Raw genomic sequence first — 57,671 nt, 5'->3', positions numbered from 1 at the left:
TATTTACGCTGCTTAACGGAGTAAAATCAATATCTAACAATATAGTTGTTCCTATGATTGCTGACTGTACTGATTATGAATATACACTGAGTGGACATTTTGTGCCGGGAATAATGGGAGCACTGTTTTCATTTATTGACAAATCATTTTCAGCACTTGGAACAGGATTTGTAGGAATAGCACTTGCGATATCAGGGTATTCTAAAGTTTTTCCGCAGGTGGAGGACCCGCTGACACCACAGCTTAAGTTTCTGACAATATTTTTCTATTGCATAATTCCGATAATAGGATGGGTTGTGACAATATTTATAATGAGATTCTATAAGCTGGATAAGAATACCATGAAGGGCTTGTATAAGAAATAGAGTGGAGAGTGGAATATGCTTATTAATAAAGGAAATCCCATGCTTATGGGATGCAGTAGATATAAGGACGGATATAATTTTACATATGAGGCAGAATGTGACAGTGCAGCTCTGCTGATTTTTGATGCACATATGAAGCCAAAAGAACGGATAGAACTGGATTCATCAATGAAATGTGGAAATATATTTTCAGTTCATGTGTCTGGCAGGAGGCTGGATACATGTTTCTACTGCTATGAGATAGATGGCTTAATGTATCTTGACCCATATGCAAAGGCGATAACGGATTGCGGAAGATTTGGACAGACGGACGAGAAAGATGTGTATCTGGCTGCGATTGATGTGGCAGATTATGACTGGGAAGATGACAGGCCTCTTAATTATGATTACAACGATTGTGTATTCTATAAAATGAATGTAAGAGGATTTACTAAGAGCAGGACATCAAAGGTCAGGGATAAAGGCACATTTGCAGGAATAGTGAATAAGATACCATATCTTAAAGAACTTGGAATTACAACTCTTGAGTTACAGCCTGCATATGAATTTGATGAAATAGGCCGTTTTCCACAGTTGACTGATACGATAATGTCAAAATACGGAGCCGGAACACATTACAGCGTGGATAAGAATACGCGAAAAATTAATTACTGGGGATATGTCGGAGGATTTTATTTCGCACCTAAGGCATCATATTCTTCAATTGCTTCAAAGCATCCGGGGGTATTTAGGGATTACACAGTTGAATTTAAGAATATGGTTAAAGAACTGCACAGAAATGGCATTGAAGTCGTTATGGAAATGTTTTTTACTGACGAAAGTACGGGATTTATCCTGCAGTGTGTAAGATACTGGGTTACTGAATATCATATTGATGGTGTACATGTATATTGTGATGAGTCAGCACTTAAGGCACTTTCACAGGACGCACTTTTAGCGGATACCAAGATTATAACTGTATACTGGAATGGTAAAACCGGAACGAAGAAGCATATGGCTAATTATAATAATGATTTCCAGAATATTGCGCGCCGACTGTTAAAAGGCGATGAGAATATGCTTGGAGAATTTGCAGCTATATCAAGAAAGAATGAAGCAAACAGTGCAAACATTAATTATATTGCCAACAACAATGGATTTACTCTTAATGACCTTGTAAGCTATGACAGAAAGCATAATGAGCTTAATGGTGAGAATAACAGGGATGGCGAGGATTTTAATTTCAGCTGGAACTGTGGCGAGGAAGGTTCGACAAGAAAGAGAAAGATTAAAGAACTAAGAATGCGTCAGATTAAAAATGCACTGGCATTTGTTTTCTTATCGGCAGGCACTCCGCTTATACTTGCCGGAGACGAGTTTGGCAATTCACAGAACGGTAACAATAATCCGTATTGTGTTGACAGTGAACTTTCATGGGTTAACTGGAAGGAAACTAAAGAAGGGAAAGAAATTCTAGAATGGACAAAGGCTCTTATACAGTTCAGACAGAATAATAAGATACTTCATATGCCGCAGTCACTTACTTTAAGTGACAGGGTATCATGTGGCTACCCTGATATATCATATCATGGAACTAATGCGTGGTATGCACAGATGAATACATATGACAGACATTTAGGAATTATGTATTCATGTGTATATGGGGATGAAGAAGACCACAGTCTGATATATGCTGCATATAATATGCACTGGGAGAATCACAGCTTTGCACTTCCTAAGATTAATGGTACATGGAAGGTTGATATGAGTTCTAATGTATCAGGTGCTGTGATTGAAGATAATAACAGAAGTGTATGTGTTGAGCCACGGAGCGTTGCAATACTCACAGGAACATATGAAATTCCTGCTAAAAAGGAGAAGTAATGGATATAAAGAAGCTTGCAGATGTCAAAGACAGATTTGCAGATTACGAGAAGATATTTAATTCAGGCGATTATGACAAAGCGGCAGATATATTATCTGCAATACTTGAAAGAATAGAAGAGTGTACGGACGAGCGTAAAGCTGGAACTATGGATGATACATTTGTGAAAAAATCGGACATGGACGGCAGACCAATATATATAAGCCTTAATCATGTTATGGAATATTATGTGTACGCATGTTATTTTGAACCGGAAACGGATGTGCTGTGTACAGAGCTGCCGGTTGGAGAGTACTACAGGACTTATGGCAGTCTGTGCCTGAAGTTATCGAAGTTTCGCAGAGCTGAGGATGCATTTAAGAAGGCTATATGCTGGAATCCTGTTGATCTTGATTCATATCTTGGACTTGCAGAATGTTATAAGAATCTTAATATGCTATCGAGATATCTTGATGTTACAAAGCAGGCATACAGATTCTGCTGCAGCCGCGCAACGATGGCAAGATATTACAGAAATATGGGATTTTATTATGTTGCCAGGTATAATACTGAGGCGGCAAGAGTGTGCTACACCTACAGCAATATATATTATAAGACAGATAATGCTGATAATGAACTTAAATATCTTGAGCAGGCATTAAATGACAGGACACCGGAATATTCTGTTAAACAGATGCAGGAAATACTTGATGAGAATGAGGTGGAACCAGGACCTGACTCTAAGACAATAGGAATTATATACAGAGTCGGTGAGCTTATGATGAATGATAAAGATTATAAGCTGGCTAGAGACTGCTTTTCAATTGTTTATGATATAACACAGGAAACACAGTTAAAGACATTGCTTGATGAATTAGATAAAGACCTGGAGGATAACAATGCTTAATAAATCTTATGATGGAATAATATTTGACCTTGACGGTACTATGTGGGACACAAGAAAGCCAATATGTGAGGCGTGGAATATAATACTTTCTCGTCATGAAGAGATTCACAGAACACCAATTGTCGAGACAGACCTTAACGACTGTATGGGACTTCCGATGTACGACATAGCTGCAAAGCTGTTTCCACAAGAACAAGAGCAGGTAAGAAATGCACTTATGGACGAGCTGTGTACATTTGAGAATGGATATCTTGCAGAAAGAGGTGGAATTCTTTATCCACAGCTTGCAGAAACTCTTTATACACTAAGCAAGAAATATCCATTGTATATTGTGAGCAATTGTCAGGATGGTTATATTGAAAGTTTTCTTACAGCACACCTTATGTCCGATTTCTTCAAAGATACTGAATGCTGGGGAAGGACATTTCTGCCAAAGAGCGAGTCTAATAAGATACTTATAGAAAGAAATAATTTAAAGAACCCTGTGTATGTCGGTGATACAGCAGGCGATGCAAAGTCTGCCAAAGATGCGGGCATAGATTTTATATATGCTGAGTATGGATTTGGAGACGTATCCAAAGACTGCTATGTTGCTAAGATAGAGAGCTTTGCAGAGCTTGCAGAGATATTGTAGGATGGGTTTTAAGCTGGAGTGTACTTTGGGGATTAAAGCTGTGTTATGATATGTAGAGAGCTGGGCTGGGATAGGCTGAGAACTGTGCCAGAATATGTGAAGTTTGGAAAAGACCTACGCAAGCAGGAAATTCAGGCGGTTGAGTAGGTCTTTTAAGCCGGAAAGCTGTGCGAGGACAGGTAGAGAGCAGGGAAAAGACCTACGCAAGATAGAAATTCAAGTGAGTGAGTAGGCTTTTAGCAAGAAATAAGATAAATTCAGCAGAGATACAAATCAATTAAACATTGCATTTAGCTCAGTCAAATAATATCAGGAAATTTTAAGCTTTTCTGCTTGACGGCAGATAAACATAGTGCTATTATAGGTGGCAGTTAAATATTTAAAGTCGATGATCAAAAGAGTACTTTCGGAAGGTACATCACAGAGAGCTGGCGGTGGTGGAATGTCAGCATGGAGAGCCGTAAGGAATGGGTTTGTGAGATGCGTAGATGAATTAGCAGTAGTTTACGACGCGGCCTCGCGTTACAGGGGAAGGATATATTAATTGTATCTGATAATGAGTTGAGCATACAGGTGGCATATCCGGTAAGGAGTGCCACCTTTTTTATTAATATTACAAGTATGTTCATAAATAAGGGTGGCACCACGGTAATTCGTCCCTGACAGGAATCTGTAATATACAGGTTTCTGTCAGGGACATTTTTTGTAAGCAGCAAGTCATGCGAACAAGAATAAACCAAGCCACACAGATTAGGGAGGAACTATGAAACGAAGATTAAGAGCTTATAAGAAGACGGTAAGTATTGTTAATGAGAAAGCTATTGAACTATACAAAGGACTTGGAATTGAAAAGAAGGGATTTCTTCTTGAAGGAACTGACAAGGAAAGCGGACAGTATACTTTTATGGGAGTTGAACCGAATGAGATAATCCAGTCAGATAAGGACAGCCTTGTTATTACAAGAAAAGATGGCAGCAGAGAGGTAAGAGAGGGCAATCCTCTTATAAGACTTAAAGAGTATTTTGATGAATTCGAGATAGTAAAGGATCCGGGAGAACTTGATTTCCTCGGAGGTCTTGTTGGAAGTCTTGGATATGATTATATAAGATACACAGAAGTCCTCCCTGATGATAATCCTGATGAGATAGGAATTGAGACGATACAGCTTATGCTTGCAGACAAGTTCATTGCTATCAATCATACAGCAGAAACATTCACAGCAGTAGTGCTTGGAGAGGATTCAGAGGAAGGCAGAATTAAGGCTTTAAAGGAAGCGGAGGAGCTTATAAAGACTGCAAGAGAGGGCGTAGATAAGTTTAAGGATGATAAGCCTGATATGTCACTTGAAGGTGTGATATTGAAAAAATCGGACACGCTTGAAGAATATAGCAAGAAGGTTAATAAGATTAAGAATTACATAAAAGAAGGTCATATATTCCAGACTGTTCTTTCGCAGAGATGGACAATAAAGACGGGACAGAGCGGTTTTAATCTCTATGAAAAATTAAGAGAGCTTAATCCTTCACCATATATGTATTACTTTAATTTCGGAGATTTTGAGATAATCGGAAGTTCACCGGAAATGATTGTAAAGCAGTCAGACAATAAAGTATATACATGTCCTATAGCGGGCACAAGAAAAAGAGGAGCAACAAAGGAACAGGATATTGCTTTAGAGGAAGAACTTCTTGCAGATGAGAAGGAGAGAGCAGAGCATGTAATGTTAGTTGACCTTGCACGTAACGATATGGGTAAGATAAGTGAGATAGGAACAGTCAAGGTTGACCAGTTCATGAATATCCAGAGATATTCACATGTTATGCATATTGTTTCACTTGTTGAGGGAAGAAAGAATGGAGAATATCATCCACTTGACCTCGTATCATCATTTCTTCCAGCAGGTACATTAAGCGGTGCACCTAAGATAAGAGCAATGGAAATCATAGATGAGCTTGAGACAGTAAGAAGAGGCCTGTATGGAGGAGCTACAGGATACCTTGATTTTGGCGGTAATATGAACTTCTGCATTACAATCAGGACTATGATTAAGAAAGGCGATAAGGTATATCTTCAGGCAGGTGCAGGAATTGTTGCTGATTCAAAGCCTGAGATGGAATATCAGGAGTGCTGCAATAAAGTAATGGCACTTGCAAAGACACTTGTTAAGGAGGAACATTTATGATTCTGCTGATTGATAATTATGACTCATTTACATATAACCTGTATCAGTTTATTGGAATATTTAACAGTGATATTAAGGTTGTAAGAAACGATAAGATAACAATTGAGGAGATAGAGGAGCTTGACCCTGAATCAATAGTTGTATCTCCTGGTCCTAAGAGCCCTAAAGATGCTGGAATATGTGTTGATGTAATAAAGCATTTTACAGGAAAGAAGCCGATACTTGGCATATGCTTAGGACATCAGTGCATAGGAGAAGCATTTGGCGCAACTGTTTCTTATGCAAAATGTATCATGCATGGTAAACAGTCTGAAATATATCATGATGGAACAGGAATATTTACCGGACTTGATTCACCAGTAAAGGTTGCAAGATATCATTCACTCGCTATAATTCAAGAGACTTTGCCAGACTGCCTGGAGGTTATTGCCAAGACACAGGATGGAGAAATAATGGCTGTAAAACATAAGGATTATCCGGTGGTCGGATTGCAGTTCCATCCGGAGTCAATATATACAGAGCATGGCAAGAGAATGATTGAGAATTTCGTTAATGGGGTGATTTAATGATATTAGATGTTATTGTAGAGGATAAGTTAAAAAGACTTCCAGAACACAAGAAAAGAATCAGCGAAGAAGAGATGACAAGACTTGCGATTGAGAGCCATAGAGTGTCACACAGCTTCTATGATGCACTTGCAAAGGATGGTCTTTCAATTATAAGTGAGTTCAAGAAAGCATCACCAAGTCATGGTAATATGAACAATAAGATTACTCTGGAAGAAAGAATAAAACAGTACGGCGAAAGCGCAGATGCTATTTCATGCCTTACAGAGGAAGACCATTTTAAGGGAAGTACAGAATATCTTAAGCAGATAAGACAGATGACAGACCTTCCGATTATCAGAAAAGACTTCATAATTGACCCGTATCAGGTGTATGAAGCAAAGGTTATAGGAGCAGATGCAGTTCTTCTCATTGCTGCGATTCTTGATGACAGTAGATTTAAAGAACTTTATGACCTTGCTTACAGTCTTGGACTTGATGTTTTATGTGAGGTTCATAACGAAGAGGAAATGCAGAGAATGCTGAATCTTGATGTGAAGATTATAGGAATTAACAACCGTAATCTTAAGACATTTGAGGTTGACCTTGATACTACGAAAAAACTTGCAGATATGGTTACACAAGAGATGAGAAAAGCTGGAAAACTGCTTGTATCAGAAAGCGGTGTTGCGGATACAGACGATATTAAGGTGCTGGCAAAGAGTGGAGCAGATGCACTTCTTATAGGAACAGTGCTTATGGAAGCACCGAAGCCGGAAGAATTAATATCAGAGTTTAAAGAGGTATATAATGCTGAAAGAAAATGATTCTTTAGTACAGGTTAAGATATGCGGACTTACAAGTATGGATGATGTACACATTATAGAAAAATATGGTGCAGATTATGCAGGTATGGTACTATATTATCCAAAAAGCAAACGCAATATTGACATTAATCTGGCAGCGGTGCTTGTTGCACAATTGAAGAAATCGGACATCAAGAGCGTTGCTGTTGTTGTGTCCCCCGATGTATCACAGCTTGAAGCAATACAGAATGCAGGATTTGATTATATACAGATTCACGGTGAATTAAGTGATGATGTGTATAATGCATGCAGTGTCAGGATTATAAGAGCCGTTAACATTAAGCATCAGTTAGAAGAAGATATATATCTGGAGACTAAGCGATGGCGAAGTCTGGATAAAATATATGGACTGCTTTTTGATGCGGGAGTTCCGGGGAGCGGTAAGACATTCGACTGGGAAAGTCTTAAAAAGGCGGACTGCGGTAATAAGAAATTATTCCTTGCAGGAGGACTTACACCAGACAATGTAAAAGCTGCGATAGAAGCAGTAAGGTCTGATGTTGTTGATATAAGTTCGGGCGTTGAATATGATGATGTGTCCGTTAAAGGAAAAGATGAGAGTAAAGTTAAAGCATTTATACAGAATGCAAAATTTTAAGAAAAAGAGGTAAAGAGAAAATGGCAGAAAGCAAGTATTATGGACAGTTTGGAGGACAGTATGTTTCAGAGTCACTTATGAATACTCTGGCAGAGCTTGAGAAAGCATTTGATGAGGCAATAAGAGACCCTGAGTTCGCTAAGGATTATATTTATTATCTGCAGGAATATGTTGGAAGGGCAACTCCACTGTATTATGCAGAGAGAATAAGCAAGAAGTACGGAGCAGATATCTTCCTTAAGAGAGAAGATTTGAACCATACAGGAGCACATAAGATCAATAATGTTATCGGTCAGATTCTTCTTGCAAAGAGAATGGGCAAGACTAAGGTTATCGCTGAGACAGGTGCCGGACAGCATGGCGTTGCAACAGCTACAGGCGCAGCACTTTTTGATATGGAGTGTACAGTTTTCATGGGTGCTGAGGATATCGAGAGACAGAAACTTAATGTATTCAGAATGGAAATGCTTGGAGCAAAGGTGCAGCCTGTAACAACAGGAAGCGCAACATTAAAGGATGCTACTAATGAAGCAATAAGAACATGGGCTGAAAGGGCAGAGGATACATTTTACATCATTGGTTCTGCTGTAGGACCACATCCATATCCTAAGATGGTGAAGGAATTCCAGAGAATTATCAGCACTGAGGCAAGAAAGCAGATTCTCGATAAGACAGGAAAGCTTCCTGACGCAGTTGTTGCCTGTGTTGGCGGTGGCTCTAATTCAATCGGAATGTTTGCTGATTTCATTAATGATAAAGACGTTGACCTTATTGGCGTTGAGGCAGGGGGCCTTGGTATTGAGACAGGAAAACATGCATCAGCAATGGCACTCGGACAGGTTGGTGTCCTTCACGGAATGAAGACATATCTTTTACAGGATGAAATCGGTAATATCCAGCTTGCACATTCTATTTCAGCAGGACTTGATTATCCGGGTGTTGGTCCGGAACATGCTTATTTAAGAGATTCTGGAAGAGCAAAATATGTTTCTGTAACAGATAAAGAATGTATGGATGCACTTATGGAACTTTGCAGAATGGAAGGAATTATTCCGGCTATTGAGAGTGCTCATGCACTTGCACATGTGTTCAAGATGGCACAGGGTGAATATAAGGGTAAGACAATTATCATGTGTCTTTCAGGCCGTGGTGATAAGGATGTTAATACAGTTCAGAAATATCTTAACGGAGAGGAGACTAACAAGTAATGAATAGAATAGAAGAAAGACTCGCAGCACTTAAGGAAGAGGGCAAGAAAGCATTTATTACATATACAACAGCAGGACTTCCGGATTATGATACAACTAAGAAGCTTATGTTTGCACAGGAGAAGGCAGGAATCGATATTATGGAAATAGGTGTTCCATTTTCAGATCCTATTGCAGATGGTCCTGTAATTCAGGATGCTTCATACAAGGCTATCCAGAATGGAGCTTCACTTGAAGGCACATTTACAATGATGGGTGAAGTAAGAAAAGCTGGTCTTAACAGCCCTGTTGTATTCATGCTTTACTACAATACTGTATATCATTATGGAGTTGAGAACTTCGTGAACAAATGTATTGAAAATGGTGTAGACGGACTTATCATACCTGATCTTCCATTTGAGGAGCAGGGCGAGATTAAGGGGATTCTTGCAAAGAATGAGAATTCTCCAATTCTTATCCAGCTTGTATCTCCGGTATCTAAAGGCAGAATTCCAATGCTTTTAGAGAATGCAAGAGGTTTCGTGTACTGCGTTTCACAGATGGGTGTTACAGGCAAGGGCGCTAACTTCCATTCACAGATAAGAGAGTATCTTACAGAAGTTAAGAAAGAATCTAAGATTCCAGTTATGATGGGATTCGGAATAAGAACAGCAGCAGATGTTGCCCCACTTGAAGATATTATTGATGGTGCAATAGTCGGTTCACATTTTATCAAGCTTCTTGAAGCTAATAATTATTCAGAGGAAGCTGCCACAGATTATGTTGCAACATTTAAGAAGGAGCTTAATGTCTGATGGTACCTATATTAGCTAAGCAGGCGCTTGCGCGCAAATGTGAATTTCCTAATGCGAAGATGACTGGTAATTATGAATGTGCCTATGCTCTTGGAGTTGTGTCAGGGGCGTTGGCAATTCCTAAAGAGGAGAATGCTGCTAATCTTGTGGAATTGAAAAACAAAATAGAACCACAGTATAAAAAACTATCTTCTGAAAATGAACAGATAAAAAAATTGATTCTTTTGTTGTGTGATTATGAACCTTCCGATATCTTTGATGAGCAGATGATAGAATTATATAATGATGGTTATGCAGACAAAAGCATTAATCTGATGGTCTGATAATAAAGGAATATTAAATAAAATCTAAATGCAGATGTTGACTTATATTTACTATTAGAGTATATTTACAAAAGTAACTGAAATTTAACGAAAGTAAGGTGTAATTTGTAATGACTGAGACAATCAACGTTGCTAACATTGATAAAGTACATAAGAATCCAATTGCTGAGCTTGTTCAGACGGCATGTCAGTTCGAAAGCCATATTGATATTTCATCAGAAGGCAAGAATATTAATGCTAAAAGCTTAATGGGAATTATGGCATTTGGATTAAGGGACGGAATGTCTGTTACTATTTCAGCTGAAGGCAATGACGCAGATAAAGCTGTAGAAACAATCAGGAAGTTTCTTATTGGGGAATAGTATTTTTATTAAGGAGGATGGAAACATGGCAAACATTGAGAAGAAGGAAAACATCGTATTTGGTGACGCTGTAAAGACAGCAGAGGTAAAGCCTGCAGAAGCTAAGACAGCTGTCAAGAAAACTACTAAGACAGCAGCTAAGACAGAGGCAGCCAAGAAGGCTGTTGAGACAGCAGCAGTTAAGGCTGAGACTAAGGTTGAAGCTAAAGTTGAAGAAGCTAAAGAGACTGTTAAGGAAGCAGCTAAGGCTACAACAAAGAAAGTGGCAGCTAAGAAGACAGCTGTTAAGACTACAGCTAAGAAGCTGTTGCCAAGAAAGAGGTTAAGACTGAGACGTTTATCCAGTATAACGATGAGCAGACAGATATGGATGCTGTATTAAAGAGAGTTGAAGCTGACCTTAAGGCACAGAAAGTAGCAGCTAAGGATATTAAGTTATACATAAAGCCGCAGGATGGAGCATGCTATTATGTTGCTGATGGAAAGGTTGCAGGAAGAGTAGATTTATTCTAATTAATAACCAGATTGATATTAGAACGTCGTTTGATGAGTAATTCATTGAAACGACGTTTTTTATTTATTATGTCATATGACAGATAGATTTTGTTTCGAATTTCCAGTAAAAATATACTTTGAAAAAATCTTAGAAATGTAATATAATATTAATAATTGATACGGATTTAACGAAGAATTGGAAGGAAGTACGGAGAGCATGTTTGAGATTGGTGATAAGGTAGTATACGGAGTTGTTGGAGTGTGCGAGGTTGAAAATATTGATACACCACCTATTAAGGGAATATCAGGGGATTATTATTTTCTTCAGCCAGTATTTGACAGCAAGGGAATTATATATTCACCCGTTGACAGCAACAAGGTTATGATAAGAAGCATTATGACTGTTAAGGAATGTGACAAGTTAAAGGAAAGAGCCAGAAATTGTAAGAAAGATGGAGAACTTTCAGAAAAGGTTACACCTATGCAGTATGATGAACATATGAAATCTCAGGATGCTTTAAAGCTTATGCATCTGATTCGTGCTTTATATGTAATTAAGAACGAGAGAGCCAAGGATTTAAGAAAGATGAAGTCAGCAGACAGCAGGATGCTGCTTGCAGCAAGGAAGCTTTTGTATGGTGAATTTGCAGCTGCCTATAATCAGGCTTTTGATGAAGTTGCTGAAGAGATGGATGCATATTTATCGGTAGATTAACTGGACTGAATTAAGAATTATATAGGAATATTTGTATGAAAGATTTAACTAAGGGAAGTATAACGAAACTTATATTCTGGTTTGCATTGCCGGTGTTTATAGGTTCGCTGCTTCAGATGACTTATAATCTTGTGGATACTAAGATTATAGGCTATGTTTTAGGAGAAAGTTCACTGGCGGCTGTAGGTTCTACTAATTCAGTGAACACCCTTGTTATAGGCTTTTTGCAGGGACTGACTAATGGATTTGCTGTTATTGCTGCACAGTTTTTTGGGGCAGGTGATACTGCTAATTTTAAGAGAACAGTAGCAGGTTCGTTCAAATACGGAATTATGATATCAGCAGGTCTGACAGTGGTTGTGCTGATATTTTTACGACCTCTTCTAAAAGTCCTGAATACTCCAGAGGATTTACTAAAAGAAGCTTATGACTATATATTTATAATATTTGCAGGCATGACGGTACTTATGCTATACAATGTCTGTGCGGCTCTGTTAAGGTCGATAGGAGATTCATTCACTCCGCTTATATTTTTAGGAATATCAGTAGTGCTCAACATTGGCGGAGATCTGTTTTTTCTTAAGGTTATTCCAATGGGGGTAAGAGGTGCTGCAGTGGCAACAGTGCTTTCGCAGCTCATAGCACTTATCGCGTGTCTTATATATTCACTTAAAAGATACGATATACTGTGGATTGGAAAGAAAGATTTTAAGATTGATGTCAGTCTGTGTGGAAAACTTATGTCTACAGGATGTTCTATGGGATTTATGAGCAGTCTTGTATCAATAGGTTCTGTTACATTGCAGAGTGCAATCAATTCATTTGGACAGGATATAATACTTGCCCATACAACGGCAAGAAGAATTTCAGAGCTTTTTATGATGATGTTCGGTGTGCTTGGAACTACTATGGCAACCTTTTGCGGACAGAATCTTGGAGCAGGAAAGTATGAAAGAATAAGAAAGGGCATATTAACATCTATTCTTATGGGATGGGTATGGTGTGTGTTATGTGTAATCACATCTTATACGGTAGTTCCTGCATTTGTTAAAATGCTTATAAGTTCGGATAATAGAAAAGTAATAGATACAGCAACACTATATTTAAGAGTGGATTCGCTGCTTTATTTTGTGACAGCGATGATAACTATCATAAGAAACTCACTGCAGGGAATAGGCGACAGGCTTACTCCTATCATATCAAGTGGGATTGAGCTTGCAGGAAAGGTTGTTATAACATTTACACTTGTTCCGTTTATGGGATACTGGGGTGTTATTGTTTCAGAGCCTATAGTATGGGTTCTGATGGTTATTCCGCTTATTGTGCAGTTAATAAAGAATCCGGCATTTGCCAGAGGAAAGAATAACGGAGGATGATTTATGGCAGAGAATACTAAGAATGTTGAATTTAAGAATCCACATCCTGAGCTTCCTGTAAGAGAACCGATTCTTAAGCTTGGAAAGATGATTACTGACAGGGCAGCAATAAAGCTTGGATTGGAGAAGCTCACAGCAGATGACCCTGAGTACTGGGGACTTGCAGCAATCTGTACTGATGAGATGGCTGAGGTTGCATTAAAGATGGGAGTGCGTAAGCCAAAGACACTTCCTGAACTTGTTAAGATTACAGGTATGGATGAGAAGTATCTTGAGGAGCTTCTTAATAAGATGGCTTTTAACGGTGTAATCGAGTATAACTGGGAGAATCCAAAGCACGAGAAACAGTATGTGCTTCCTATGTTTGTTCCTGGAAGTGCGGAATTTGCCAATATGAATGATACTGTCTTAGAGGAACATCCTGAGATGGGAAGATTCTTTGAGCGTATGAGCCGTATTCCTCTTGAGGGACTTACACATATGGTTCCACCAGGAGGTGCCGGAATCGGTATGCATGTCATTCCTGTACAGAAGGAAGTTGATATGTGTAATGAAGCCATCTCGCTTGAGAAGATTTCATACTGGCTTGATAAATATGAGGGCAAATATGCAGCAAGCCCATGTTCATGCCGTAAATCAAGAAAGACATTTGACGAGGGATGTGCAGATGATCCTGCTGACTGGTGTGTTGCTGTAGGTGATATGGCTGATTATGTCGTTGAGACTGGCAAAGGCGGAAGATACATCACTAAGGAAGAAGCACTTGAGATTTTCAAGAAGGCAGAGGATAACGGATTTGTTCACCAGATAACTAATATTGATGGTGAAGATAAGATATTTGCTATATGTAACTGTAATGTTAATGTCTGTTATGCGCTCAGGACTTCACAGCTTTTCAATACTCCTAATATGTCACGTTCAGCATATGTTGCACATGTCAACAAGCAGAACTGTGTTGCATGTGGACGCTGTGTTGAATATTGTCCTGCAGGTGCATTGTCTCTTGGACAGAAGCTTTGCAGAAAGGACGGCTCAGAGGTTACATATCCTAAGATGCCGCTTCCTTCAGAACAGAAGTGGGGCAGACACATGTGGTCAGAGGACTACAGGGACAAGAACAGAATCAATACACATGAGTCAGGAACTGCTCCATGTAAGACAGCCTGTCCAGCCCACATTGCTGTACAGGGCTATTTAAAGATGGCTGCACAGGGAAGATATCAGGATGCACTCGCTCTTATCAAGAAGAACAATCCACTTCCTGCAATATGTGGTTATGTCTGTAACAGGCGTTGTGAAGACGCATGTACAAGGGGAACTATTGATGAGTCAATTGCTATTGATGAAGTTAAAAAATATATAGCAATGTTAGATATCAATGCAGAGACAAGATATGTTCCAGAAAAGGTTGTTCCTGCAACTAAGGGATATTTTGACGAGAAGGTTGCGATTATAGGAGCAGGTCCGGCTGGTATTTCATGTGCATATTACCTTGCAGAGAAAGGCTATACTAATGTGACTGTATTCGAGAAGAATAAAGAACCGGGCGGTATGGTTGTATATGGTATTCCTTCATTTGTTATGGAGAAGAATATCGTACAGGCAGAGATAGATGTATTACGGGCTATGGGAGTTGAGATCAAATGTGGTGTTGAAGTAGGTAAGGATATCACAATCGCACAGCTTCGCGAACAGGGATATAAAGCATTTTATGTTGCAGTTGGATGTCAGGGCGGTAGAAAGACTGGCGTTGCCGGAGAAGATGCTAAGGGAGTTATGACTGGCGTTGAGCTTCTCCATATAACAACTGATGATGAAAGCTATAAGCTTACAGGTGACACAGTAGTCATTGGCGGTGGTAATGTTGCCATTGATGTATCCAGAACAGCAATACGTTGTGGTTCACCTAAGGTTTCACAGGTATCTCTTGAGACAAGAGACATTATGCCAGCACTTCCAGAAGAGATTGAGACTGCTGAATCAGAAGGTATCAATATTATTGGTGGCTGGGGACCTAAAGAAATCCTTACAGAAGATGGCAAGGTTACAGGCATCGTATTTAAGAAATGTACTTCTGTTAAGGATGCAGATGGAAGATTCAATCCACAGTACGATGAGAATGAGACTATGACAATAGAATGCAGCAATGTGATAATGTCTGTCGGACAGGCAATTGAATGGGGCAGCCTTCTTGAGGGTACTAAGGTTGAATTCTGGCATGGTAATTATCCTGTTGCTGACAAGGTTACATATCAGACAGCAGAGCCGGATATCTTTGTCGGTGGTGATGTATATACAGGTCCTAAATTCGCTATTGATGCTATTGCAGCGGGTAAGCAGGGGGCTATATCTATTCACCGATATGTACAGCCACACAGCTCACTTACAATAGGCAGGGATCCTAACTATTATGTTGAACTTGATAAGGATGATTACAGCGTTGAGAAGTATGACAATACAGGCCGCCAGCGACCAGCTAAGAAGTCAGGAGTTGATAAGCTGTCATTTAGAAGCAATGCAGGTGTATTCACAGAAGAACAGGTTAAGAAAGAAACTGCAAGATGCTTGGGCTGTGGTGCAACAATCGTTGATGAGAACCAGTGCGTAGGCTGTGGTATCTGTACAACAAAGTGTGAGTTTGATGCTATTCATCTTCAGAGAGACCTGCCAGAGTGTTCTACAATGAGAAGAAGTGAGGATAAGCTTAAGTATATTCTTCCATATGGTGCAAAGCAGGCAATCAAGATTAAATTCAAAAAGAAAAAGGACTAAAATGTATGCATGAATTAGGCGTAGTATTTCACATAATAGATGACCTCAAAGCAGTAGCCTTAGATAATGATGTTTCAAGCATATCTAAAGTTACAATTGAGCTTGGCGAAGTATCAGGAGTTGTAGAAGAATATCTTACAGACTGCTGGAAGTGGGCTTGCAAGAAAGAAGAACTTGTAAAGGACTGTGAGATGGAAGTCGAGATAATTCCGGGTATAACTTACTGTGAGGACTGCGGGGAAACTTATGAGACTGTGAAATACGCCAAAGTCTGTCCGAATTGTGGCAGTAAGCACACATATCTTATTCAGGGTAATGAATTTAATATTAAGCAGATTGAAGTTCCTGAATAAAATGCTTGCAATTTTTCTTGTCAGATATTAAGATAGAAAAGAATTTTATATTTAAAGGCATTGAAAAAGAGGAGTACATGTCCTTATCCGACAGAGAGAACCGTTCACTGGCTGGAAGATGGTTCAGGTAATAATGATATGGAAGGTAGCTTTGGAGCCGCATGGCTGAACTGTTGATTTAAGTAGGCTGTGACGTATTCCGCGTTAAGGAGTAATGAGGATTATCACAAGATAATTAAACAAAGGTGGTACCGCGTTAATAAGTTTATTTACGCCCTTTGCAGAGTATATGCCCTGCAAAGGGCTTTTTTGCGCGAGCAGCGATGAGAGAAGTCATGGAAAGTTCGCAGTCGTGCTTGCACGAACTGAGAACTTTGTATGGGTTCTCGAGGAGCACATAATTGGGAAAGAACCCGGAATGCAATATTAAAAAGGAGATTAATAATGAGCAAGGAATTGGAAAAGAATTATAATCCGTCTGAAATCGAAGACAGATTATATCACAAGTGGCTTGAAAAGAAGTATTTTCATGCAGAAGTAAACAGAGATAAGAAACCATTTACTATTGTAATGCCACCACCTAATATTACAGGTAAGCTGCATATGGGTCATGCACTTGATAACACCATGCAGGATATTATCATCAGATTCAAGAGAATGCAGGGCTATGAAGCTCTCTGGATTCCTGGAACTGACCATGCTTCAATCTCAACTGAGGTTAAGGTTACTAATGCTCTTAAGGAAGAAGGAATTGACAAGCATGAGCTTGGAAGAGAGGGCTTCTTAAAGAGAACATGGGAATGGAAGAAGGAATATGGTGGAACTATCACAAGCCAGTTAAAGAAGATTGGTTCTTCATGTGATTGGGACAGAGAGAGATTCACTATGGATGAAGGCTGTTCTAAGGCTGTTCAGGAAGTATTTATAAAGCTCTATGAGAAAGGACTTATATACAAGGGCTCAAGAATTGTTAACTGGTGTCCGGTCTGCAACACTTCTATATCAGATGCAGAAGTTGAGCATGAGGAGCAGGCAGGACATTTCTGGCATATTAACTACCCTGTAGCTGGTGAGCCGGGAAGATTTGTTGAGATTGCAACAACAAGACCAGAAACATTACTTGGAGATTCAGCTTTAGCTGTTAATCCGGATGATGAAAGATACACAGACCTTGTTGGAAAGGAAGTTGAACTTCCACTTACAGACAGAACAATACCTATTATTGCAGACCCTTATGTTGATAAGGAATTCGGTACAGGTGTAGTTAAGATTACACCTGCACATGACCCTAACGATTTCGAGGTTGGTAAGAGACATAACTTACCAGAGATTAACATTTTAAATGATGATGCTACAATCAATAATCTTGGTGGAAAGTACACCGGTATGGACAGATATGAGGCAAGAAAGGCTATGGTTGCAGACCTTGATGCACTTGGACTTTTAGTGAGAGTTGAAGACCATACACATAACGTTGGTACTCATGACAGGTGTAAGACAACTGTTGAACCAATGATTAAGCAGCAGTGGTTCGTTAAGATGGACGAGCTTATCAAGCCTGCTGTTGAAGGCGTTAAGAATGGTGATATTGAGCTTATTCCAGCTTCTATGGATAAGACATATTATAACTGGACAGACAATATCAGAGACTGGTGTATTTCAAGACAGCTCTGGTGGGGACACAGAATTCCTGCATACTACTGCAAGGATTGTGGTGAGATGACGGTTTCAAGAGAGACTGTATGTACATGCCCTAAGTGTGGAAGTGCTAATGTTGAACAGGATCCGGATACACTTGATACATGGTTCTCATCAGCATTATGGCCATTCTCAACACTTGGCTGGCCAGATAAGACACCTGAACTTGACTACTTCTATCCTACAGATGTGCTTGTAACAGGATATGATATTATATTCTTCTGGGTAATCAGAATGATATTCTCAGGATATGAGCATATGGCAAGAAGCCATTTGGCAAGGTATTATTCCACGGCCTTGTAAGAGATGACCAGGGAAGAAAGATGAGTAAGTCATTAGGAAATGGTATTGATCCGCTTGAGGTTATTGATAAATATGGTGCAGATGCATTAAGATACACTCTTATCACAGGAAATGCACCTGGTAATGATATGCGTTTCTACTGGTCAAGAGTTGAGGCTAGCCGTAACTTTGCTAATAAGGTATGGAATGCTTCAAGATTCATTATGATGAATGACCCTGACAATAAGATAAAGGCTACAGATGCAAGACCTGCTAACTTAACAGATGCTGATAAGTGGATTCTTTCTAAGATGAATGGACTTATCAAAGAAGTTACAGATAATATGGAGAAGTACGAACTTGGTATTGCTGTTGCCAAGCTTAACGACTTTATCTGGGAAGAATTCTGTGACTGGTATATTGAGATGGTTAAGTCAAGACTTTACAATGATGCAGACGAGACAAAGACAGCAGCTATCTGGACATTAAAAACTGTTCTTATAGATGCACTTAAGCTGCTTCATCCATATATGCCATTCATTACAGAAGAAATATTCTGCAATATTCAGGACGAGGAAGAGTCAATCATGATTTCTTCATGGCCTGTATATGATGAAGCTAACAACTTCGCAGCAGAGGAGAAGGCTATTGAGACAATTAAGGAAGCTGTACGTAACATAAGAAATCTTCGTGCAGACATGAATGTCGCTCCTAGCCGTAAGGCACTTGTATATGTTGTTTCAGCAAGTGAAGATGTTAAGAACATATTTAACAATTCACTTGGCTTCTTTGGAACACTTGCATATGCAAGCGAGGTTAAGGTTCAGGCTGACAAGGCTGGAATTCCAGATGATGCTGTTTCAACAGTTATACCGGATGCTGTTATCTATATTCCTTTCGCAGAGCTCGTTGATATCGACAAGGAAATAGAGAGACTTAAGAAAGAGGAAGGCAGATTACAGGGCGAAATCAAGAGATGTAACGGAATGCTTAACAATGAGAGGTTTACATCAAAAGCTCCTCAGGCAAAGATTGACGAAGAGAAGGCAAAGCTGGTAAAATATACACAGATGCTTGAGCAGGTAACTGAGCGTCTTGCAACACTTTCTAAGTAGTTTTCACGGATAAGGAGAATAATTATGGCAGAAGTAATGAAAGCAATTCCTTTTACACAGTTTTCTATGGAGATGAGAAGCGGTAAGATTATTGATATTGATGATGGATTTACGGAGCTTCTTGGATACACAGAAGATGATTTTGAGGCGGGAATTGTATTTAAGCAGTTCGTACCAAGCGTTGAGTATGAGGAAGTAATAACAGAGTTAAGAGAAAAGTTCATAGATAAGAGATATGTAAGCTATGTACAGGAGTTTGTTTCTAAAGATGGCAAGCCTCTTAAGGTAGTTGCATTCTATAAGATTGAGAATAAGCTCTTAGCTGGACACAGAGTAATAAAGGTCAGTGCAGCCGTAATTGAATAAGCATATATAAGGAATAATAAGACCTCTGCCGGTTCATAATAGATTTATGAATGGTGGAGGTTTTTTATGTTGGAAGATGAAATAAAGAAAAAGGTGACAGCAATATTATTGGTATTGGTGGTTATTATAAGCATGATAACAACGCTGGCAGGATGCAATGAGCCTAAAGAGCAGGAAAGCGGCGTGACACTTGTGTATCAAACGGATAATGAAAAGTGACTTTTTTGTGACCTTTATTGTAAATATAGACCTTGTCTGATATAATTTTAATGTTTGACAGAAAGAACATATATTGAAAGAGAGGGAAAATTGAAAGACGGATATATAAGAGCAGCAGCCATGACTCCGAAGATTAAAGTGGCCGACTGTGAGTATAATATAGAGAATATTAAGAGACTTATGAGTGAAGCACATAAGAAAGATACTGCGATAGCTGTTTTTCCAGAAATGTGCATAACAGGTTATACATGTAATGATTTATTCTTACATGACAGATTGTTAGATTCAGCATTAGAAGGTCTTGTTATATTAAAGCATTTTTCAGAAACTGTAAAAGGAATGATAAGCTTTGTAGGACTCCCGTATGAGATGAATGGAAAGCTTTATAATGTTGTTGCAGGTATTATGAATGGATGTATTCTTGGCATGGTTCCTAAGATGTATCTTCCTAATTACGGGGAATTCTATGAAAGAAGACAGTTTACACCTGGATTTAACGAATGTGTATATGTGGATGTTGATGGAGAAGAGGTTCCTTTTGGAAGTGAATTATTATTTACATTTGATAATAACAGAAAGGTTAAGATTGGCGTTGAGATATGTGAGGATTTGTGGACACCACAGCCACCAAGTATAAAGCATGCAATGAATGGGGCAACAATTATTGTTAATGCATCTGCAAGCAATGAGACAATCGGCAAGGACACTTACAGAAAACAGCTTGTTTCTGGACAGTCTGCAAGACTTGTATGCGGATATGTGTACTCAAGTGCTGGAGGAGGAGAATCCACTCAGGATATTGTGTTCTCAGCACATAATCTTATATGTGAGAATGGTGCAGTTCTTGCAGAAGCACATAAATTTGCTGATGAGTCTGTATATGCTGATATCGATGTCCAGAGAATATGCTCTGAGCGAAGAAGAATGAGTACATATGCAGTTGATGAGAACAGCACATATACAGAGGTGCAGGCACAGAATCTTATCAATAAAGAACTAGAGCTTATAAGATATTTTGATAAAGCTCCTTTTGTACCTTCTGATAAGAAGGAAAGAGATTCAAGATGTGAGGAAATTCTTAATATCCAGTCATATGGACTCAAGAAGAGACTTGAACATACGAATTGTAAGAATGCAGTAATCGGAATATCGGGCGGGCTTGACTCTACACTGGCACTTCTTGTAACTGTAAGGGCATTCGACCTTTGTGGTTTTGACAGAAGCGGAATACATTGTATTACAATGCCATGCTTTGGTACAACTGACAGAACATATAATAATGCTGTCAAGCTTACTAAGCAGCTTGGCTGTTCGCTTAGAGAAATCAATATCATGAAGGCTGTAAGACAGCATTTTGAAGATATCGGACATGATAAGAATATTCATAATGTGACTTATGAGAATGGACAGGCAAGGGAGAGAACGCAGATACTTATGGATATTGCCAACCAGACTAACGGCATGGTGATTGGAACAGGCGATATGTCAGAACTGGCACTTGGATGGGCAACATACAATGGTGACCATATGTCTATGTATGGGGTTAATGCATCAGTTCCTAAGACACTTGTAAGACATCTGGTACAGTTTTATGCAGATACATGTGGCAATGAAGATTTGTCAGCAGTACTTAATGATGTACTTGATACTCCGGTAAGTCCGGAACTGCTTCCGCCTAAGGAAGATGGTACTATTGCACAGAAGACAGAAGATCTGGTTGGACCATATGAGTTGCACGATTTCTTTATGTATCACATGCTAAGATTCGGTGCAGAGCCTGAGAAGATATTCAGAATAGCAAAGTACGCATTTGCAGGTGAATATGATGATAAAACTATCTATAAGTGGCTAAGAACGTTCACATGGAGATTTTTTGCGCAGCAGTTTAAGCGCTCGTGTCTGCCTGACGGACCTAAGGTTGGTTCGGTTGCAGTATCACCAAGAGGTGATTTGAGAATGCCAAGTGATGCAAGTTCACATGAGTGGATGAAGCAGTTAGACAGAATTAAAGAAATTAATGGATATGAATAGGGAGGACATTATGGCAAACAATAATACAGCATCAGAGAAGGTTGTTACTAAATACGACCGTAAGATGCAGAAAAGAAAAGAAGAAGAAAGAAAAGAAGCTAAGAGAAGATTTATTACCAAATGGGTGTGTATTGCAGTTGTAGCAGGAATAATACTTGGATGCGGTACAGCAGCCGGAATTAAGATTAACAGCATTTATAATAATTATATTGAAGTTAATGATGACAAGATAAGTCAGATTGAGTTTGATTTCTATTATGGAATTGCCAAGACTAACAATCTTAATTCTACTTTATATGGAACTATGACATATGGCGATTATTATTCATCTTATATGGGATATAAAACAAGCCAGTCAGATAAGAGCCAGGAATATTCAACTGATTATACATGGTATGATTTCTTTGCTAATACTGCAGTATCAACTATTAAAGAAACTAAAGCTTTATTAGAAGATGCAGATGCTAACGGATTTACATATGATAATGCTGATGCAGATTATGATGAGTTTATAGGTAAGATTAAGGATGCAGCTAATGAAGCTGATACATCATATTCAGATTACCTTAAGCAGATGTTTGGTAAGAGAGCTACAGAAAAGAGAGTTAAGGAGTTCTTAAAAGATTATCTTAAGAGCACAGCATATCAGAAGCAGTTAACAGAAACTCTTGCAGCAACAGATACTGAAGTAAGTTCATATTATGAGGACAATAAGGATACATACGATAAATTCGAGTACAGAACCTTTACAGTAAAAGCTAACAGTTCTGATACAGATGATATGACAGCTGCTAAGGAAAAAGCTAATGCATTTGCCGCAGGTGTAAGCACAGAATTAGATTTCATCAGCCAGTGCAGAGTATATGCAGAAGCTGGAGATGATACATATGCGGATGATGGAGCTTCTTTAGTTTCAGAGACTAAGAAGAGCAATATTGAGGAAGCTTGTGCAGACTGGATTGCTTCTTCGGAAAGAAAAGAGGGCGACCTTACAGTTATTGAAGATGATGACAATTCATGCTTCTATATTGTATATTACATAAGCAGATCATATGATGGTTCAGATGATGATACAATTAAGTCAACACTCATTAATCAGAAATATTCAGAGTATATCAAGAAGTATACAGATGAATATACAGTAGATGTTGAGAAAAGATTTACTTATAGATAATTTTGGAGGATATATCCATGTTGAATCTTAGTAATTATCAGTGTATTATATTCGATCTGGACGGAACGATACTTGATTCTACGCAGGTATGGGCTAAGGTTGACATGGATTTCCTTGGAAAAAGAGGAATTCCTGTTACCAAAGAATACATGCAGGAAATCAAAACACATACATTCGAATCCGGTTCAATATACACGAAACAGAAATATAACCTTCCGGAATCAACAGATGAGATAATGAAGGAATGGTATGAAGCGGCACTTGAAGCGTATACAGATAAAGTTATATTAAAACCGTATGTGAAAGAATTTATTGAGAAAATGCATAATAATGGTCTTAAGATTGTTTCGGCAACATCATCAGACAGGGCACTTTTTGAGCCATGCTTAAGACGTAACGGAATATATGGTTTCTTTGATGCATTTACACAGACTAATGAGGTCATGAGAGGAAAGAAATTTCCTGATGTCTATATTAAGGCGGCTGGAAAAGCTGGATATGATATAAAGGACTGTATTGTATTTGAAGATGTTCTTTCAGCAGCAATGGGAGCTAAAAGCGGTGGATTTACAGTTGTTGCAGTGTATGATGAGGCCTCTTCAGATGACTGGGATTTAATATGTGATGTGGCAGATTATAATATTAAGAATTATAGTGAACTAATGAGATAATGGAGCAGATATGACTAAGAAGTATATATTGTTTGATTTGGATGGAACACTTACAGATTCAAGCGAAGGAATTACTAAATGTGTGCAGCATGCATTGAACAGGCTTGGAATTAAGGAGAATGACCAGGCTATGTTGAGAAGATTTATAGGGCCACCACTTGATGAAAGCTTTGAAAAGTTTTATGGCTTTGATAAAGAAACTGCACTTAAGGCGGTTGACTATTACCGTGAGAGATATTCTGACACAGGTATCTATGAGAATGTGTTATTTGACGGAATAGACAAGCTGCTTGCGGACTTAAAGAATGACGGATATATTGTTGCTCTTGCAACATGTAAACCGGAGATATATGTTCCAAGAATACTGAAGCATTTTAATATAGATGGATATTTTGATGTTGCAGTAGGAAGTGAATTAGAAGGCGGAGAACGCCGTCATAAGAATCAGGTTATTAATGAAGTATTCGTAAGACTTTCTGAAGCAGGGTTAACAGGAGACGATGATATTACTATGGCTAAATCCAAGGCTATAATGATAGGTGACAGAAAGGATGATATACTGGGTGCGAAAGCTTCTGGAATTGATTCTATGGGAGTAAGATACGGTTTTGCAGAAGAACAGGAGCTTGAGATAGCAGGAGCAGATTATATTGTTGAAACGGTAGAGGATATAAGGGGAAAATTAAAGACATTATAATTGTTCCAAAGATTAATCAATAATATACGGGAGGAAAACATAATGAAAAAATTTATTCAGGAATTCAAAGAATTTGCATTGAAAGGAAATGTTATGAACCTGGCAGTCGGTGTTATTATTGGTGCTGCATTCCAGAGTATCGTAACAGCACTTACAAGCAGTTTTATTAATCCACTTATTGCCGTAGTTACAGGTGGTACTAATGGAGAAGGCGTTACTGTTGGTGGTACATTTACAATAAGAGGAGTTGTGTTTGATTATGGTTCATTCATAACAGCAGTTATTAACTTCCTTATTATGGCATTTGTTCTGTTTCTTTTAGTTAAAGCAATGAACAAGATGATGAGCTTAGGTAAGAAAAAAGAAGAACCGGCTCCAACTACAAAGGATTGTCCGTACTGCTTTAGCAAGATATCTGTTAAGGCAACAAGATGTCCTTTCTGTACAACTGAATTAGTAGATAAGAAATAAAATAAAGCCATATATGCAGGTCTCCCAACTGCATATATGGCTTTATTCATGTTTTTCATAAATGGATGTATCCCAAAACCTGTGTTCACGTCCAATTCACAGGTGTGTAAATAAAGTACAATGCTATAGTACTATTTTGCTATTGAATGTGCTTCCCCCTTTTAGTGGGGATTTTATTAGAAAAGATATATGTCTAATAAAAAAGTTGTCGTAAAATTGAGAGGAATATGTTAATATTATTAAGTATTTTTTATATTTATAAAATTATGGAGGTTGAAATGGACAAATTGTTCAAACTTAAGGAAAACAACACCAGTGTAAGAACTGAGGTTGTAGCTGGAATTACAACATTTATGACAATGGCTTATATTCTGGCTGTTAATCCATCTATCCTGTCAGCATCAGGAATGGATTCTAATGCAATTCTTATGGCGACTGCAATAGCATCTGCTATAGGTTGTTTTGCAATGGCTTTCCTTGCTAATTATCCTTTTGCGCTTGCTCCAGGACTTGGACTTAACGCATATTTTGCGTATACAGTATGCGGAAGCATGGGATATAGCTGGAAAGTAGCACTTTTTGCTGTATTTGTTGAAGGACTTGTATTTATTGTGCTTTCACTTACTAATGTTCGTGAAGCTATATTTAACGCAATTCCTACAACATTAAAGAAGGGTGTATCAGTAGGTATCGGTCTTTTTGTGGCATTTATCGGACTTCAGGGTGCTAACCTAGTTGTTGCAAGTGAGTCAACAAAGGTTACTGTTGTTAATTTCAGAACTAATTTTAACACAGTAGGAATAGGTGCTTTACTTGCAGTTATAGGTACATTTATCATTGCTATTCTTTATGTAAAGCATGTTAAGGGTTCTATCCTTATCGGTATCGTTGCAACATGGGTGCTTGGTATTATCTGCCAGCTTACAGGACTTTATAAGGTTGATGCGGCAGCAGGATTCTATTCACTTATTCCTTCATGGAGAAGCTTTGATATCACAGCTATCAGCCAGACATTTGGACAGTGCTTTAACCTTAAGGGCCTTAATATTAATATATTAGATTTTATTGTTATTATGTGCTCATTCCTTTTTGTTGACATGTTTGATACACTTGGAACACTTATCGGTGTTGCCAATAAGGCTAAAATGCTTGATGAGAACGGAAGACTTCCTAGAATTAAGCAGGCTCTTTTAGCTGATGCTATCGCAACAAGTGCAGGTGCCATCCTTGGTACTTCTACAACAACAACATTTGTTGAGAGTTCATCAGGTGTTGCAGAAGGCGGAAGAACAGGACTTTCTTCAGTTGTAACAGGCTTCTTATTCCTTATTGCAATTATATTTGCACCTGTATTTACTACAATTCCTGGATTTGCAACAGCTCCGGCACTTATTTTTGTAGGATTCCTTATGGTTAGTGCGGTTGTTGAAATTGATTTTAATGATTTAACAGAGAGTATACCGGCTTACCTCTGCCTTATCTGTATGCCACTTATGTACAGCATTTCAGAAGGTATTGCAGTTGGTGTTATTTCGTATGTTATTGTTAATGTTGTTGCTGGAAAGGCTAAGAAGATTACTCCACTTATGTACGTGCTTGCATTGCTGTTCATATTGAAGTATATTTTCCTTTAATTTTTAGTGCAAATTAAACATAATAATGATACAATTTTGGAGTCACTGCTTTAGCAGTGGCTCCTTTTTAAGTTAAACGATAAGAACAGGGGATTGATTATGAAATATTCTAATACAGCAGGATTGCTCGAAGAAAGATTAAAGAGTTCAAGAATTAATGCTGATGGTGCATTTGGTACATATTATGCGAAGATATATGATGAAGGAAGCCTTCCGGAGATGGCCAATGTATCTGCACCAGCCAGAGTTTTTGCTATTCACAGGGCATACATTGAGGCCGGTGCACAGATTATAAGAACGAATACATTTGCAAGTAATACAGTAAGTCTTGGACAGGATATAGATGATGTACGAAACAATATAAGATGCGCCGTGAAGATAGCACGGGAAGCATGCGAGGGGATGGGGGTTCTTGTTGCAGCAGATATAGGTCCGATACCTGGTGAGAATATGTTTGATAAAGAATATATAGAGAATGAGTATGTTGATATCGTTAACACATTCAAAGAACTTGGTGTTGATATATTTGTGTTCGAGACATTCCCTGAGCTTAGTTTTATTAATAAAGCTATTGAAGCAGTGGGGGATAAATGCTTTGTCATTACACAGTTTGCGATTAATCAGTTTGGGTACAGCAGTTCCGGATACAGTGCAAGAAAACTGATAGACGAGGCTGCAAAGAATCAGTATATAGATGCCTGCGGATTTAACTGTGGTGTAGGACCAGGACATATGAAGAAGCTTGTCCAGAATCTGATAAACAGAAATGATAAGTATTTTGCAGTACTTCCTAATGCAGGTTATCCTCAGGTTGTAAGCGGAAGAATGGTTTTTGCGGATAATAATGCAGGTTACTTTGCACAGATTATGAAAGATATGGCAGAAGAAGGAGCTGATATTATTGGCGGCTGCTGTGGAACAACTCCTGAATATATAAGACAGATGACTGCTTTAACGGCAGAAGTTTCTCATTCCCGTGATATTAAGCATGACAATGAAGAGCAGAGGGATAGAACTTTTATAGATTGTGCGTTTTATAAGGGAAAAGAAGGAAGAAAGCTTATTGCTGTAGAACTTGCACCACCTCTTGGTGTGGATGATGAGAAGATTATGGATGCAGCATTTTTGATGAAGAAAAGTGGGGTTGATGTTCTGACATTCCCTGATTCACCATCAGGAAGAACAAGAGCAGATTCGATACTTATGGCGGAAAAGGTTTCAAGAGAGACAGGAATGTGTGTTATGCCGCATATATGCTGCCGCGACAAGAATGCTATTGCCATGCGTTCGCAGCTTCTTGGAGCTCATATCAACAATATTAATAATTTTCTTGTTATCACAGGAGATCCTATTCCTTCAATGGTAAGATCCAGTGTTAAGAGTGTGTTTAATTTTGATTCTGTCGGACTTATGAATATAATAAGTGATATGAATCAGGACCAGTTTGCAGATAAACCAGTTATATATGGTGGTGCAATCAATCAGGGAAGAGTTAATTTCAAAGTGGAACTCGCCCGCGTGAAGAAGAAAATGGAGGCAGGTGCTACATTTTTCATGACGCAGCCTGTGTTTTCTGATGAAGATATAAGCAGGCTCCGTCAGATTAAAGAAGAGACAGGTGCAAGGATTCTCTGTGGAATAATGCCATTTGTAAGTCTTCGTAATGCGACATTTATGAAAAATGAGATGACAGGTATTAATGTTACTGATGAGATACTTGCAAGATATAGTGCAGATATGACTAAAGAGGAAGGCGAAGAGACAGGAATACAGATTGCAAGGGAGATAATCACTAAGACATCAGATTTTGTTGATGGATATTATTTTTCATTTCCATTTAACAGAGTGCATATGTTAGAAAAGATTCTTAATGCTTGACGGATTAGAAATGTTTTTGATATAATATCCAAAAGTTTCGATACGGAATAATTGAATAATATGTGATGTGTGAGGTGTGGTATGGACGAGACTCAGGTTAAACATTTTATTATGATGGAACGAAGAAAAGGCACAAGTATTGATGAATTAATATTCATACTTCATGATAATGGCGTTCCAGACTATGAAATCTCTAATTTTCTGGAGATTTCCATAAACATGTGGAAGAAGTTCTGAGTGATTATTAATTAATAAGCCTTGAATTGGAAGTAAACTTGAATACTTTCACTTCAAGGCTTATAATCATTATTAAATGCTAAGAAAGGTAAGGATTGTTATGGAGATAATTGAATTACCAATAACTATAGAGGAATCAGAGAATTACAGAAAGATTACGAACAGGCTGAAAATACTGGGAGCAATTGGATGGGTGAAAGCATATATATGGGCTGTTGTATATGTGGTTATATTCTGTGCAATAGGATTCATGCTTGCTGGAAAGTATGCGCTTGGAATTATGGAGTATGTTCCCGTGTGGGTATGGCCGGTATTATTCATTGCTGTGTGGATTGTATCTGCTATAAGAAGATCAGGTAATAAGCAGCTTAAGGTGTTGTTACAGAAATATCTATTTACTGATTTTGCAGATAAAATATTTGCAGGGGAGATACGTCCGAGCAGGGTTAAGATATTAAAGGATAAGATGATCGTTTATTGTAAAGTATATAATGATTAGAACATAGAGGTTTGTAGCAATATGAAGATAGGAATATTTGACTCAGGTATAGGCGGTCTGTCAGTGCTGCATCAGGCAATGATTACACTGCCAGAGGCTGATTACATATTTTATGCTGATGTGGATAATGTTCCATATGGGGAGAAAACAAGAGAAGAAGTAAGAAATCTGGTTGATCATGCAGTCGGCTTTCTTGTTGGTAAAGGATGCCAGGCAATTGTACTTGCTTGTAATACTGCGACAAGTGCAGCAATATCATATCTTAGAGAGAAGTATAAGCTGCCAATTATAGGTATTGAACCTGCCGTTAAACCGGCAGTTGAGCATATACATGAATCAGGCAGAAGAGTTATGGTTGTATCAACACCAGTAACAGCTAAGGGAGAGAAGTTAAAGCGCCTTATAGAGAAGTATGATGCCATGCATGTTGTAGATGTAGTGGCACTGCCAAGACTTGTAAGGTTCGCACAGGATGATGATTTTGATTCATCAGATGTAATTGAATATTTAAAATGTCAATTTGCACCATACAATCTTGAGAATTATTCTGAACTTGTTCTTGGCTGTACACATTTTAACTATTTTAAGGATTCATTTGCAAAGCTGTTTCCTGATGATTTGGAGATGGTTGATGGCAATACAGGGGTATCCAATAATCTTAAGAATACTGTTATTAAGAATGGTATATTTACGGAAGCTGATAGTAACAAGAAGGGCAGCGTGGAATATTATTATTCTGACAGAAAGATGGAGAGTCAGGCAGAGATGGAGCATATAAGAAGGCTTCATGACCGCCTTGAAAGAATGAGACAGATATAGAATTGCAAGAGGAAAGTTATTATGGGAAAATCAGATGATAAGACTAATGTATGCAGAGTTCTAGACCAGAAGAAGGTGCCTTATAAGACACATGTGTGTCCTGATGCAGAAGGGTTAAGCGGTGACGAGATAGCAGCCGTTCTTAATGAGAATCCGGCACAGGCTTTCAAGACACTTGTCACAGTTGGTAAGACAGGCAGGAATTATGTGTTTGTTGTGCCTGTTAATAAGGAACTGGATTTAAAGAAAGCAGCGAAGGCTGTTGGAGAGAAATCAATAGAGATGATTAAAGCAAAAGAACTGCTGCCTCTTACAGGATATGTGCATGGTGGCTGTTCACCTATAGGAATGAAGAAGTTTTTTTCTACAACATTCCACGAAACTGCTAGAGATTTCGAGACTATAATGTTTAGTGCAGGTAAAATCGGACATCAGGTAGAAGTAAAGCTGTCCGATGTAGATAAAGTTATAAGATATCAGGTTGCTGATATTGTTACAGACTAAGGAGAAGATAAGAATTATGAAACTCAGAGTTCCATTCTATTATGACCAGTTTCACTGTATAACATCAGAATGTAAGGATAACTGTTGTGTTGGCGGCTGGGAAATAGATATTGATGACGATACTTATGATTATTATATGAGCCTTGAAGGAGAACTTGGCGACAGAATAAGAGCTGATATTACCAAGAGTGAAGATGGTTCTAACTGTTTTAAGCTTATAGATGGACATTGCGGACTTTTAGATGATTGTGGTTTATGTACAATACATAAAGAGCTTGGCGCAGAACATTTGTCTGTTGTGTGTGACCAGTTTCCAAGATATTCTGAATATTATGGAGAAATCAAAGAAAGCGGTGTTGGACTTGCATGTGAGGAAGCGGAAAAAATTATATTTTCTGAAAACAAAACATTTACAACCGTGTTAAAGCCATGTGATGAGCAGTATCTGGAAGATGATGAGTTTGATAGTTCTTATGCAGTTAAGATATTTAAAGCAAGAGATGAGATATTCAGGATACTTGATATGACAGAGATGTCAGTTAATGAAAAACTGGTTGTTATATTAAAATATTGTGCAGCAATGCAGGAATATATTAATGATGATGACTTTGACGGACTTAAGAAGTATGTTAATACATTTGGAAGGAGTGATATTGAACATATTCTTATGGAGATGAATGAAGAGTCGGACAGTGAAAATTTCGAGGATGTTGATATACAGGACAGCATAAGAAGCATTATGTATTCATATGAGGATATGGAAGTTCTTAATACAAGATGGGAAGATATGCTTTCGGATATTGTTGAGATATTCCATGACAATATGGACAACGAAACATATCAGGAAACAGAAGATGAATTCATGACAGCAATGCTTGAAAGAGAATATGAGTATAGGAATTTCATAACATATCTTGTGTTCAGATATTTTGCCAAGTCGGTGTATGATTATGATGTTGTGGGTAAGGCTAAGATGTTTATAACCAATTATATTATACTTCGTCAGATGGATATGCTTGTGTGGTATAAAAAGAATAAGAGGTTCACATTTGATGACAGAATAGATACAGTTCATATATTCTCAAGACAGGTAGAGTATTCAGAGGATAATATGGAAGCCCTTTATGAGTCATTTCTGTTTGATGAGGTGTTTGAGACTGATAACCTTTGTAAGTTGATATGGATTGACAGCACGGCGTTATAGTAATACACTAAAGCTATCGTTTAGATATGTTTATAGGAGGCTAAAAAGATGATTAAAGAAGCTATTGCAAGGCTTGTTAAGAAAGAAGATTTGACAGCAGAGCAGATGAACGATGTAATGGAAGAGATTATGACAGGAGAAGCTACTGATGCACAGAAAGCAGCGTTTCTTACAGCACTGGCAGCAAAAGGAGAGACTATTGATGAGATTACAGCAGCAGCCAGGGTTTTAAGGTCACACTGTGAGAAATTCCTTAACGATATGGATGTGCTCGAAATAGTTGGAACAGGTGGCGATGGCTCTAACTCAATTAATATATCAACTTTAGCTTCTATCGTAGTATCAGCAGCAGGAATCCCAGTTGCCAAGCACGGTAACAGAGCAGCTTCAAGTAAATGTGGTACAGCAGACTGCTTAGAAGCACTTGGTGTTAAGATAGATGCAGCACCAGCAAGAATGGCACAGATTCTTAAGGATATTAATATATGTTTCCTTTTTGCACAGAAATATCATCCAGCTATGAGATTCGTAGGAAGTGTAAGAAAGGAAATTGGAATCCGTACATTATTCAATGTACTTGGACCATTAGCTAACCCTGCAGGAGCTTCTATGCAGCTTTTTGGTGTGTACAGTGAGGAACTTGTTGAGCCACTTGCACATGTATTACATAACTTGGGATGCAGGAGAGCCATGACAATATATGGAATGGACAGTATTGATGAGATATCACTTAGTGCTGATACTAAGGTATGTGAGTTTAAGGGAGATGAATTTAAGACATATACTATTAAGCCTGAAGAATTTGGATTAACAAGATGTAAGAAGGAGGACCTTATCGGTGGTGAGCCTGCAGTTAATGCACAGATTGCAAGAGATATTCTTGAAGGTGCGGAAGGTTCTAAGACAGATGTAGTTCTTCTTAATGCAGGAGCAGCTATATATCTTGCTTCAGATGGTATCACAATGAAAGAAGGTATAGAGAAAGCAAGAGAAATCATTAAGAGTGGTGCAGCTAAGAAGCAGCTTGAAAGATTTATAGAAGAGACTAATAAGTAATTAACAGAATATGTGTTAAGTATAACAAAACCCCTGGCGCATTAGCGGCAGGGGTTAATTGTTATTATAATTATAAAAAATTAAGCAGCTTCCTTTACTCCGTTACCGAAGAAATCTTCATACCATACAAGGAACATGTAAATTGTCCATATCTTACGTGAATTATCTGCTTTACCTTCTTTGTGGTCATCAAGATATTTAACAATCTCATCAGTGTTAAAATATTTTTCAGCAGCTTCACTTGTGAAAGCCTTTTTAATCATATTGTAATACTTCTCATCCTTGAGCCAGATTCTGATAGGAACAGGGAATCCAAGCTTTTTCTTCTCAGCAACCATGTCTGGAAGATGTCTGTGGGCAGCCTGTCTCATGGCATACTTGGTATTACTCTTGTTAACCTTGTACTTAGTTGGAATAGTACGGGCAACATTGAACACTTCCTTATCAAGGAAAGGAACTCTTACCTCAAGAGAATGAGCCATACTCATCTTGTCAGCCTTAAGTAAGATATCGCCTATCAGCCAGAAATTGATATCAATATACTGCATCTTAGTAACATCATCCTTATCAGCAACCTTATCATAGAAAGGCTTTGTAAGTTCCTTATGGTCATACTTGCCGGTAGGATTCTTTAATATCTTGGCACGCTCTTTCTCATTGAACATGAAAGCATTACCGATGAATCTTTCTTCAACTGTCTTGCTTGCTCTGTTTAAGAAGCTTTTTCCCTTGAATTTGAACGGGATAGCGTTGGCAATATTGGCAAGTCCTTTTCTTAAGCCCTTAGGGAGCTTCTGGAATTCTGCAAGGTCAAGTGGTTCTCTGTAAATGTTATATCCGCCAAAGAACTCGTCAGCACCTTCACCTGACATGGCAACTTTTACATGCTTGGCTGCTGTCTGGCTTACAAAGTAAAGTGCAATGGCAGCAGGGTCAGCTAAAGGCTCGTCCATATGATACTGAATCTTAGGGATTGCAGCCCAGTATTCTTCACTTGAAACAAGCTTTGAATAATTGTCAATCTTAATCTTGTCTGATAAAGCTTTGGCATAGTCAATCTCGTTGTATTTTTCATAATCAAATCCAACAGTAAATGTTTTGTCACCGTTAAATGTAGCAGCAACATAACTTGAATCAACACCACTTGAGAGGAATGAACCAACCTCAACATCACTGATCTTATGGTGTTCAACTGAATCATGCATAACATCATCGATTTCATCAACAAATTCATCTAAAGACTTGCTCTCATCAGCATCAAATGTAGGCTCCCAGTATCTTTCGATGTTAAGCTCGCCCTTGTGGAATGTAAAGCAGTGACCAGGCATCAACTTGAAAATACCTTTAAAAAATGTTTCATCAAGTACTGAGTACTGGAATGTGAGATAATTCTCAAGTGCAACAGGATTAACCTCTTTCTTATAAGCAGGATGCTCTAAGATACTCTTAATCTCTGAACCATATATCATGTTGCCATCTGCAACTGTGTAGTAAAAAGGCTTAATTCCGAAGAAGTCTCTTGCTCCGAAAAGAGTTTCTTTCTCGCTGTCCCAGATTACGAATGCAAACATTCCACGAAGCTTGTTAAGCATGTCCTTGCCATATTCCTCATATGAGTGAATGAGAACTTCAGTATCTGAATTGTTAGCGAATACATGACCTTTCTCAATAAGGTCTTTTCTTAAATCCTGATAGTTATATATCTCACCGTTAAATGTTATTACTATCTTCTTATTTTCGTTAAACATAGGCTGGCTTCCGTTGTCAAGGTCAATGATAGAAAGTCTTCTAAAGCCCATGTATGCTTTATCATCAATGTATTTACCAGCACTGTCAGGGCCTCTGTGAATAATTTTGTTCATCATACGTTCAAGAACAGCATCACCATCAGCCAAGTATCCAGTAAAACCTGCGAATCCACACATGTATCTGTACCTCCATAATTATGACTGCACAATCAGTGCATTGTTAAATGTAGTGTGTAAAAATTACTTATGAATTATAACAAAGTAATCAAGCTAATACAAGTCAGTTTCTGTTTACAAAACATTTGAAATAAATTATAATAATTAATCAGGTAAGAAAAAGAAAGAGAGGTTCTTTATATTATGGACAAAATTAAGATGACAACTCCACTTGTAGAGATGGACGGAGATGAGATGACAAGAGTATTGTGGAAGCTTATCAAAGACGAGCTGCTCACTCCTTTTATTGACCTTAACACAGAATACTATGATTTAGGTCTTGTACATAGAAATGAGACTAATGATCAGGTAACTATAGATTCAGCAGAAGCTACTAAGAAGTATGGTGTTGCAGTAAAGTGTGCAACAATTACACCTAATGCAGCAAGAATGACAGAATATAACCTTAAAGAAATGTATAAGAGCCCTAACGGAACAATAAGAGCCATGCTTGATGGTACAGTATTCAGAGCTCCTATTATTGTTAAGGGTATTGAACCATATGTTAAGACATGGAAGAAGCCTATCACAATTGCAAGGCATGCATATGGTGATGTGTATAAGGCATCTGAGATGAAGGTTTCTGAGGCTGGTAAGGCAGAGCTTGTATTTACTAATGAGGCTGGTGAAGAGACAAGAGAGCTTATTCATAACTTTAAGGGTGCAGGTGTTCTTCAGGGAATGCACAATCTCAACGATTCTATCGAGAGCTTTGCAAGAAGCTGCTTTAATTTTGCACTTGAGACAAAGCAGGATCTCTGGTTTGCAACTAAGGATACAATCTCTAAAAAGTATGACCATACATTTAAGGATATATTCCAGGAAATATTTGATGCTGAGTATAAGACTAAGTTTGAAGAAGCAGGAATAACATATTTCTATACACTTATAGATGATGCAGTAGCAAGAGTTATCCGTTCAGAGGGTGGATATATCTGGGCTTGCAAGAACTATGATGGAGATGTTATGAGTGATATGGTAGCCACAGCATTTGGCTCACTTTCAATGATGACTTCTGTTCTTGTATCACCTCATGGATACTATGAGTATGAAGCTGCACACGGAACAGTACAGAGACACTATTATAAGCATCTTAAGGGTGAAGAAACATCTACTAACCCTATTGCTACTATATTTGCATGGACAGGCGCTTTAAGAAAAAGAGGAGAGCTGGATAATATTCCTGAGCTTGGAAAATTTGCTGATACTCTTGAGCGTGCATGCATTAAGACTATTGAAGATGGAAAGATGACAAAGGATCTTGCTCTTATTACAACAATGGAGAATCCTGTAACACTTAATACACAGGATTTTATCAGTGCAGTAAGGCAGACTCTTGAAGAACTCCTTTAATTAAGGGGTTATGGATTTTCCATTTAATGATGGAGGGGCGTTATGTCACATTTATTGGGTATAACATTTAGAAGCATGAATATAAGCCAGCTGGTTATATGGTTCTTCATATACAGCTTTCTTGGCTGGTGTATGGAATGTGTAGTTATCAGAAAGCAGCTTGGGTACTGGGAAAACAGAGGGTTTGCCAAGCTTCCTTTCTGTATAATATACGGATTTGGAACACTCATTGCTTTTAATATTTTTAAGCCTATAGAGCATAATTATATTGCACTTTATGTATTCGGATGTATATGTGCTACAGCATTTGAGTATCTTACAGCACGGGTTATGTTAAAGCTGTTTGGTGAAGTGTGGTGGAATTATGATCATCTTAAGTTTAATTACAAAGGCATCATATGCTTACAGTCAACACTTGCCTGGGGGTTTGTTGCCGTATTTATATTCGGATTTTTGAATAAATTTGTGGAGCGTTTTGTATTCTCAATCGATTACAGGATTGCCAGCGTTATGGCAATGATTCTTGTCTTTTCATATACTGCGGATTTTATGCAGAGTTTTTCGGAAAGTCTTAATATGCAGAATATGGATATCAGAGCAGAGATGAGAAAGTTTATTAAGATGTTTCACAGATAATCAGCATCTTATTGACAATTGATTCGGGGATAATTATATGATTTTTAAAAAGTTACGAAACAATTTTAGTCTTTTAATTGACAGCAGCAGGCATGTATGGACATTTGAACTGGCATACAAGCTTGTTGCTTTTGCTGTTATATTCCCCATTGTTTTATTCGCGATTAATTTTCTTATGAAGATAGCAGGAGTGAACTATCTTACTAATGAATATATTCAGAGAGCAATGACACACCCTGTAGTCATATTTGCAATTTTTCTTGCTATTGGTATATTTGTATTCTATTGCACTTATGAGATGACATATCTTTCAGTCTGTTTTGAGACAAAGAGAACATCATGTAATGCATCTGTTGTTGATATGTTTTATAATTCTTATAAAGTTTTTAAAAATGTTTTTAAGCCAAGGCATATTGGTCTGAGTATATTTTACTTCATATCAATTCTGGCTTCTAATGTAACTGTATGGTTTAATGTCTTGTACAGTGAGACTAATACTAACTTAATTAAAATGTATATCATTAGGAATCACTGGTATATTAAGGTCGAAGTTATCTTTGTGTTTGTCATTATATACGCAATCGTAATTCCTGGAATATATGCAATGAATATATGCATGATGGAAGGACTTGGATTTAGGGAAGCATATAAGAAAAGTGCCCGTATGGTTAAGAAGCATCCGCTGGGAACAATATCAGCACTTATTGTGTATAATCTGGTTATGCTTACAATTATTGGAATAACTTATGTGCTTATATCAGTATTTCTTGTTGCAGGTGTTAAGATTCTTAATATGGCGTATCTTGGTAATGCTATATTTCTGTCTGCATTAAGGACAGAAAGACTAATTATAAAATGTATTCTTGTATGTGTAGCAATACCACTGTCTTTTTCGGCCATTTCACATATGTATTACAAATATACTGATTTAGATGATATTACATTTGAGTTCACAGATATACAGGAAGGTCCTGCAAAAAGAAGAAGGATAATATATAGTATTGTTTTAATTGCTGCTGTTGTTGCAGATGCATTTTATCTCATAATGACATTTAATAATAATCCATTTGAAAACGTAGCTATCTTTCATGAGACTAAGGTTATGGCTCACAGGGGGGCTTCAACAGAGACACCTGAGAATACGATGGCAGCATTCCAGAAAGCTATAGATGATATGGCAGATTATATTGAACTTGATGTGCAGCTTACAAGTGATGGAGAAGTCATAGTGATGCATGATTCTAATGCATATCGTACAACAGGTGTGGATGGAAATATTGCAAATATGACATATAAAGAGGTTCGAAGACTGGATGCTGGTTCATGGTATTCAGATGAATATAAAGGTGAGAAAGTACCAGGACTTAGAGAAGTACTAGAACTTGCACAGGGAAAGATAAAGCTTAATATAGAATTAAAGCCTGCTGATAATGGTGAAGAACTTGCAAGGAAAACAGTCGCTCTTATTGAAAAATATAATATGGAGAATGATTGCGTAATAACATCATTTAGCAGTTCAGCTTTATTGGCAGCAAAATCATGTGATGAAAGTATTAGAGTCGGATATATATTATCAGCGGCGTATGGCGATTATTATGATATGAAGAATATAGATTTCTTCAGTGTTAATGCAGCATTTTTGTCAAAGAGGACTATAGATGCAATTCATAATTCAGGTAAACAGGTGTATGCGTGGACGGTTAATAATAAGGATTCTATCAAGAACCTGACTAACAAAGGTGTTGACGGTGTTATCACAGATAATCCGGTTCTTGCAAGGGAAACAATTTATTCAAGAGATACTTCTGAAACAATTATTAATATGATCAGATATGTGTTTAATCAGTAGAATGGGGGCATACGTATGGAAAGAGGAATAGGAACTTCCAGAGGAATAGGCATTGGGCATGTACTTGTAGTGTCTAATAATAATGCTGTTGTAAACAGAGGAACACATTATAACGCAAATGAAGAGAAAGCAAGGTTTTTTGAGGCAAGGAAAATATTTATGGAGCAGACAGAGAGCCTGCTAACTGACCTTGAAAAGAAGCTAGGAGAGTCAGATAAGGATGCACTTGTACTTAAGAACCAGATATATCTTGTGAAGGATATTACAACAGAAAGTGAGGTTGTCGCTGCAATTGAGAATAATAACATCTGTGCAGAGGCAGCATTTGAAGATGTATGCAATAAGCTTATTAAACTGTTTTCTTCAATGGATAATTCTGATATGCAGCAGCGTGTTACAGATATTCAGGATATGAAGGAGCGCATGATACAGATATTACAAGGAGAGAAAGCATTTGACTTAACTAATCTTCCTGATAATACTGTTATTGTGGCAGATGAGATTAAACCATCTATGACAGCTTCAATGGATATAGCACATGTTGCAGGTATTGTTGCGGAAAAAGGTGGCGACACAGCACATGCTTCTATTCTTGCCAGGGCACTTGAGATTCCGGCAGTACTTAGCGTAAAAGGTATTCTTGAAAAGGTGGGTAATGGTGATTCTATAATAATAGATGGAGCGTATGGAGAAGTATTTATTAACCCTACACAGAGAACTCTTTCTATCTATGAGAAGAAAAAAAAGAAATACGAAGAACATATTGAAGAATTAAAGACATTTATAAATAAAAGCACAGAGACAGCTGATGGCAAAAAAGTTATGCTTGCTGCCAATATCGGAGGGGCTGAAGAGGCTGCCAAGGCAGTTAAGGCGGGAGCTGAAGGTGTGGGACTTTTCAGAACAGAATTCCTGTTTCTTAACAAAAGTGCGTTGCCTACAGAAGAAGAGCAGTTTGAGGAATACAAAAAGGCAGCAGTGCTGACAAAAGGTATGCCACTTACAATAAGAACACTTGATATTGGTGGTGATAAGGATATTCCTTATATGGGCCTTACTAAAGAAACCAATCCATTTTTAGGATACCGTGCAATAAGATTTTGTCTTGACAGAGTTGATATATTCACGACACAGCTCCGTGCGATATTAAGAGCCAGTGCATATGGTTCTATAAGAATTATGATACCTATGATTACATCGGTTAATGAAATCAGACAGGTCAAGGAGCTTATTAAGAAGATATGCAGTAATCTTGAACGTAATGGAATTAGTTATGACAAGAATATCCATATAGGCGTTATGATTGAGACTCCTGCTGCTGCTGTCATGGCAGATGTTATAGCACAGGAGGTTGATTTCTTTTCAATAGGCACTAATGACCTTACACAGTATACTATCGCAGTAGACAGATGCAATGAAAATGTAGCATATCTGTATTCTGCATTCAATCCGGCAGTATTAAGACTTATAAGAAGGATAATAGAATGTGCCCATAATGCAGGTATTGAAGCCGGAATGTGTGGTGAGGCAGCTGCAAATGCTTTAATGGCTCCTATATTGTTATCATTTGGTCTGGATGAATTCTCAGTATCAACAGGAAAGGTATTAGAGACAAGAAAGACAATTGCAGACTGGTCACTTAAAGAAGCCGGACTTGTAACAGATAAGGTTATGTCAATGGCAACTGAGAAGGAAGTAACAGACTATCTTAGTGACTATTTATCAGAAAGAAATAAAAAATAAAAGGAAATATATATATGGCAGTTTATGAAACAGATGAGATTATCGAGAAAGTTATTCTGGTTGGAGTAGCGTTTGATACAGATGATGATACAGAACGCTCCCTGGATGAGCTTAGAGAGCTTGCCAAGACAGCGGGCGCACAGACAGTTGGAAGGATGATTCAGACAAGAGATAATTTTCACCCTGCAACATATATTGGCAAGGGAAAGATTGAAGAATTAAGACTTATGATTGACGAGCTTGATGCTACGGGAATTATATGTGATGACGAATTAAGTCCTGCCCAGTTTAAGAATCTTGAGGATGAACTTGACGTTAAAGTTATGGACAGAACAATGGTTATTCTTGACATATTTGCGGCAAGAGCTACATCAAGTGAAGGTAAGATTCAGGTTGAGATGGCACAGTTAAAGTACCGTTCAATAAGACTTGCAGGCTTCGGAACATCAATGTCAAGACTTGGTGGCGGAATAGGAACAAGAGGTCCAGGTGAGAAAAAGATTGAGACAGACAGACGACTTATAAGGGACAGAATATCAAAGCTCTCAGCAGACCTTAAGGATATGAAGGAGCACAGAGATGTCCAGAGAAGCAAAAGAGCTAAGACCTCAACACCTGTTGCGGCTATAGTTGGATATACCAATGCCGGCAAATCAACGCTTCTTAACAAGCTTACTGATGCAGGTGTGTTGTCGGAGGACAAGCTTTTTGCAACACTTGACCCTACAACAAGAAGTATGGAACTTCCTAATGGAGAGAAAGTGTTGCTTACTGATACAGTCGGATTTATAAGAAAGCTTCCACATAATCTTATTGAAGCATTCAAAAGTACGCTTGAAGAGGCAAAGTATGCAGACATTATAGTGCATGTTGTTGATGTATCCAACCCGGACTATGAACAGCAGATGTCAACAGTATATGCAACACTAAAGCAGTTAGGTGTTGAAGGAAAGCCTGTTATTACATTATTTAATAAATGTGATGTTTTACCGGAGAAACCGGCAGCTAAAGATTTACACGCAGACTACACATACAATATATCTGCCATAAGAGGCAATGGCCTTGAAGCATTTAAAGAGTGCATACAGGAAATTATTCTTAAGAGCAGAATAAGAATTGAAAGAGTATTTCCTTACAGTGAAGCAGGCAAGATACAGCTTATAAGACAGTTTGGACAGCTTGAAAGTGAAGAGTACACAGAAGATGGAATCAAGGTGCTTGCCTATGTTCCTAAGGAGATAGAAGGGAAGTTGTAATTATGAATCTGATAGCAACAGTAGATAAGAACTGGGCAATAGGGAAACAGGGACATCTTCTTGTTAATATTCCAGAAGATATTAAGCTTTTCCGAATGGAAACAGCAGGAAAAGCTGCAATAATGGGAAGAAAGACTTATGAACAGATTACAGACAGAACAGCACTTATAGACAGATATAATGTTATTCTTACTAATGATTTGTCATATAAGAAGGACGGAGTTGTTGTAGTACATTCAGTAGAAGAGGCACTTGAAAAGGTTGCATCATATAAGTCAGAGGATGTATATGTAATTGGCGGAGAATCTGTATTTGAACAGTTTCTTCCATATTGCGATGTGGCACATATAACGAGTGTTGATTATAAATATGATGCAGATGTACATTTTCCTAATCTGGATAAGATACCAGAATGGAAAGTCACACAGATGAGTGAGGAACATACATACTTTGATTTGTGCTACGAATTTAAAAAGTACTGTAAAATGTAAATTGTTCTTTGAATCGTGCAGAAACGGATATGATTGAAAAGTTTCTGACATATTTTTTTTATTGAAAATATACATTTTATTTGATACTATAAATAAAAAAAGAGAGGAGAGAAAAATTATGTTTTGCACAAAATGCGGATATAATGCAGGGACAGCTAAGTTCTGTCCAAAGTGTGGAAATCCTTTGAATCCACAGCCAGTACAGGAAACACCTGTACAGAACGAACCAGTTGTACAGACGATACAGAGTGAGCCGGTTGTACAGCAGCAGTTTGGAACACAGCCACAGTTTAATGAGACAGTACAGCAGCAGTTTGGAACTCAGCCACAGTCAGGGGCAGTTCCTCCAGTGAATGCAGATGTACCAAGATATCAGGAAGCACCTCCTATGCAGCCACAGCCTAAAAAGAAAAAGAAGAAATGGCCAATTGTTGTTGCTATAATAGCAGTTATTGCGGTAGCGGCAGCAGTACTTGGATTTGTAGTACTTCCTAATGTGTTATCACCAGATAAGCATGCAAAAGCAGCTATCAAGAAGCTTGGAACGGGTCTTGAGAATACAGCAAGCAGTGCGTTTGATAATATGTCATTTACATCTGTATCAGATAAGAGTCAGATAACAGGTACATTAAAGATTGATACTGCCACAATTGATGGCGAGAAGTATTCAGATTATATAAAGGCTGATACAGTTACATATGATATTCAGATGGATGCTTCTACAGAGAAGATGGCAGGAGAGATTAAGTTACAGAATGGTTCAGCTACAGCACTTACAGCTACATTTTATTCAGATGGTAATAACATGTATTTCAAAGTTCCTGAGTTGTTCTCAGAGTCATTCGTGATTTCAATGGCACAGCTAGAGGATGAAATTGATTCAGGCTTTTCTTATGGAAGTATGGGCAGTATTTCAAAGTATTTCTCATCAATTGATACAAGCAATATTGAATTGTACAGAGAACCTGTTAATGCTGCAGTTAAATGTGTAGTTAAAGGTATTAACACATTTGCAGAAGAATGTGAATACAAGAAGGGCGATAAGCTTACATATAATTCTGATAACGGAGACATCAAGGTTTCTGAATATAGCATAACAATAACTAAGGATGCTGTTATTAAGGCATGCGAAACAGTCATTGATGAATTATATGCAAGTAAAGATCTTTCTTCTTATATGACAATTCTTACAATGGCAGGTGTTTCACAGACAACTATCAAGAGTAGTATTGAGAGTTCATTAAGTGATATGCAGCCAGTTACAATATCAATGTATGTTAATAAGAATGATGAGATTGTAAGGCTTGCAATTGATGCGGCAGATTATAACACAAGCGAAAAAGGATTTATTGCAATTTCATTTCTTGGCAATGACAATCCATTTGAATATGTTGTTATCGAAGCAGATGTTGATGATATTAGTATGAAGTATACAGTAAAGACACAGGATAATAAGGCTGCACTGGCATTAGAGATGACTCATAATAAAGAGTATATCAAAGCAGGAGCAGAGCTCAGTGCATCAGGAACAACGGTAAAGATTGATAATCTTTATGTGAATAGTAATATTGATGGCAGCAATATAGATATGAAGCTTTCAGGTGAAGCTACACAGAAAGAATTCAGCAAGTTAAAATACTCTGCATCAGATTATTCAGGTGCTTACAATCTTGCTAATCTTACTGAGCCTCAGAGCACAACACTTGCATTAGAACTTATGAAGAATATAAATGTTTTATCTAATGTGTTCAGTGATAAGTTATATAATGAATTGTTTAATGGAAAGAGTTCTTCTGGCAGTGCAAGACTTGGGTTTTAATGGCATTTATTAACTAATGATTAATTAGAAAGATGAGGGTATATAATATGGAATTAGCAATTATTATTGGGGTAGTTGTGATTTTATTTATTGTGTTTATTCTTGCAAGTTATATTAAAGCACCAACAGACAGGGCATTGATTGTTTCTGGTTTAAGAAAGAATCCTAAGTTTGTTATAGGTAAGTCAGCTTTAAGAATTCCATTCTTACAGAGAGTTGATAACTTGAACTCAAGATGATTTCTGTTGATGTCAAGACAAAGGAATCAGTTCCGACTAATGAATATATTAATGTCAACATTGATTCTGCAGTGAAGATTAAGGTTGGTTCTTCTAAGGAAATGCTTGAGAAAGCAGCAAGCAACTTTCTTAACAAGAATGAAGATTACATCAGAAATTCAGTAGGAGATGTATTAGAGGGTAACGTCCGTGAGATTATAGGACAGATGAGACTTGAAGATATTGTTCAGGACAGAAAGATGTTTGCTGAGAAGGTACAGGAAAATGCTGCTCCGGACATGGCAAGAATGGGTCTTGAAATAGTAAGCTTTAATGTCCAGAATGTTACTGATGAGGGAAATGTTATTGAGAACCTTGGTATTGACAGGGTTGTAAGTATCAGTAAATCAGCACAGATATCAAGAGCAGAATCAGAAAGGGATATTGCAGTTGCCAAGGCTAATGCAACAAAGCAGGCAAATGATGCAAGAATCGAAGCTGAGACTGCTATTGCAGAAAGAAATAACGAACTTGAGATTAAGAAACAGGAATTAAAGAGAGCGGCAGATGTTAAGAAAGCTGAGGCTGATGCTGCATACGAAATCCAGCAGCAGGAACAGAGAAAAACAATTGAAATTACTACTGCTAATGCTAATATTGCAAAGCAAGAGAAAGAGATTGAGTTAAGAGAGAAAGAAATTGCTGTTAAAGAAAAAACACTTGATGCAGATATCCGTAAGCAGGCAGAAGCAGAGAAATACGCAACACAGCAGAAGGCTGATGCACAGCTTTACCAGAGACAGAAGGAAGCAGAAGCAAAGCAGTTCGAAATTCAGAAACAGGCAGAGGCTAAGAAGGCACAGGCAGAAGCAGACAGATTTGCAAAAGAGCAGGAAGCGGAGGCTGTTAAGGCACAGGGAATTGCTGAAGCAGAAAGTATTAAGGCAAAAGGTCTTGCAGATGCAGAAAGTATTAAGGCAAGAGGTCTTGCTGAGGCTGAGGCTATGGAAAAGAAAGCAGAGGCAATGGCTAAGTATGGTAAGGCTGCCATGACAGAGATGATTATTAAAGTCCTTCCACAGATGGCAGAAGCAATTGCAAAGCCTCTTGAAAGCATTGATAAGGTTACTATTATTGATGGAGGTTCAGGTGAGAATGGAGTAGGAACTTTCAGTGGTAATGTACCGTCTGTTCTTGCTAAGACAATTGAGAGTATCAGGGAAACTACAGGCTTTGATCTGACAGAAGTCATGAAGCTAATACATATGATGCCAAGACTACTAAGAACGTTAATTTCACAGGTCTTCCAGAAGAGTTGAGTGCAGCAGCTAAAGAGACTGAAACTGATGGTAAAACAGAATAATACTGATTAATTAAGAATCTAAATGTAAAATGTATATGCTGGTATCAGATATGGGAAACTATATCTGGTATCAGCATTTTTATAGTAAGAGCCGGTTTTACAAGTTGACTATATAAATTGATGTAAGTTATAATAATATGAATAAAATTTAAGGAGAATAGCATTTGAATAATACAAGTGCATGTGAACAATGATTAAACACAGATATTTTGCAGGAAGAGTTCTTGTATATGGATTGATAAGTGTTGCAGTTATGTTATCTGCAGCAGTGACAGGATGTAACAACAAGAATAATATTTCCGAAGGAAGTATTAAGACAGAAGCTGTCCAGCCAGAAGGAAATAATCAGTCAGAAGAGGGCAGTGAGTCAGATGTTAATGACCGGTCGTCAGATATTCATGTTGAGCCACCGGTAATTCATGGTATATCAGATAAGACATATTATATAGGCAGTAAAGTTTCATATATGACAGATGTGTATGCAACAGATTTCTCAGGGCAGGAGATTGATGTTGAGGTTGATAAATCACAGGTTAATACTTCACAGCCGGGAAGTTATATTGTTTATTATAAAGCAGTAGATTCAGATGGTAATGAGACTATAGAAGAAGCGACATTTACTCTTATTGAAGAGGAGACACAGGAAGTTAAAGTAAACAGCAGTTATTCAACTCTTGATGAGGTTGTAGCTGCAGTTCTTCAGGATATTACAGATAATTCAATGTCTAAAGGACAGAAAGCAAGGGCAATATATAAGTACGCACATACTAAGATTGGATATGCAGGAAACAGTTATACACAGAGTTCACAATGGCAGGATGAAGCATTTGAGGCATTAAAAGTGATTAAGAAGAATGGATATGTGTCGGGTGACTGTTTCACATATGCTTCTGTTGACAGAGCGCTCCTTGAAGGGATAGGATCTGAGTGTATATGGGTTGATAATCAGGGCGCAAGGTCTGGAGATCATAGCTGGGTTTTATGTAATCTTGGAACAGGCTGGTATCATTTTGATTCAACAAGAATGTATGATGGATTTGAATGTTTTATGCTGACAGATTCACAGGTGCAGGATTATATTAACAGAGGAAATTCAATATATAGAAGAGATATGTCCGCGTATCCGGCAACTCCTTCAGAAGAGTTTTCATATTAGGGAGGAGTAAGATAAATGTTATTTACATCTTATCAGTTTATTTTATTTGTTCTGGTTGCACTTATTTTATATTATGTTGTTCCTAAACGTATTCAGTGGATAGTACTGTTATGTATGAATATGTTATTCTATGTGTATGCCGGATTAAGCGGAATAATATTCATAGTAACAACTATCGTAACAACATATGCAGGTGCAAGGCTTATATGCAGGGAGAAAGACAGGTCTGTACGCTTCATAGAGGAACATAAATGTGATATATCCAGAGATGAAAAGAAAAAGCTTAAGAACATTTCTTTAAGAAAACAGAAAATGTTTCTTACTATTGTTCTGCTTATTAATTTTGGAATACTTGCTGTACTTAAATACACCAATATGTTTATAGTCACATTTACAACATTTAATACGGTTGATTTTGTACTTCCGATGGGAATATCATTTTATACATTCCAGTCTACCGGATATATGATTGATGTGTATCGCGGTGTTGCAGATGCAGAGAAGAATCCGTTCAGATATGCACTGTTTGTATCCTTTTTCCCACAGCTTGTACAGGGACCTATAAGCAGATGGAATGATCTGAAGAAAAGCCTGTTTGAAAGTCATGCTTTCTCGTGGGTTAATATACAGTATGGTTTTGAGAGAATTCTGTGGGGATATTTTAAGAAGATGGTAATCGCAGACAGGGCAGCAATCGGACTTGCCACAATACAGTCGGATGTTTCGGTGTATTATGGTGCATATGCATTTGTAGGAATGCTGCTGTACGCAATTGATCTGTATGCAGATTTCACAGGTGGTATAGATATTACAATTGGTGTTGCACAGATGTTTGGTATTATTCTTCCGGAGAATTTCAGAAGACCATTCTTTTCAAAGAGTATAGCAGAATACTGGAGAAGATGGCATATTACATTGTGTGCATGGTTTAAGGATTATCTTTTCTATCCGTTATCAATGTCTAAATGGATGAATAAGGTATCAAGATGGCTTAAGAAGCACATAGGAAAGCCAGTAGGTTCAAGATTTCCGGTGTATTTTTCAAGTCTTACTGTGTGGTTTGTGACAGGTATATGGCATGGTGCAAGCTGGAATTTCGTAGTTTGGGGACTTTTGAACAGCATAATTATGCTTGTTTCCCAGGAACTTAAGCCACTATATGAGAAGGCAGATAACAGGTTAGGTTATAGAAAGTTAAAATATTACAAAGTATTTGAGATAATAAGAACTACTGCTATAGTATGCTGCCTGCAGATGCTCGATTATTACAGAGATATTGCAGAGGCATTCCGTATGTTTTTCTCGATGTTTACCAGTGTCAATTATGCGGCTGTGTTTACTAAGGGAATGTGGAGTATAGGATTATCAGCAGCTGATTATATAGTACTTTTTGCAGGTGTGGTTATAATGTATGTGGTAAGCCTGCTTGAGAGAAGATGTTCGGTCAGAGAGCAGCTTGCACAGAAAAATTATATTATAAGATATACAGTTTTTCTTGTGATTTTTCTGCTTATAGCTGTATTTGGAATCTATGGAGTCGGATACGAGTCAAGTCAGTTTATATATAATCGGTTTTAGAAAACATTTTCTAAGGAATGGAGATAGTTTTGAGAAAGAAGATATGTACAGGTATTGCAGTTGTAATAATACCGATAGTATGTCTGTATCTTTTACAGTGTCTGTTAGTTCCTAAATATGCATCAGATATTAAAGAAGGTGCAATGATTGAGGAATATTACAACAGTGAAAAGAATCACGATGTGCTTATTCTTGGTGATTGTGAAGTATATGAGAATATATCCCCGGTTACAATGTGGGAGAATTACGGGATATCAAGTTATATCCGTGGAAGTGCGGAACAGCTTATATGGCAGTCGTATTATCTGCTCGAAGATACTCTTAAGTATGAGAAACCGCAGGTTGTTATTGTAAATGTACTTGCAATGACAGAAAGTGATGCCAAAAACGAGGCTTATAACAGAATGACACTGGATGGCATGAAGCTTTCAAAGTATAAGATAGCTTCTATAAGGGAGTCAATGACAGAAGAAGAGAATATGGCCAGCTATATATTTCCATTGTTGAGATATCACTCAAGATGGAGTGAATTGTCATCAGAGGATTTCAGATATATGTGGAAAACACCATCCGTCACAACTAACGGTTATCTTATGCAGAAGGGAGTAAGACCAGTTACGACCATACCAAAAGCTGCTCCACTTGCTAATTATACATTCAGTGACAGGAACATGGAGTATCTTGATAAGATATATTCACTTTGTAAAGATAATGGTATTAATCTTGTGCTTATGAAGGCACCAAGTGTATTTCCTCACTGGTATGATGAATGGGATAAGCAGGTGAACGATTATGCGGATGAGCATAGAATATTGTATCTTAATACAATTAATGAGGCTGAAAATATAGGTATAGACTATACTACTGATACATTTGATTATGGACAGCATCTTAATGTGGAAGGAGCTGAGAAGCTGTCGTTATATCTTGGGGAACAGCTTGTGAAGAAATTCGGGCTTACAGATCACAGACAGGATGAATCATATAAGAATGTATGGCAGACAATAGTTAATAAATATTACGAAGAGAAACAGGGAGATTGATTATGAGAAAGAAGAGTTTAATGTTAGCGGCAGTACTTGCAGCAGGAGTTATGATGGCAGCATGTGGAAGTACATCAACACTGCCAGATAATAGTCAGGACAAGCCGGTTGCATCACAGCAGACGGAAAGTAAGTATTCATTTGAATTAAAAGGCATAGAGTTAAAGACAGATGGTGATCTTACAGAATATACATCTAAGCTTGGAGAACCTTCTGGTGGTTACTATGAGGCTAAAAGCTGTGCATTTGAAGGAATGGACAAATTCTATTACTATGATAGCGTAACACTACAGGGATATCAGAAGGACGGAAATGATAAGCTTTATTCTATAACACTTATGGATGATGCTGTTAAGACTAAAGAAGGTGTCCGTATTGGCGATAAGAGGGATAAGGTTGTATCAGCATATGGAAGTGATTATACAGAAGCTGACGGACAGCTTCTGTATGAATCAGGTAACACCAGGCTTTCGTTCGTTATGAAGGATGATGAAGTACAGAGCATAATATACAGTGTTAAATAATTCAATGGGGCAGCGTATATTTATGAGTATACAATATATGTGTTGTATCGGAATTTACGCAGCTTCTGCTCCATTTTAATGGCGTTGGAAAGCTGTCTGAAAGCACCGACCTGAACTTTATAATAGTCATTTTCATATATAATAAAAGCCGGGAAGCCTTCAATAAGCAGAGAATTAAGCATGCGGTCTGCATTATTTTTATTGCGGTAGGCACCAACCTGAACACGATAAAGTGGCTCAGGAGAGAGGTCGTCATCACAGTTACATGCTGGTTTAGCAGGAGATGCAGACTTTTTTTCGCATGCAGCAGGCATGATTTCAGTGGGTTTGGCAGAATCAGATTTCACTGATGGGACCTCACCTGAGGCAGCCCGTGCAGTAGTATTATCTGTCTTTGGTTTAATTCCGAGGGTTTTAAGAATACCATCTGCGATTCCGTTTGCAATCTGATTAAAGTTCTTATCAAATGTTTCATTATCTTTATCATTGTTAATAAAGCTGGCTTCTACAAGAACGGCAGGCATTTTTGTCCGTTTGAGTACAACAAGGTTAGGACGTTCGGTAATTCCAAGATTTTTAAAGCCAGCCTTTTCCAGCTCAGAATTAATATTGGCAGCCATCTGTGATTTAATACCTGAATTATTGTAAACAAGAGTTTCTACGCCTGTGTACTGGTTAGGCGTAGGAGATGAATTTCTGTGGATTGATACAAAATAATCAGCCTTAGCATCATTGGCATCAGTTGCTTTTTTAAAAGGTGTCTCATATTCATCAGTAGTACGGGTGTACACAACGTCAATACCATTTTTTTCTAATATATCACCTACGGCGAGTGCAAGCTTTAAGTTGTCATCTTTCTCAGCTCTGCCATTATATGTTGCACCATAGTCGCTACCGCCGTGTGCTGGTTGTAGTTTACGCAAATTGTGATATGTATTCCCCAGTATATATGGGGAGTTAGAAATGTATTGAGATTAGATAGCCTTTTTCTCCAAGTCCTCACAGTAAACGCTTGAAAATAAATGTTCCAGTTCATTTCCGAAGTTGTATGAGATTTTAAGTTTGCGGTTTTCATAAACTGTTATCTGGTCTATCATTTCCACAATAATATCTCTGTCTAATTCTTCAATGTCTTTCAGTTCCAACAACCGCCTTAACCACGGTGTTTCAAAAACATCTTCTGTTACACTTTCCTTTTTCTTTTCTTCCAGCGTTTCAATCTGTTTGGAGTAAAGCGTTTCTTTTTGTTGATAGTCCTCTCGATAAGAAAGAAATTCTTCTTTAGAAATCAGTTCGTCTTTGTAATCTTCATAAATTGACTTTTTCAACTTCTTCACTCTTTCAAGCTCTGCTTTTAACTTTATCAGTTCTATGTCTGTTGATTTTCTGATTTTTGTTGCTGTGAAAGATTGTGATTTTACAAGTTCCTGCAAGTTCTCTACATTGCGGATAATCTGCTTTAAATCTCCCAGCACAATATCATTCAATACTTGAAACGGGAGCGTGTGCGGAGTGCAATAATCTTTTCCGCTTCTTTTGTAAGTTCCACAATAGAATGAATAGGACTTACTTCCGTCAGCACGTCGCCAGAAATTTTTCATCATTGCCCGACCACAATCGCCACACTTAATAAAACCTGCAAAGATATTTTTATTTGTTTCTAAATCAATATCCCTATGCTTTTTTGTCAGCAGTTTTTGTACCTTATCCCACAGTTGACGGTCTATAATCGGTTCATGTGTATTTTCAACCCTTATCCAGTTTTCTTTCTCAACTAGACGCTGTTTGCTTCTCATACGTTGATGTTTCTTTCCTTGTACCATGTTTCCAATATAAATCTCATTTTGCAACATCACTTTAATTGTAGAATAAGTCCAATAAGAAGTTTTTTCTAACCGATTACAATTTTTGTAATTTTCTCCATTGAGCTTTTTATATTCCGACGGACAAAGGATACCCTCTGCATTTAGTATTTTTGCAATGCTTTGTTTCCCTATTCCTTGTGCATACATAGTAAATACTCTTTTTACAACTTCGGACGCATATTCATCAATCACAAGTTTATTTTTATTTGCAGGAGATTTCTTATAACCATAGCTTGTAAAAGCTCCGATAAATTCTCCTGCTTTCTGCTTTGATTTTACAGTCGCTTGAACTTTATTAGAAATATCTCTGGCATACTGTTCGTTGAATATATTTTTAATAGGAAGTAACATATCGTATGCCTGCTTCATACTATCAATATTATCTGTTACAGAAATAAAACGAACATTAAGCTCTGGAAATATTCTTTCCAAATATCGCCCCGTATCAATGTAATCTCGTCCGAAACGGGAAAGGTCTTTTACAACAACACAATTTACCTTGTTATCTTCAATGTCAGCAATCATTCTATGAAAGTCTGGTCTATTAAAATTCGTTCCCGTAAAACCGTCATCAATATAAACATCATATAAGATAAAGTCATCATGCTTGTTCACATATTCTGTTAAAAGTTTTCTCTGATTTCCTACACTATCGCTTTCTTCCTTATCTCCGTCCTCTCGTGATAATCTGATATAAATAGCCACGTTAAATAAGTTTGAACCTTTTTGATAAATCATTTTTCCACCTATTCAACTGCCGTACCTATGATAATATTATACCATAAAGTACGGCTTCTTTCCATTGTTTTCAAGGGTTTTACCCTCTTGATAGTCTTTTTTTTACATGAGATTTCACGATACGGACAAGCAATTCCTCTACGGAAAATTTACCTAAAAATTCCCGTTCTACGATATATTGTGCAGGTTCTTTTTTAGCCAAGTTATCAGCCCCCTTAGTCAGCTATCTATTCTCAACATACGCACATAGGCTTATCCAATATGCGTATTTTTCACAATGTTACAGAAGCAGACAGACGGCTTTGGAAAGCTCCGTTAGTATCTCAACTATTCCCATTCTTGTGGGCAGAACCGCACCATGCGGACGTATCATTATTCTGTGAGGATAGGTCGTGGCAAAACGACTTTTCCAACAGTCGCTCTCGGATCACTGCGTGGGTCGCTCGCTTTCTTTTGGAAAGGTTATGGCGTACAGTTTCCGTGGCTCTCTATCTCACAAACGTATCTGTCTGCTTTATTCAGTTGTCAAAGAGCTGTGGCGAAAGCGTGTTGCTTTCATGTAAAAGCAGGTGCAGAGCAGGAAAGAGGGGATTGAACAAATCATGCTCTGCGGTTACTGCTTGTTATTCTTCTTCGATTTCTAAGGCAATATCAAACCCTAAAATCATTTTGATAAGTGCTTCTCTGATAAGTCCTTTTAACTCCATATCTACGACAATATAAACATTTCCGTATTCATCATAGAGTGGACGCAGACAGCACTTTGATATGTAAGGGTCATAAAATGCCAGTATCTTTTCAATCGCTTTTTCGTCCCCGTCCATTGCCTGCGAAAGCAAATAGTAGGACGGCTTCTTAAATGTTTGCTTCATTTTACTGCTTCTCCTTTAGTATTTTCTTCATAGTTTCTAAAGCATGATGTCGGTTTTTAAATACACCGCTTTGCGTAATCTTTTGCAAGTTGGCAATTTCACTTTCTGTCATTTCCAAGAAGTAATACATCAACAAAGTATTTCTCTTTCTTTCTGGAAGTTTCTTCAAGGCTTCTGCCAGCCCATCATCAAGGACACGAATATCAATGCCACATACTGAAAAGATTGTATAATCTGTTTCGTAGTCGTCCCACACAGCAAAATTTTCAACGAAAATTTCTGGAAGTTCACAGAATGGAATTTCTTTATCTTTTCGTCGTTTCAATCCTTGCTGGTAGTCCTTTACAACATGACGGACAACTTTCTTCAAACAACTTTCAAAGCGACATTGAACTGTTTTCTGGAAGTCAGACGGTTTCATCAATCTCACCCCCTTTCCTCTATGATTTGAAAAGTGTTTATCCCTCTTTCCGCACCATATAGGGAATGAAAGGTGTGATTTAATGACCTATTTTGAAAAAAATTTAATTTTTTCGGGTATGAAAAAAGCCCGCACAAAACATATAGTTTTATACGAGCTATTATAGCTATAAAATATTCAGTTGTTGATAAAATGCAGTTAGGTAGTGTATGACCGTATAAGATTGTACTTAAAGCGTTCCATAATACAAGCCCCCTTTAAAGCACTTATTTTACTGTCTTTTTCGTAATCTTATAAATATATTTTTCTGGCGTAGGGCGTTTATTTCCAAAATACTTTTTGAAATTTGCCTGCACATCAGGGTCGGTACTGTTCATTGCTTCATCAATCGTTGCTTCAATATCAGCTCGAACATCAGCTAATGATACACCGCCAGCTTTTGCACCAGCTTTTAATGCCTTTTTTATATCTCGTTTTTTAAGTCTTATCATACCAATACCTCAAACAAATTATTTGTAGTAAATTTCTTTAATAATTACATAGGAACTTGAGGTTATCATTCTAACCTCATTATTTCTTACTATGCTTAAAGCCACGAATAACCGCTATCATTGCAACAAGAATTATATAAGCACAAATTCCTAATGAAACAATAGTTATTTCTGTTCCATAATTTGAAATTGTGTTATTTTGAATAGCTGGAACGGCTCTAAATTGAATATACGAAACAAGTGCAATCAATCCTACATCTATTAAAATCATAAAAATTCCTGCTTGTTTACTCACTTTTTTTGAGTCATATTGTGCTCTTTCTTCTGTACTTTTAGTATTAAAACCAGTAACAAATTTACTTCCCTTTCCTGTCATCAAAATAATTGTTGCAATAATAGAAATGGTAACTATTCCCCACATAACCCAAACAAACCACATAGTAACAACTCCTTCCACTTAAATTTTATAATTCTTAAATAAATAAAGCACTTCTGTAATTACCATACACAACCATTGAAATAGAATAAAAGCAAAAATCGTTTCCACAAAATATATCGGTGCAAAAATAAGTATAAATAAAGAAAATGGAAAGATAATCGTTATAAAAAGTCCATTAAATAGCATGATTTTTTCTAATGCAATTATTTGATACTCATCATATTTCTTTCTTCTTAAAGCAGAGAATATGTCAATGATAATTGCTATGCCAATCATCCCAAGTCCTATAAATTTCATGTTTTTGTTTTGAATGAACAAAGACCACCGACTATCAGAAAGCCAATAAGCATACTTTGATACAAATTCAGACGAAACTATAAATATCATAGCGTAAATAGCAGTAATTGAAGCTATATAAATCGCATTAGTCATAGGATTTTTTAATGATTTCATTTTCTCTCACTCTCCTTAAAATTGAATACTTCTTCAATGCTCATATTAAATAGTTGTGCAATATCATAAGCCAACCAAAGTGATGGGTCATATTTTCCCGTTTCAATAGCGTTGATTGCTTGTCTTGAAACATTTACTTTTTCGCCTAATTTCTTTTGCGTTAGTCCCTCCTTTTCACGCAACTCTTTTACACGGTTTTTCAAAATCACCCCTCCTTTTCAGTGTCAAGTTAGCCTTACATTGTCATTATATCATATTGACTTCAAATGTCAAGCTAGCATGACACATATTGAGGAGGGGGGTATAATAGAGCTATTATTTTATAATCTTCCAGTTACTATCCTTATGTAGCACAAGCTCATACTGCGATACCTGCGTTGCCTTTGTCTGATTATCAAGGAATTTTACAGCAACCTTGACTTTCACATTGTCCCCGTCCTTTGTAAAGATAGGGTTTACCAATTCAGAATAAAGGTAGTCCCTGCCGATAGGTTCAATCACATTTCCAGCTACATAGTAGGCAAGCTCTTTTTCTGTGGCTGTTGGGTAGAGCTTAAAGAATGTTTCCAGAAAAGCGGTAGCGTCATTGACAGTATCAGCGTCTACGCTTGCGTCTGCTTCTGGTGCCTTAGGCTCATAGTCTGATTTTTCGATTGCTGGTGCAAGGGTAGGGTTCTGAACGATTACCATATCCCCGTCAGCGTCCACATAGACTTTTACAGTATAGGTTGCTTTCACATTGCTTGTCTGTTCTCCCTCTTTTATCTGCTGATCTACTTCGTAGGTAGCAGAAAAAGTATCCGTTCCCGATTGCTCGATATGCCATACAATCACATCTGTAACTGTGGAGCTGGTCGGTATATCCGTTCTGATTATATCAACATTCAAGTCTTGCAATTCCTTTGTCAGATAAGCGTTGATTGCCTGCGTCCTTGCTTCAATCGCTTCTTTGCTGTTATTCCATGTGTAATAAGACTTCGCAAAGTTCTTCACGAAATTTTCAATCCCGTTGGTGTCCTGCAAGCGAAGTTCAATGATTTCTTTTTCATGGGTCGTGTGCTGGTCGATAGCCGTAAAATTCTTATACACCCCAAAGCTCACGCTTGCGATAAGCACCACCCACAACGCAATCACGGTTTTCTTATGTGTGCCTACCTTGACAGTACGCACCTTTTTTTCTTTTGGTTTTTTGATAGTTTCTGTCTGTTTCTTATTCTTCTTAAACATATTTTCAAGTCCTTTCTATTGTTTTACTCGTCCTGCACCGATTAAGTGCTGTTGCCAGTAACTACTGCTTAGGTCTGCATATCCTATCGGGTCGCCTGCATGGTACATCTGATTATTTCCTACATAAATACCGACGTGAGTTACATAACTTCCAGCGTTATAGGTAGAATGGAAAAATATCAAGTCCCCAGCCTTTGCCTGCGAGAGTGGGAGATGTTGGGTAGCGTCATACTGTGCTTGTGCTGTTCTCGGTAAGGAGATACCAGCTTTTCCATAACACCATTGCACAAGTCCGCTACAATCAAAGGAAGTGTTCGGGTTACTGCCACCATACACATACTTCCAGCCTTGATATTTCAACGCTTCATTCATAATCGCTTGTGCCGTCGCATTATCAAAATGTGCCACGGTCAAATATTGATTGACTAATTCCACATAGAACATATTTCCATAGCCATACCGCCAGCCCCCGTTCTTTGCAACGGCTATCGGGTTGGTGTAGGTTACTTTCTTTCCACCCGACTTCTCACGGGCGAAGCTCTCTGCAAGATTAAAGTTGTGTTTCTTTCCTTTTCCTGCCACATATCCCACATAACCACCGCCATAGTTATAGGATTGTATCGCTACATTCAAATCGTCGATACCTTGATTTTTGCAGGAAGAAAGCAGGGACGCAAAATACTTACACCCCTGCTTGATTGAACTTTCCGTATCTAAGGAATTAGGCGGTAAACCAAGACTTTCCGAACTCTGCATAACATCTTCTGCCGTACCGCCACTTTCTACTTGAATGATAGCCAATAGCACATTGACATACTCGGAGATACCGTATTCTCTGGCGTATTTTTCCACCATAGGCTGATGTTTCAAGACTTCTGCTGATAAGTTCATACCCGTAATGCCAGAAGAAAAGTTGCTGTTCTCGTCGTCGCTGTCTGCACTAATGAGGACACCAAAGAAAAGCACCAGAGAAAAGAGGATAGGAAACAGACTGCCAATGATAGCGATATGTTTCAGTTTCATTTTTTCTTCTGTCCTTTCTTCGTTACAAGGTTACGGGTTTTCTCTGTTGTCTGCTGGTTCTTCTGGACACTCTGGGTCTGCTGAACCTTTGTCCTGCGGTCTTTGGTGTAATTCTGGCGTGTTTCCTGCGATACCACTTTTTCTACATTCTGCCTATGTACTGGCTGTGCAGACTGGGTCGCTTTCCTATCAGAAGCACCAGAAGATAACGGACGCTCTTTGATAACATTTGTCTTGACTGGCTCACTTGCTTTTG

Annotated in this window: 59 protein-coding genes, 1 pseudogene and 2 other annotated features (2 of these 62 running past the window's edge); of the genes and pseudogenes, 47 read left to right on the top strand and 13 right to left on the bottom strand. The window is 37.8% G+C overall.

Annotated features, from left to right (window positions below; translation table 11 throughout):
* The 34 genes and pseudogenes from DW963_RS01390 to trpD form a co-directional block, all read left to right on the top strand.
* Positions 1 to 365: the final stretch of an MFS transporter gene (locus DW963_RS01390; protein ID WP_117913558.1), read on the top strand. Its footprint begins 1,063 nt before the window's first position; only the last 365 of its 1,428 coding nucleotides appear in the window; its start codon lies off the left edge, out of view; its stop codon occupies positions 363 to 365.
* A 15-nt stretch (positions 366 to 380) separates the two neighbouring features.
* Entirely contained in the window at positions 381 to 2,228 is a 1,848-nt protein-coding gene (locus DW963_RS01385) for an alpha-amylase (RefSeq protein WP_117913557.1), read from the top strand.
* Positions 2,228 to 3,115, top strand: a complete 888-nt coding sequence (locus tag DW963_RS01380; RefSeq protein WP_117913556.1) for a tetratricopeptide repeat protein — start codon at positions 2,228 to 2,230, stop codon at positions 3,113 to 3,115. Before DW963_RS01385 ends, DW963_RS01380 begins: the two co-directional genes overlap by 1 nt.
* Positions 3,108 to 3,749 (top strand): HAD family hydrolase, encoded by a 642-nt coding sequence (locus tag DW963_RS01375; RefSeq protein WP_012739541.1) that lies wholly within the window; start codon positions 3,108 to 3,110, stop codon positions 3,747 to 3,749. The genes DW963_RS01380 and DW963_RS01375 overlap by 8 nt, the downstream gene beginning before the upstream one ends.
* A 379-nt stretch (positions 3,750 to 4,128) precedes the next feature.
* Positions 4,129 to 4,413 (top strand) — a binding site (T-box leader).
* Between the two features lie 99 nt (positions 4,414 to 4,512).
* The gene (gene trpE, locus DW963_RS01370) at positions 4,513 to 5,931 is read left to right on the top strand and encodes an anthranilate synthase component I (protein WP_117913555.1); all 1,419 of its coding nucleotides are present in this window, start codon (positions 4,513 to 4,515) and stop codon (positions 5,929 to 5,931) included.
* Positions 5,928 to 6,497: an anthranilate synthase component II gene (locus DW963_RS01365; protein ID WP_117913554.1), complete on the top strand. Its 570-nt coding sequence runs from the start codon at positions 5,928 to 5,930 to the stop codon at positions 6,495 to 6,497. The genes trpE and DW963_RS01365 overlap by 4 nt, the downstream gene beginning before the upstream one ends.
* On the top strand, positions 6,497 to 7,303 hold the full coding sequence (trpC, locus tag DW963_RS01360) for an indole-3-glycerol phosphate synthase TrpC (RefSeq protein ID WP_117913553.1): 807 nt from the start codon (positions 6,497 to 6,499) through the stop codon (positions 7,301 to 7,303). Before DW963_RS01365 ends, trpC begins: the two co-directional genes overlap by 1 nt.
* Positions 7,287 to 7,940, top strand: a complete 654-nt coding sequence (locus DW963_RS01355) for a phosphoribosylanthranilate isomerase (protein ID WP_117913552.1) — start codon at positions 7,287 to 7,289, stop codon at positions 7,938 to 7,940. The genes trpC and DW963_RS01355 overlap by 17 nt, the downstream gene beginning before the upstream one ends.
* A 20-nt stretch (positions 7,941 to 7,960) precedes the next feature.
* Positions 7,961 to 9,148, top strand: a complete 1,188-nt coding sequence (trpB, locus tag DW963_RS01350) for a tryptophan synthase subunit beta (protein ID WP_117913551.1) — start codon at positions 7,961 to 7,963, stop codon at positions 9,146 to 9,148.
* On the top strand, positions 9,148 to 9,942 hold the full coding sequence (gene trpA / locus DW963_RS01345) for a tryptophan synthase subunit alpha (protein WP_117913550.1): 795 nt from the start codon (positions 9,148 to 9,150) through the stop codon (positions 9,940 to 9,942). The genes trpB and trpA overlap by 1 nt, the downstream gene beginning before the upstream one ends.
* Positions 9,942 to 10,265, top strand: a complete 324-nt coding sequence (locus DW963_RS01340; RefSeq protein WP_117913549.1) for a DUF3837 domain-containing protein — start codon at positions 9,942 to 9,944, stop codon at positions 10,263 to 10,265. The genes trpA and DW963_RS01340 overlap by 1 nt, the downstream gene beginning before the upstream one ends.
* Positions 10,266 to 10,375: 110 nt before the next feature.
* On the top strand, positions 10,376 to 10,627 hold the full coding sequence (locus DW963_RS01335) for an HPr family phosphocarrier protein (protein ID WP_117913548.1): 252 nt from the start codon (positions 10,376 to 10,378) through the stop codon (positions 10,625 to 10,627).
* Between the two features lie 25 nt (positions 10,628 to 10,652).
* Positions 10,653 to 11,009 (top strand): hypothetical protein, encoded by a 357-nt coding sequence (locus DW963_RS01330; RefSeq protein ID WP_117913547.1) that lies wholly within the window; start codon positions 10,653 to 10,655, stop codon positions 11,007 to 11,009.
* Positions 10,994 to 11,140: a DUF6465 family protein gene (locus tag DW963_RS13225; RefSeq protein WP_158567434.1), complete on the top strand. Its 147-nt coding sequence runs from the start codon at positions 10,994 to 10,996 to the stop codon at positions 11,138 to 11,140. Before DW963_RS01330 ends, DW963_RS13225 begins: the two co-directional genes overlap by 16 nt.
* A 199-nt stretch (positions 11,141 to 11,339) precedes the next feature.
* Entirely contained in the window at positions 11,340 to 11,837 is a 498-nt protein-coding gene (locus DW963_RS01325) for a CarD family transcriptional regulator (protein ID WP_117913546.1), read from the top strand.
* Between the two features lie 35 nt (positions 11,838 to 11,872).
* The gene (locus DW963_RS01320; protein WP_117913545.1) at positions 11,873 to 13,213 is read left to right on the top strand and encodes an MATE family efflux transporter; all 1,341 of its coding nucleotides are present in this window, start codon (positions 11,873 to 11,875) and stop codon (positions 13,211 to 13,213) included.
* 3 nt (positions 13,214 to 13,216) lie between these two features.
* On the top strand, positions 13,217 to 15,985 hold the full coding sequence (locus DW963_RS01315; RefSeq protein ID WP_117913544.1) for an FAD-dependent oxidoreductase: 2,769 nt from the start codon (positions 13,217 to 13,219) through the stop codon (positions 15,983 to 15,985).
* Between the two features lie 5 nt (positions 15,986 to 15,990).
* The gene (locus DW963_RS01310; protein WP_117913543.1) at positions 15,991 to 16,338 is read left to right on the top strand and encodes a hydrogenase maturation nickel metallochaperone HypA; all 348 of its coding nucleotides are present in this window, start codon (positions 15,991 to 15,993) and stop codon (positions 16,336 to 16,338) included.
* A 51-nt stretch (positions 16,339 to 16,389) separates the two neighbouring features.
* Positions 16,390 to 16,620 (top strand) — a binding site (T-box leader).
* Positions 16,621 to 16,782: 162 nt separating this feature from the next.
* Positions 16,783 to 19,433: pseudogene (locus DW963_RS01305) on the top strand (valine--tRNA ligase).
* A 24-nt stretch (positions 19,434 to 19,457) separates the two neighbouring features.
* The gene (locus tag DW963_RS01300) at positions 19,458 to 19,799 is read left to right on the top strand and encodes a PAS domain-containing protein (RefSeq protein ID WP_022098226.1); all 342 of its coding nucleotides are present in this window, start codon (positions 19,458 to 19,460) and stop codon (positions 19,797 to 19,799) included.
* Between the two features lie 66 nt (positions 19,800 to 19,865).
* Entirely contained in the window at positions 19,866 to 20,018 is a 153-nt protein-coding gene (locus DW963_RS13220) for a hypothetical protein (RefSeq protein ID WP_158567433.1), read from the top strand.
* Positions 20,019 to 20,108: 90 nt separating this feature from the next.
* On the top strand, positions 20,109 to 22,049 hold the full coding sequence (locus DW963_RS01295) for an NAD(+) synthase (RefSeq protein ID WP_117913542.1): 1,941 nt from the start codon (positions 20,109 to 20,111) through the stop codon (positions 22,047 to 22,049).
* A gap of 10 nt (positions 22,050 to 22,059) precedes the next feature.
* A complete protein-coding gene (locus DW963_RS01290; RefSeq protein WP_158567432.1) occupies positions 22,060 to 23,223 on the top strand; it encodes a peptidylprolyl isomerase in 1,164 nt (387 codons plus the stop codon).
* A 17-nt stretch (positions 23,224 to 23,240) separates the two neighbouring features.
* Positions 23,241 to 23,894, top strand: coding sequence for an HAD family hydrolase (locus DW963_RS01285; protein ID WP_117913540.1), 654 nt, complete (start codon positions 23,241 to 23,243; stop codon positions 23,892 to 23,894).
* 10 nt (positions 23,895 to 23,904) lie between these two features.
* The gene (locus DW963_RS01280) at positions 23,905 to 24,591 is read left to right on the top strand and encodes an HAD hydrolase-like protein (protein WP_117913539.1); all 687 of its coding nucleotides are present in this window, start codon (positions 23,905 to 23,907) and stop codon (positions 24,589 to 24,591) included.
* A 42-nt stretch (positions 24,592 to 24,633) separates the two neighbouring features.
* Complete coding sequence (gene mscL / locus DW963_RS01275; protein ID WP_012739517.1) at positions 24,634 to 25,062, top strand: large conductance mechanosensitive channel protein MscL; 429 nt, start codon at positions 24,634 to 24,636, stop codon at positions 25,060 to 25,062.
* Positions 25,063 to 25,340: 278 nt separating this feature from the next.
* The gene (locus DW963_RS01270; protein ID WP_243004231.1) at positions 25,341 to 26,696 is read left to right on the top strand and encodes an NCS2 family permease; all 1,356 of its coding nucleotides are present in this window, start codon (positions 25,341 to 25,343) and stop codon (positions 26,694 to 26,696) included.
* Between the two features lie 99 nt (positions 26,697 to 26,795).
* Complete coding sequence (locus DW963_RS01265) at positions 26,796 to 28,574, top strand: bifunctional homocysteine S-methyltransferase/methylenetetrahydrofolate reductase (protein ID WP_117913538.1); 1,779 nt, start codon at positions 26,796 to 26,798, stop codon at positions 28,572 to 28,574.
* An 81-nt stretch (positions 28,575 to 28,655) separates the two neighbouring features.
* Positions 28,656 to 28,811: a hypothetical protein gene (locus DW963_RS13215; protein WP_158568602.1), complete on the top strand. Its 156-nt coding sequence runs from the start codon at positions 28,656 to 28,658 to the stop codon at positions 28,809 to 28,811.
* A 100-nt stretch (positions 28,812 to 28,911) separates the two neighbouring features.
* Positions 28,912 to 29,310 (top strand): hypothetical protein, encoded by a 399-nt coding sequence (locus DW963_RS01260; RefSeq protein WP_117913537.1) that lies wholly within the window; start codon positions 28,912 to 28,914, stop codon positions 29,308 to 29,310.
* A gap of 21 nt (positions 29,311 to 29,331) precedes the next feature.
* Positions 29,332 to 30,129, top strand: coding sequence for a glutamate racemase (gene murI / locus DW963_RS01255; protein ID WP_117913536.1), 798 nt, complete (start codon positions 29,332 to 29,334; stop codon positions 30,127 to 30,129).
* Between the two features lie 21 nt (positions 30,130 to 30,150).
* Complete coding sequence (ybaK, locus tag DW963_RS01250) at positions 30,151 to 30,633, top strand: Cys-tRNA(Pro) deacylase (protein WP_117913535.1); 483 nt, start codon at positions 30,151 to 30,153, stop codon at positions 30,631 to 30,633.
* Between the two features lie 16 nt (positions 30,634 to 30,649).
* Positions 30,650 to 31,837 carry a flagellin lysine-N-methylase gene (gene fliB, locus DW963_RS01245; RefSeq protein ID WP_147347571.1) on the top strand — a complete coding sequence of 396 codons (1,188 nt, stop codon included), beginning with the start codon at positions 30,650 to 30,652 and terminating at the stop codon, positions 31,835 to 31,837.
* 48 nt (positions 31,838 to 31,885) lie between these two features.
* Positions 31,886 to 32,893, top strand: coding sequence for an anthranilate phosphoribosyltransferase (gene trpD / locus DW963_RS01240; protein ID WP_117913533.1), 1,008 nt, complete (start codon positions 31,886 to 31,888; stop codon positions 32,891 to 32,893).
* Between the two features lie 80 nt (positions 32,894 to 32,973).
* Here trpD and asnB read toward each other — a convergent pair whose 3' ends face one another.
* On the bottom strand, positions 32,974 to 34,818 hold the full coding sequence (gene asnB, locus DW963_RS01235) for an asparagine synthase (glutamine-hydrolyzing) (RefSeq protein WP_117913532.1): 1,845 nt from the start codon (positions 34,816 to 34,818) through the stop codon (positions 32,974 to 32,976).
* A gap of 183 nt (positions 34,819 to 35,001) precedes the next feature.
* Here asnB and DW963_RS01230 point away from each other — a divergent pair, with 183 nt between their 5' ends.
* The 13 genes from DW963_RS01230 (at position 35,002) to DW963_RS01175 (ending at position 49,886) form a co-directional block, all read left to right on the top strand.
* Positions 35,002 to 36,210 carry an NADP-dependent isocitrate dehydrogenase gene (locus tag DW963_RS01230; protein WP_117913531.1) on the top strand — a complete coding sequence of 403 codons (1,209 nt, stop codon included), beginning with the start codon at positions 35,002 to 35,004 and terminating at the stop codon, positions 36,208 to 36,210.
* Positions 36,211 to 36,252: 42 nt separating this feature from the next.
* Positions 36,253 to 36,846: a putative ABC transporter permease gene (locus DW963_RS01225; RefSeq protein ID WP_243274150.1), complete on the top strand. Its 594-nt coding sequence runs from the start codon at positions 36,253 to 36,255 to the stop codon at positions 36,844 to 36,846.
* Between the two features lie 37 nt (positions 36,847 to 36,883).
* On the top strand, positions 36,884 to 38,695 hold the full coding sequence (locus DW963_RS01220; protein WP_117913530.1) for a glycerophosphodiester phosphodiesterase family protein: 1,812 nt from the start codon (positions 36,884 to 36,886) through the stop codon (positions 38,693 to 38,695).
* Between the two features lie 15 nt (positions 38,696 to 38,710).
* Positions 38,711 to 40,438: a phosphoenolpyruvate--protein phosphotransferase gene (gene ptsP, locus DW963_RS01215; RefSeq protein ID WP_117913529.1), complete on the top strand. Its 1,728-nt coding sequence runs from the start codon at positions 38,711 to 38,713 to the stop codon at positions 40,436 to 40,438.
* A 14-nt stretch (positions 40,439 to 40,452) separates the two neighbouring features.
* Entirely contained in the window at positions 40,453 to 41,694 is a 1,242-nt protein-coding gene (gene hflX, locus DW963_RS01210; RefSeq protein WP_117913528.1) for a GTPase HflX, read from the top strand.
* Between the two features lie 2 nt (positions 41,695 to 41,696).
* Positions 41,697 to 42,185 carry a dihydrofolate reductase gene (locus DW963_RS01205; protein ID WP_117913527.1) on the top strand — a complete coding sequence of 163 codons (489 nt, stop codon included), beginning with the start codon at positions 41,697 to 41,699 and terminating at the stop codon, positions 42,183 to 42,185.
* Positions 42,186 to 42,303: 118 nt separating this feature from the next.
* Positions 42,304 to 44,004, top strand: coding sequence for a zinc ribbon domain-containing protein (locus DW963_RS01200; RefSeq protein ID WP_117913526.1), 1,701 nt, complete (start codon positions 42,304 to 42,306; stop codon positions 44,002 to 44,004).
* Positions 44,005 to 44,051: 47 nt separating this feature from the next.
* Entirely contained in the window at positions 44,052 to 44,243 is a 192-nt protein-coding gene (locus tag DW963_RS13865) for a hypothetical protein (protein WP_353652745.1), read from the top strand.
* Entirely contained in the window at positions 44,240 to 45,541 is a 1,302-nt protein-coding gene (locus DW963_RS01195) for a flotillin family protein (RefSeq protein ID WP_353652744.1), read from the top strand. Before DW963_RS13865 ends, DW963_RS01195 begins: the two co-directional genes overlap by 4 nt.
* 234 nt (positions 45,542 to 45,775) lie before the next feature.
* Positions 45,776 to 46,741: a transglutaminase domain-containing protein gene (locus tag DW963_RS01190; RefSeq protein WP_117913525.1), complete on the top strand. Its 966-nt coding sequence runs from the start codon at positions 45,776 to 45,778 to the stop codon at positions 46,739 to 46,741.
* A gap of 15 nt (positions 46,742 to 46,756) precedes the next feature.
* Positions 46,757 to 48,319 carry an MBOAT family O-acyltransferase gene (locus tag DW963_RS01185; protein WP_117913524.1) on the top strand — a complete coding sequence of 521 codons (1,563 nt, stop codon included), beginning with the start codon at positions 46,757 to 46,759 and terminating at the stop codon, positions 48,317 to 48,319.
* Between the two features lie 29 nt (positions 48,320 to 48,348).
* The gene (locus tag DW963_RS01180) at positions 48,349 to 49,362 is read left to right on the top strand and encodes an SGNH/GDSL hydrolase family protein (RefSeq protein WP_117913523.1); all 1,014 of its coding nucleotides are present in this window, start codon (positions 48,349 to 48,351) and stop codon (positions 49,360 to 49,362) included.
* Between the two features lie 2 nt (positions 49,363 to 49,364).
* Positions 49,365 to 49,886 (top strand): hypothetical protein, encoded by a 522-nt coding sequence (locus DW963_RS01175; RefSeq protein ID WP_117913522.1) that lies wholly within the window; start codon positions 49,365 to 49,367, stop codon positions 49,884 to 49,886.
* Between the two features lie 20 nt (positions 49,887 to 49,906).
* Here DW963_RS01175 and DW963_RS01170 read toward each other — a convergent pair whose 3' ends face one another.
* From DW963_RS01170 to DW963_RS01110, 12 genes are all read right to left on the bottom strand, one after another.
* Positions 49,907 to 50,809: an N-acetylmuramoyl-L-alanine amidase gene (locus DW963_RS01170; RefSeq protein WP_117913521.1), complete on the bottom strand. Its 903-nt coding sequence runs from the start codon at positions 50,807 to 50,809 to the stop codon at positions 49,907 to 49,909.
* Positions 50,810 to 50,860: 51 nt separating this feature from the next.
* The gene (locus tag DW963_RS01165; RefSeq protein ID WP_117468936.1) at positions 50,861 to 52,489 is read right to left on the bottom strand and encodes a recombinase family protein; all 1,629 of its coding nucleotides are present in this window, start codon (positions 52,487 to 52,489) and stop codon (positions 50,861 to 50,863) included.
* Between the two features lie 79 nt (positions 52,490 to 52,568).
* Positions 52,569 to 52,691, bottom strand: coding sequence for a hypothetical protein (locus DW963_RS13490; protein ID WP_278278309.1), 123 nt, complete (start codon positions 52,689 to 52,691; stop codon positions 52,569 to 52,571).
* A 421-nt stretch (positions 52,692 to 53,112) separates the two neighbouring features.
* Complete coding sequence (locus tag DW963_RS01150; protein ID WP_004613734.1) at positions 53,113 to 53,361, bottom strand: helix-turn-helix domain-containing protein; 249 nt, start codon at positions 53,359 to 53,361, stop codon at positions 53,113 to 53,115.
* Between the two features lies 1 nt (position 53,362).
* Positions 53,363 to 53,782 carry an RNA polymerase sigma factor gene (locus DW963_RS01145; protein ID WP_005428626.1) on the bottom strand — a complete coding sequence of 140 codons (420 nt, stop codon included), beginning with the start codon at positions 53,780 to 53,782 and terminating at the stop codon, positions 53,363 to 53,365.
* A 266-nt stretch (positions 53,783 to 54,048) separates the two neighbouring features.
* Positions 54,049 to 54,273 (bottom strand): hypothetical protein, encoded by a 225-nt coding sequence (locus DW963_RS01140; protein ID WP_005428625.1) that lies wholly within the window; start codon positions 54,271 to 54,273, stop codon positions 54,049 to 54,051.
* Between the two features lie 79 nt (positions 54,274 to 54,352).
* The gene (locus DW963_RS01135; RefSeq protein ID WP_023921721.1) at positions 54,353 to 54,712 is read right to left on the bottom strand and encodes a DUF3784 domain-containing protein; all 360 of its coding nucleotides are present in this window, start codon (positions 54,710 to 54,712) and stop codon (positions 54,353 to 54,355) included.
* Between the two features lie 18 nt (positions 54,713 to 54,730).
* On the bottom strand, positions 54,731 to 55,165 hold the full coding sequence (locus DW963_RS01130; RefSeq protein WP_005428623.1) for a hypothetical protein: 435 nt from the start codon (positions 55,163 to 55,165) through the stop codon (positions 54,731 to 54,733).
* Positions 55,162 to 55,368, bottom strand: coding sequence for a helix-turn-helix transcriptional regulator (locus DW963_RS01125; RefSeq protein ID WP_023921725.1), 207 nt, complete (start codon positions 55,366 to 55,368; stop codon positions 55,162 to 55,164). The genes DW963_RS01130 and DW963_RS01125 overlap by 4 nt, the downstream gene beginning before the upstream one ends.
* 112 nt (positions 55,369 to 55,480) lie before the next feature.
* Complete coding sequence (locus tag DW963_RS01120; RefSeq protein ID WP_117913520.1) at positions 55,481 to 56,392, bottom strand: conjugal transfer protein; 912 nt, start codon at positions 56,390 to 56,392, stop codon at positions 55,481 to 55,483.
* A 15-nt stretch (positions 56,393 to 56,407) separates the two neighbouring features.
* Positions 56,408 to 57,415, bottom strand: coding sequence for a C40 family peptidase (locus DW963_RS01115; protein ID WP_117913519.1), 1,008 nt, complete (start codon positions 57,413 to 57,415; stop codon positions 56,408 to 56,410).
* Positions 57,412 to 57,671 carry the end of a CD3337/EF1877 family mobilome membrane protein gene (locus DW963_RS01110; RefSeq protein ID WP_117913518.1) on the bottom strand. The gene runs 1,942 nt beyond the window's last position, so 260 of the gene's 2,202 nt are visible here — the last part of the coding sequence; its start codon lies off the right edge, out of view; it ends in the stop codon at positions 57,412 to 57,414. Before DW963_RS01110 ends, DW963_RS01115 begins: the two co-directional genes overlap by 4 nt.

Source organism: Eubacterium sp. AM46-8 (genome assembly GCF_003466705.1).
Lineage (GTDB): Bacteria > Bacillota > Clostridia > Lachnospirales > Lachnospiraceae > Lachnospira.
Note: the sequence above shows the minus strand (reverse complement) of the source record. Positions and strands in the feature narration are given on the sequence as shown.

Bases quoted from the DNA above. Each gene is read 5' to 3' on its own strand.
- DW963_RS01185 (WP_117913524.1), top strand. From the start codon at position 46,757: ATGTTATTTACATCTTATCAGTTTATTTTATTTGTTCTGGTTGCACTT.
- DW963_RS13215 (WP_158568602.1), top strand. From the start codon at position 28,656: ATGGACGAGACTCAGGTTAAACATTTTATTATGATGGAACGAAGAAAA.
- hflX (WP_117913528.1), top strand. From the start codon at position 40,453: ATGGCAGTTTATGAAACAGATGAGATTATCGAGAAAGTTATTCTGGTT.
- DW963_RS01175 (WP_117913522.1), top strand. From the start codon at position 49,365: ATGAGAAAGAAGAGTTTAATGTTAGCGGCAGTACTTGCAGCAGGAGTT.
- DW963_RS01115 (WP_117913519.1), bottom strand. From the start codon at position 57,415: ATGAAACTGAAACATATCGCTATCATTGGCAGTCTGTTTCCTATCCTC.
- DW963_RS01230 (WP_117913531.1), top strand. From the start codon at position 35,002: ATGGACAAAATTAAGATGACAACTCCACTTGTAGAGATGGACGGAGAT.
- DW963_RS01150 (WP_004613734.1), bottom strand. From the start codon at position 53,361: ATGAAGCAAACATTTAAGAAGCCGTCCTACTATTTGCTTTCGCAGGCA.
- DW963_RS01205 (WP_117913527.1), top strand. From the start codon at position 41,697: ATGAATCTGATAGCAACAGTAGATAAGAACTGGGCAATAGGGAAACAG.
- DW963_RS01300 (WP_022098226.1), top strand. From the start codon at position 19,458: ATGGCAGAAGTAATGAAAGCAATTCCTTTTACACAGTTTTCTATGGAG.
- trpB (WP_117913551.1), top strand. From the start codon at position 7,961: ATGGCAGAAAGCAAGTATTATGGACAGTTTGGAGGACAGTATGTTTCA.
- DW963_RS01280 (WP_117913539.1), top strand. From the start codon at position 23,905: ATGACTAAGAAGTATATATTGTTTGATTTGGATGGAACACTTACAGAT.
- DW963_RS01200 (WP_117913526.1), top strand. From the start codon at position 42,304: ATGTTTTGCACAAAATGCGGATATAATGCAGGGACAGCTAAGTTCTGT.
- DW963_RS01285 (WP_117913540.1), top strand. From the start codon at position 23,241: ATGTTGAATCTTAGTAATTATCAGTGTATTATATTCGATCTGGACGGA.
- murI (WP_117913536.1), top strand. From the start codon at position 29,332: ATGAAGATAGGAATATTTGACTCAGGTATAGGCGGTCTGTCAGTGCTG.
- DW963_RS01270 (WP_243004231.1), top strand. From the start codon at position 25,341: ATGGACAAATTGTTCAAACTTAAGGAAAACAACACCAGTGTAAGAACT.
- trpE (WP_117913555.1), top strand. From the start codon at position 4,513: ATGAAACGAAGATTAAGAGCTTATAAGAAGACGGTAAGTATTGTTAAT.
- DW963_RS01365 (WP_117913554.1), top strand. From the start codon at position 5,928: ATGATTCTGCTGATTGATAATTATGACTCATTTACATATAACCTGTAT.
- DW963_RS01220 (WP_117913530.1), top strand. From the start codon at position 36,884: ATGATTTTTAAAAAGTTACGAAACAATTTTAGTCTTTTAATTGACAGC.
- DW963_RS01165 (WP_117468936.1), bottom strand. From the start codon at position 52,489: ATGATTTATCAAAAAGGTTCAAACTTATTTAACGTGGCTATTTATATC.
- DW963_RS01380 (WP_117913556.1), top strand. From the start codon at position 2,228: ATGGATATAAAGAAGCTTGCAGATGTCAAAGACAGATTTGCAGATTAC.
- DW963_RS01190 (WP_117913525.1), top strand. From the start codon at position 45,776: ATGATTAAACACAGATATTTTGCAGGAAGAGTTCTTGTATATGGATTG.
- trpD (WP_117913533.1), top strand. From the start codon at position 31,886: ATGATTAAAGAAGCTATTGCAAGGCTTGTTAAGAAAGAAGATTTGACA.
- DW963_RS01320 (WP_117913545.1), top strand. From the start codon at position 11,873: ATGAAAGATTTAACTAAGGGAAGTATAACGAAACTTATATTCTGGTTT.
- DW963_RS01140 (WP_005428625.1), bottom strand. From the start codon at position 54,273: ATGATAAGACTTAAAAAACGAGATATAAAAAAGGCATTAAAAGCTGGT.
- DW963_RS13225 (WP_158567434.1), top strand. From the start codon at position 10,994: ATGGATGCTGTATTAAAGAGAGTTGAAGCTGACCTTAAGGCACAGAAA.
- DW963_RS01290 (WP_158567432.1), top strand. From the start codon at position 22,060: ATGGCAAACAATAATACAGCATCAGAGAAGGTTGTTACTAAATACGAC.
- DW963_RS01130 (WP_005428623.1), bottom strand. From the start codon at position 55,165: ATGAAATCATTAAAAAATCCTATGACTAATGCGATTTATATAGCTTCA.
- DW963_RS01355 (WP_117913552.1), top strand. From the start codon at position 7,287: ATGCTGAAAGAAAATGATTCTTTAGTACAGGTTAAGATATGCGGACTT.
- DW963_RS01310 (WP_117913543.1), top strand. From the start codon at position 15,991: ATGCATGAATTAGGCGTAGTATTTCACATAATAGATGACCTCAAAGCA.
- DW963_RS01120 (WP_117913520.1), bottom strand. From the start codon at position 56,392: ATGTTTAAGAAGAATAAGAAACAGACAGAAACTATCAAAAAACCAAAA.
- DW963_RS01315 (WP_117913544.1), top strand. From the start codon at position 13,217: ATGGCAGAGAATACTAAGAATGTTGAATTTAAGAATCCACATCCTGAG.
- DW963_RS01335 (WP_117913548.1), top strand. From the start codon at position 10,376: ATGACTGAGACAATCAACGTTGCTAACATTGATAAAGTACATAAGAAT.
- DW963_RS01225 (WP_243274150.1), top strand. From the start codon at position 36,253: ATGTCACATTTATTGGGTATAACATTTAGAAGCATGAATATAAGCCAG.
- ybaK (WP_117913535.1), top strand. From the start codon at position 30,151: ATGGGAAAATCAGATGATAAGACTAATGTATGCAGAGTTCTAGACCAG.
- DW963_RS01195 (WP_353652744.1), top strand. From the start codon at position 44,240: ATGATTTCTGTTGATGTCAAGACAAAGGAATCAGTTCCGACTAATGAA.
- DW963_RS01375 (WP_012739541.1), top strand. From the start codon at position 3,108: ATGCTTAATAAATCTTATGATGGAATAATATTTGACCTTGACGGTACT.
- DW963_RS01330 (WP_117913547.1), top strand. From the start codon at position 10,653: ATGGCAAACATTGAGAAGAAGGAAAACATCGTATTTGGTGACGCTGTA.
- DW963_RS01145 (WP_005428626.1), bottom strand. From the start codon at position 53,782: ATGAAACCGTCTGACTTCCAGAAAACAGTTCAATGTCGCTTTGAAAGT.
- DW963_RS01265 (WP_117913538.1), top strand. From the start codon at position 26,796: ATGAAATATTCTAATACAGCAGGATTGCTCGAAGAAAGATTAAAGAGT.
- DW963_RS01340 (WP_117913549.1), top strand. From the start codon at position 9,942: ATGGTACCTATATTAGCTAAGCAGGCGCTTGCGCGCAAATGTGAATTT.
- DW963_RS01385 (WP_117913557.1), top strand. From the start codon at position 381: ATGCTTATTAATAAAGGAAATCCCATGCTTATGGGATGCAGTAGATAT.
- DW963_RS01260 (WP_117913537.1), top strand. From the start codon at position 28,912: ATGGAGATAATTGAATTACCAATAACTATAGAGGAATCAGAGAATTAC.
- ptsP (WP_117913529.1), top strand. From the start codon at position 38,711: ATGGAAAGAGGAATAGGAACTTCCAGAGGAATAGGCATTGGGCATGTA.
- asnB (WP_117913532.1), bottom strand. From the start codon at position 34,818: ATGTGTGGATTCGCAGGTTTTACTGGATACTTGGCTGATGGTGATGCT.
- DW963_RS01325 (WP_117913546.1), top strand. From the start codon at position 11,340: ATGTTTGAGATTGGTGATAAGGTAGTATACGGAGTTGTTGGAGTGTGC.
- mscL (WP_012739517.1), top strand. From the start codon at position 24,634: ATGAAAAAATTTATTCAGGAATTCAAAGAATTTGCATTGAAAGGAAAT.
- DW963_RS13220 (WP_158567433.1), top strand. From the start codon at position 19,866: ATGTTGGAAGATGAAATAAAGAAAAAGGTGACAGCAATATTATTGGTA.
- trpA (WP_117913550.1), top strand. From the start codon at position 9,148: ATGAATAGAATAGAAGAAAGACTCGCAGCACTTAAGGAAGAGGGCAAG.
- DW963_RS01135 (WP_023921721.1), bottom strand. From the start codon at position 54,712: ATGTGGTTTGTTTGGGTTATGTGGGGAATAGTTACCATTTCTATTATT.
- trpC (WP_117913553.1), top strand. From the start codon at position 6,497: ATGATATTAGATGTTATTGTAGAGGATAAGTTAAAAAGACTTCCAGAA.
- DW963_RS13865 (WP_353652745.1), top strand. From the start codon at position 44,052: ATGGAATTAGCAATTATTATTGGGGTAGTTGTGATTTTATTTATTGTG.
- fliB (WP_147347571.1), top strand. From the start codon at position 30,650: ATGAAACTCAGAGTTCCATTCTATTATGACCAGTTTCACTGTATAACA.